A 56,142-nucleotide genomic window follows, 5' to 3' on the forward strand; every position below is an offset into this window, starting at 1 on the left:
GTACATGAACCGGATTACATCATTACTCAGTGATTTCCCCGCACTCGGCATTTGCCTCGGGCATCAGCTGATTGCCCTGGCTTTCGGAGGAAATACGTATAAGCTGCCGTTCGGCCACAGGGGTGCCAACCATCCCGTCATTGACCGGAAAACGAAACGGGTGTTTATGACAAGCCAGAACCACAGCTATGTCGTTGATGAAGCATCAATTGACGAAAACGAGCTGTCCATCAGATTTCATCATGTCAATGACACATCAGTGGAAGGGCTCATTCATAAGCGCCTTCCCGTATTAAGCGTCCAGTTCCACCCTGAAGCTCACCCCGGACCGGCTGAGAGCGAGTGGATATTTGATGAATTTCTAGAGAAAGTGATACCAGCAAGGAGAGAAATCGCTCATGCCTAAAGATACAACCATTTCCAGCATATTAGTCATCGGCTCCGGCCCCATCATCATCGGCCAGGCGGCAGAATTTGATTATTCAGGAACGCAGGGCTGCATGGCTCTGAAAGAAGAAGGATACCGCGTTATTCTAGTCAACAACAACCCGGCAACGATTATGACGGATGAGGCGTTTGCCGATGAAATATATTTTGAACCGCTCACAACCGACAGCATCGAGGCCATTATTGAAAAAGAAAAACCGGACGGTCTGCTTGCCAATTTGGGCGGCCAGACGGCATTGAATTTAGCCGTTAAGCTTGAAGAAGCAGGCGTGCTGAAGAAGCATCACGTCAAGCTTTTGGGAACATCGGTGGAAACCATTCAAAAAGGCGAAGACCGGGAGCAGTTCCGCGCCCTGATGAAAGAGCTTGATCAGCCCGTTCCGGAAAGCGAAATCGTCGACAACGAAGAAGACGCCCTCCGTTTCGCTGAGTCTATCGGATTTCCGGTCATTCTGAGACCGGCGTACACGTTAGGCGGAAAGGGAGGCGGAATCGCGAAAACGAAAGAAGCGTTTCAGACGCTTATTAAACAGGCGCTGTTAGCAAGCCCGATCAGCCAATGCCTCGTCGAAAAAAGCATCGCCGGATTTAAAGAAATCGAATATGAGGTCATGCGCGACAGCAATCATACATGCATCACCGTCTGCAATATGGAAAACATCGATCCCGTCGGCGTGCATACAGGGGACTCCATCGTCGTCGCACCGTCCCAGACGTTAACGGATGAAGAATATCAGATGCTGCGTTCAGCAAGCCTGGCGATTATTTCGGCGCTGGATGTGGTCGGAGGCTGCAACATTCAATTTGCGCTGGATCCGTTCAGCAAACAGTACTATGTCATTGAAGTGAACCCGCGTGTCAGCCGCTCTTCAGCTCTCGCGTCAAAAGCGACCGGCTATCCGATTGCCAAAATGGCGGCGAAACTTGCCGTCGGCTATACGCTCGACGAACTGAAAAATCCGCTGACGGGCTCTACTTATGCAAGCTTTGAACCGGCGCTTGATTATGTCATCGTCAAATTCCCGCGCTGGCCGTTTGATAAATTTAAACATGCCGACCGCACGCTCGGAACGAAGATGAAAGCGACGGGAGAGGTCATGGCGATTGAAAGAAATATGGAAGCGGCCATTCAAAAAGCGGCGGCCTCCCTTGAGCTGAAAACGATCGGCACCCGCCTGCCTGAACTCGGCGGCTGTACGATCAATCAGCTGTGGGAATTAGCGGTAACGCCGGATGACCGGAGATTTTTCGTCGTCATGGAGCTGTTAAGCCGCGGTGAAACGATAGAAGACATCCATGCCAAAACGAAAATTGACCCGTTTTTTCTCCATGTATTCCGAAATATCATCACATTGGAAAACAAGCTGATGGAAGAAGGGGATCATCTGTCTTTCCCGCTTTTAAAGCAGGCGAAGGTAAAGGGCTTCACGGATGTCATGATCGCATCTCTCACGGGAAAAACGGAAGAAGACATCCGTGCTCTCAGAAAGAAATCAGGCATCGTCCCGTCGTTTAAAATCGTAGATACATGTGCCGCTGAATTTGATGCCAAGACGAATTATTTCTACTCCACCTACCTCGGGGAAAGCGACGGAGATATCAGCCGAAAAGAGAAAAAACGCGCCCTCATCATCGGCTCAGGCCCGATCCGCATCGGTCAGGGAGTGGAATTTGATTACAGCGCCGTCCACGGCGTTCTGACCCTGCAAAAGCTGGGGTATGAAACGATTATGATCAATAACAATCCGGAAACAGTAAGCACGGATTATGAAATCGCCGACCGGCTTTATTTTGAACCGCTGACGACAGAACATATTTTGAACGTGGCGGAACATGAAAACATTGATTTTGCCATCGTCCAATTTGGGGGACAGACCGCGATCAATGCCGCTGAACCGCTGGAAAAAGCGGGCATTCCGCTGCTCGGAACATCCTTTGAAACCCTTGATGCGCTGGAGGATCGGGATCTATTTTATCAGCTGCTTGATGACCTTGACCTGAAACATGCCAAAGGCGAAACCGCTTATTCAAAAGAAGAAGCAACGGAAAAAGCAAGCCGAATCGGCTACCCCGTGCTGATCCGTCCGTCTTATGTCATCGGGGGAATGGGCATGATCATCGTTGATTCAGAAGCGCAAATGTCAGAGCTGCTGGCAAATGAAGCGAGCATGCCGTATCCGATTTTGATCGATCAGTACATTACAGGAAAAGAATTGGAGATCGATCTGATTTCCGACGGACATGAAGTATTTGTGCCGACTTACACAGAGCACATTGAACGCGCCGGCGTCCATTCGGGTGACAGTTTTGCGATTCTTCCGGGTCCGTCTGTCACACCTGATATGCAGCGGAATATAAAAGAGGCCGCCGAAAAAATCGCGGTAAAACTGGCTTTTAAAGGCATCATGAACATTCAGTTTGTCATTGATGACAAAGGGGATATTCTCGTTCTTGAAGTGAATCCGCGGGCAAGCCGCACGGTTCCTGTCGTGTCTAAGGTGATGGGGGTGCCGATGATCCCGCTTGCCGCCAGATTGCTGGCCGGCGCTTCCCTTAAAGACATCAAGCCTGAGGTTCAAAATCAGCACGGAACGGCAGTGAAATTCCCGGTTTTTTCTTCGCACGCCATTCAGGATGTGGACGTAAAGCCCGGGCCGGAAATGAAGTCGACCGGAGAAGGCATGTGTGTCGCGTTTGACGCAGAAAGCGCCCTGAAAAAAATCTACGCGCACGTCTGGGAGAAAAAAGGCAGCATCTATCTGGAAGGCTGTGATGCGGAATTGGAACGTCAGGCTCAAGAGGCGGGATTTACGGTATGCAAAGATGCGTTCCCGGCATGGGCAGAGCGAAAGGATAAAGCGGTCCATATCAATTTCAATCACTCTGAAGAAGCGCGTAAACAACGGATCGAAGCCATGACGCACGGTGTGACGGTCTTTACTGAACCGGAAACCGTAAAGGCATTTTTAGCAAGCGGCTCGGGCAAACCTCAGCCTGTATCGCTCAAAGATCTTTATCAAAAGGAAGTGGCATCATGCACACAATAAAAGCGGAACACACATTAACCCATTTGTACGGCAAAGATTTTCTTTCCTTAAAAGATGTCAGCCCGTCAGACATCAATGCGCTTCTGACAGAAGCTTCATTATTAAAACAACATCCGATACAGCCGATTTTCCAAGGGAAAACATTGGCGATGATTTTTGAAAAATCTTCAACCCGCACACGTGTGTCTTTTGAAGCGGGAATGGCCCAGCTCGGGGGAACGGGACTATTTCTTTCAAGCAGCGACCTGCAGCTTGGGCGGGGGGAGACGGTCGCGGATACGGCGAAGGTGCTGTCCGGCTTCGTTGATGCCATTATGATCCGCACCTTTGAGCATGAAAAAGTCGAAGAGCTTGCCGAGCATGCAGACATTCCCGTCATAAACGGGCTGACCGACCGGTATCACCCGTGTCAGGCACTCGCGGATCTGTTAACGATACAAGAAATAAAAGGAAAACTGAAAGGAGTAAAAGCCGCCTATATCGGTGACGGAAATAATGTAGCGCATTCACTAATGATCGGCTGCGCAAAAATGGGCTGCGACATTGCGATTGCTTCGCCGAAAGGCTATGAAGTAGAGGAAGAGGCGGTAAATGCCGCGAAAGAAGCGGCGGCTGTTTCCGGAGCGAAAATCACCCTTACCGAAAATCCGCAGGAAGCGGTGCGGGATGCAGACGTGATTTACTCCGACGTCTTCACGAGCATGGGGCAGGAGGAAGAGACGCAGCAGCGGCTGAATGTGTTTGCCCCGTATCAAGTCAACGCCTCACTCGTCAGTCTCGCCAAACCCGACTATACATTTTTGCATTGCCTGCCCGCGCATCGGGAAGAAGAGGTCACGTCCGAGATTATCGACGGCCCGAACTCTGCGGTATTTCAGCAGGCGGAAAACCGGCTTCACGCGCAAAAAGCGCTCCTGAAAGCTCTTCTTTACAAACAGGATGAACAAAAAAACCGCTGAATCTCATTCAGCGGTTTTTAATATTTCTCCGCATACAAGCGCATACTACATAAAAAAGAAAAAGGAGGAAATGACGTGGGACAGCAGCATCAATTCCGCCCGGGACAAAAAGCGCCGAATAACGGTGTGTACGTTGAAATCGGCGAAACGGGAAGCATGGTCAAAAATCCGCAAAAAATCAAGCTTACGGTGGGGGAAATGTTCCCTGAAACTTCAAACCACAACAGATTGTGGACGTATCAACGAAAACCGTGAACACAAAAAAACCTGCTGAATAGCAGGTTTTTTTATTTAATGCTGGCTTGCATCCTGTTTGACAGGCATGATCTCCGCAAGAACAAAGACAAGCACCGCAATAACTACGGCAATAACGGATGATTGCTTGAAATTGTACGCCGCGCTGTTCATGGAGGCGACCAAATAGCAGGCCATATGTGTTAAAAGGAACGTCCAAATAAAACCGATAATAAACCGCACGTTTCCACCTCGTCCTTCATTTTATTCTACGTTGTATCATACCATACATAAAGCGCGGGCGGAAGGTCATTTTCTCATCAAAAAGCGCGCCTGAAACTGACATTGCCCGCCTGTCCGGCCGTCTGATGGAAAATTCGGTTCCTGTGCTCGGGATAATAGCCAAAACATAGCAGCAAATAGGAGTTTATCCGATCCGTTTTCATTCTTCTTACATATGATAGCCAATAGAGAGATTAGGAGTAAAAGGAGGCGGGCAGGCATGGGGATTACGGAAAGATTTTTCCAATTCGGATCTGAGCTGAACGTCATCCATCTGCCGTATCGGCCGAATGGCTTCTGTATCTTTATTCTGGGGGACAGAACCCACTTTGTCAGCCGGGACTCAAGCTTTTGGCTCGAACATGAAGGGAGAAACCAGCTGTTAAATACGATGCTTGACAGAGGATACACCATTTTTAACAGCAATTTATACGGACGGCATTGGGGTTCGGAAAAAGCCGTCCTTTACGCCAGACAGCTGATGCATTATGTGCTGAAACAAGAAACCCTCAATCCGAAAATACACTTGCTCGCAGAAGGCATGGGCGCCCTTATCGCCGATCAATTGCTGCAGTCTTCAGCGGAGCATATCCGTTCAGCCGCAATGTTAGATCCTTGTCTTGACCTTCAAGCCCATTTTGAATCAGAGAAAGAAAATAAGTTTTTTTATAAGCAGTTTCTGAGGGAAACGGCACAGAGCTTCGGTGTTTCTGAAAAAGAGGCAAGCTCACTGAGCTATCAGACCATTACCGGCTGCCGCACCCGCGTGCCGGTACATATATGGCAAAGAACGACCGGAGCGCCGTACCCGTACACCCTGCATGCGAATGCGTATAAAGAAGCCCGGGAAAAGACCGGAAGCAAGACTGATATCACGTATCACCTGCTTGAGAACCCTGCGCGTATGTACAGAGCCATCTGCCGGTTTTTCCGCAGTCATGAAAAAGACCTGTAATGAATAGAATACAACAGCCATCTCTTTTCAGAGGGCTGTTTGGCTTGTGTGCGAATGAAAAACCGGAAAGGCGGCAGATGTGATGAAGACAGCGCTGATCATTGGAGCAGATGAATTTCTCGGCCTTTCATTGTGCGAACGGTTGATGGATGAGGGTGTGCATGTTGATGTCATTTTGGCAGAACCGGAGGACAAAACGAGGCAGCTGTATTTAGAAGAACGTTTAATGTGGCTCGCGAGAAACGGGCTTTTTCAAATAATAGATGAAATCGGTGAAAAGGAATACGATCGTATCTGCGTTCAATACGGGAGCGGGTGTCTGCCTGAAGAAAGGGCTGAGCCTTTATATTGGATTGTTTACAGTGAGGATCACGGAGACTGGGAAAAAAACGGTCAGCGGGATACGGCAAAAGCGATTATCCTTCCTCCCCTTTACGGTCCGTGGACAGAAGCAAAAGAAGATGGCGAAAGCAGGATCTTTTTAGAAGACGCAGTCTGCGGGCTGATGAATCAGCTTGAGGCATACGGCACAGAAGACGAAAATCAGATTATTACCCTGGAAATAAAAGAAAAAACGCAAAAAACGGAAGCGGAAGAAAAAATTAAAGAATGGAAAAGACAATTTTCATCAATATTCGACATTTTTTAAGAAATACCTTCCATGTTATGTGCATTACCGCTACAATAAACGTATATCAATTATACATGTTATGAGTTTGAAAAGGGGTTGAACATGGCTTGATCACCAGGCTTGTCATGATCTTTTCTGTCCTCCTTTTATTGAGCGGATGCGCACAAACTCCGTTTAAAGGAAAAATTGAGAAGGTCGGAATGCTTTTTCCCGATACCATCAGTGACTTGGTATGGGGCACAAAAGGTTACAAAGGTTTATTAGCGATACAATCTGAATTTAACGTTGACGTTTATTATAAAGAAAATATCAGATCCGATGAAGATATTTTAAAAGCGATAGATGATTTTCATAAAAAAGGAGTCAATCTTTTATACGGGCACGGAAATGAATACGAGGAAATCTTCAATATGATCAGCAAGGATTATCCCGACATGGAATTCGTCGTCGCAAACGGAACGGCGAAAAGCGATAATGTCACAAGCGTTCATCTTATGGGAGAAGCAATGGGTTTTTTCGGGGGAATGACAGCCGCCCATATGTCAAAAACCAATGAGGTCGGCGTCATCGCCTCCTTTTTGTGGCAGCCTGAAGTAGACGGCTTTATCAAAGGGGCGAAATATGAAAAGCCTGATATCACCGTCAACACTGAATTTACGGACCACTGGGATAACGGCAATGAAGCGCTGCATCTTTACGAGAAGTTAAAAGCGGAAGGCACGGATGTTGTATATCCGGCCGGAGACGGGTATAATGTTCCTGTCATTCAGCAAATCAAAAAAGACGGGCTTTACGCCATCGGCTATGTCGCCGAGCAATCGAATCTCGGCAAAAACACGGTGCTGACAAGCACGGTGCAAAACGTAGATAAAGCCTATACATTAATTGCCGAGCAATATAATAAAGGTACGCTCAAGAGCGGAGATCACAACTTTGATTTCAGGGAAGGAGTCGTTGAAATGGGGACGTTCAGCCCTCTGGTGGACAAAGCATTTCAAGACAAAATCTCAGACCTTGTAAAAACGTATAACCGAACAAATGAACTGCCGTCAAATGAATAGAGGTGGATACACATGCAGCATGAAAAGTCTCTTGAATTTATGCAGATCGCGATGAAATACCTGCCGGAAGCAAAGGCGGAGCTTGAGAAATCCGGCATAGATCTGTCTATGGAAATGATTCAGCCGTTTATGGACCTGTTTACATCGGTCATGGCGGAAGCGTATGAGCTTGGCAGATCTGATGCCGGGGAGCTGAATAAATAAAGAGAGCCACTTTTCATGAAGTGGCTTTTCACATGATTTTTTTCTTTATAGCGGACACCATCGGCGCGAAGTCTTTAAATACGGGCTTTAATTGATCCAGAGAGTTCATGATGGACCCCAGCTGATTCATCACGTGGTTGTAATCGATCTCTTCTTCGTTTTCAGCCTGAGGCTGCTCCGGGTTTTCTTCCGGTTCTTTATCCCGGTCTCTGGAATCGCCGAACATCATTTTGGAGAAAATATCCATAGTGAAGCCTCCTTTCGTCTTCCTTTTATTCTATGAGGAGCAGCGTCCGATAGTTTAGACGAATATATTGCCAACAGAAAAAAAATAGGGTAGAATTAGTACCTGATACTAATAATTGATCATAACTAATTAGTTTTAAATTCATTATAAAAAAGGAGTCTTTCCAATGAAAGCTGGAATTCTTGGCGTCGGCCGTTACATCCCGGAAAAAGTGCTGACAAATCATGATCTTGAACAAATGGTAGATACATCGGACGAGTGGATTCGTACGAGAACAGGTATAGAAGAAAGAAGAATCGCCGCGGAAGATATGTATTCATCCGGCATGGCCGCTGAGGCTGCGCAAAAAGCGCTTGATCAGGCCGGCATTTCCGCTGAGGAGCTTGATATGATCCTCGTGGCGACGGTTACTCCTGACCAGTCCTTCCCTACCGTTTCCTGTATGATACAAGAGAAGCTCGGGGCCAAAAAAGCGTGCGCGATGGATATCAGCGCCGCATGTGCGGGTTTTATGTACGGTATCGTAACCGCCAAACAATTCATTGAATCGCAAACATACAAACATGTCCTCGTGGTCGGCGTGGAAAAGCTCTCAAGCATTACCGACTGGGACGACCGCAATACGGCTGTGCTGTTCGGAGACGGAGCCGGAGCGGCGGTCATCGGACCGGTCAGCGACGACAGAGGCATACTGTCATTTGAGCTCGGAGCAGACGGTACAGGCGGTCAGCACTTGTACTTAGATGAAAAAGGGCATACAATCATGCATGGAAGAGAAGTATTCAAATTCGCCGTCCGGCAAATGGGTGAATCGAGTGTAAATGTCATTGAAAAAGCCGGCCTCTCCAAAGAGGACGTAGACTTTTTGATTCCGCATCAAGCAAACATCCGCATCATGGAAGCGGCACGGGAACGTTTGGAGCTTCCGGTTGAAAAGATGTCTAAAACAGTCCATAAATATGGAAACACATCCGCAGCATCCATTCCGATTTCATTAGTAGAGGAACTGGAAGCAGGCAAAATTAAAGACGGCGACGTCATCGTCATGGTCGGTTTCGGCGGAGGATTGACATGGGGCGCCATAGCAATACGCTGGGGACGATAAAAAAAAGTGAGGTGCACACAAGATGAGTAAAAAAAGAGTAGTCGTTACAGGGCTTGGAGCCCTGTCTCCGCTTGGCAACGACGCCGAAACAAGCTGGAAAAATGCAATCGGCGGCGTATCCGGAATCGGACCGATCACACGTGTGGAATCGGACGAGTATCCGGCGAAAGTAGCTGCTGAACTGAAAGATTTCAATATTGAAAATCACATGGATAAAAAAGAAGCGCGAAAAATGGACCGCTTCACGCAATACGCTGTCGTAGCCGCGAAAATGGCCGTTCAAGATGCCGGTCTTAACATCACAGACGAGATCGCGCCGAGAGTCGGCGTTTGGGTCGGGTCCGGAATCGGCGGTCTTGAAACGCTTGAATCCCAATTCGAAATCTTCCTGACAAAAGGGCCGAGAAGGGTCAGCCCGTTCTTTGTTCCGATGATGATTCCTGATATGGCGACAGGCCAAATCTCAATCGCTCTCGGAGCAAAAGGAGTCAACTCCTGTACGGTGACGGCATGTGCGACGGGAACGAACTCTATCGGTGACGCGTTTAAAGTCATTCAGCGCGGCGATGCCGATGCGATGATTACGGGCGGAACAGAAGCGCCGCTGACAAGAATGTCATTTGCAGGCTTCAGTGCAAACAAAGCCCTTTCTACAAATCCTGATCCGAAAACGGCAAGCCGCCCGTTTGATAAAAACCGTGACGGCTTTGTCATGGGAGAAGGCGCGGGGATCATCGTGCTTGAAGAGCTTGAGCATGCCCTTGCCCGCGGTGCGAAAATCTACGGGGAAATTGTCGGCTACGGCTCAACGGGTGACGCCTACCACATTACCGCACCTGCCCAAGACGGGGAAGGCGGTGCGAGAGCGATGCAGGAAGCAATCAAAGATGCGGGCATCAAGCCTGAAGAAATTGATTACATCAACGCTCACGGCACAAGCACGTACTACAATGATAAATACGAGACAAAAGCCATTAAGACCGTTTTCGGTGATCATGCGTACAAGCTTGCCGTCAGTTCGACAAAATCAATGACGGGTCATTTGTTAGGCGCTGCCGGAGGAATTGAAGCAATCTTCTCCGTCATGGCCATTAAAGACGGCATTATCCCGCCGACGATTAACATCGAAACACCTGATGAAGAGTGTGATTTAGATTATGTACCGGACAAAGCGCGCGAGCAGGATGTCAACGTCGTTCTCAGCAACTCGCTCGGCTTCGGCGGACATAATGCCACTTTGATCTTTAAAAAATATCAATAATACAGTTTTGACCGGCTGCCTGAAAAAGGTGGCCGGTTTTTTTGTGCGTGCATATGATAACAACAAGAGGAGGCGAACCGGTATGAGCGTCAAGCAGACATATCAATGGATGGAAAAGGCGGCATCCGTAAATAATCTGGCCCCGCATCTTTTGCCGCTTTTTTCAGGGGCCGATAAGAAAGAGTGGAAGCCGATACTCGGCATGCTGCAAAACCACGGCATGTTCCGCCATTTGAAGGACGGCGTCAGGACCAGTAAACGGCTGAAAGAAAAAGGATGCTACAGTCATATTCAAAAGGAGGAAGCCTATTTAAAAGAGAAGTGGAACGGGCCGGACGTGCCGATCGTAGTTTTGCCCGTCGATGAACGAAACCGGAAAATCCGTCAGGAATTCGGATCAAAATCCGGTCTGGCCTTTCGGGACAAAATGTTCCTCTTTCTATCGTCGGATAGTTCCAATTCAGCTGTATCCGCCCTTATGACACATGAATATAATCACGTCTGCCGGTTAGAACATGTGACAAAGGACGAAAAAGATGAGACATTTCTCGATACAATCATGATGGAGGGGCTGGCAGAATATGCTGTATATGAGCGGTTCGGCTCAAGTCTTACGGCGGAATGGACGTCCTACTATACGCCTGAGCAGCTTGATTTTCTGTTTGAAAAAAGAGTCAAGCCGAACCTCCGCTTAACGAGAGACAGCAGAATGTTTTCCCAGCTGTTATACGGAAAAGGATACTTCCCCTCAATGCTCGGCTATGCTGTCGGATTCAATATAGTAAAAAAATATTTAACCGACCATCAAAAAACAGTAAAAGAAGCATTGGCCATCCCTTCAAAAACCTTTCTGGAGGCAACGCATTAATAGATTAAAAGAATGGAAATTATTTAAGGATATTACATTTATCCTAAAAAATTCTTGCTTTTGTAATAATGATGTAATAATATACAACTATAAAATTTTTCGACTATTCTATATTTTGTGATAGCGAAACGTATGTTTCCCTCTGCTTCAGCGGAATGAGAAAGGGGCGTATCATGAGCACACTATTAGAAGTGAATAATTTAAAGACCTATTTTTTCAGAAAGAAACAGCCGATCCCCGCAGTCGACGGGGTTGATTTTCACATTAACAAAGGCGAAACCGTCGCTCTTGTAGGAGAATCCGGCTCGGGCAAAAGCATCACCTCGCTTTCTATTATGGGACTTGTCCAAAGCTCGGGCGGAAAAATTATGGACGGATCGATTAAGCTTGAAGGCAGGGACCTGGCCTCCTTCACCGAAAACGAATATTGCAAAATCCGCGGAAATGACGTCTCTATGATCTTTCAGGAGCCCATGACTTCCCTGAATCCGGTGCTGACCATCGGCGAACAAATTACCGAAGTGCTTGAATACCATAAAAAAATGAATAAAAGAGAAGCGTCCAAAAAAGCCGTTGAGCTTCTGGAACTCGTCGGATTCTCCAGAGCGGAACAAGTAATGAAAGAATATCCGCACCGTCTTTCCGGAGGGATGAGACAGAGGGTGATGATCGCCATTGCGCTCAGCTGCAATCCGAAGCTTCTGATCGCTGATGAGCCGACGACGGCGCTTGATGTGACGATACAAGCCCAAGTATTGGAGCTGATGAAAGACCTCTGCAAAAAATTCGATACTTCCATTCTGCTGATCACTCACGATTTAGGTGTGGTTTCCGAAGCCGCCGACAGGGTGATCGTGATGTACTGCGGACAAGTCGTAGAGAGCGCGAGTGTGGAGGACTTATTTTTAAACCCTCTTCATCCGTATACCGAAGGGCTGTTAAACTCCATACCGGTGATAGATGGAGAGATTGATACATTAAAAGCGATCAAAGGCAGTGTCCCGACACCGGATAATCTTCCGGAAGGCTGCCGATTCGCCCCGAGGTGTTCAAAAGCGATGGACAAATGTAAAACAGGGCAGCCGGAGCTGATAACGCATGAAAGCGGCCGTTCTGTAAGATGTTTTTTATATGAGGAAGAGGGTGCCCAATCAAAATGACAGCTGCAGGCCAAGAAACGATTTTAGAGCTGAAAGACGTAAAAAAATATTTCCCGATCCGCTCCGGTTTTTTTCAAAGGAAAGTCGGTGATATAAAGGCTGTTGACGGTGTTTCTTTTTCACTGAAGCGCGGGGAGACGCTCGGCATCGTCGGTGAATCAGGATGCGGCAAATCAACGGCGGGAAGGACGATGATCCGTTTATACAAGCCGACAGACGGCCGGATTCTATTTAAGGGTCAGGATATCTCCGGCTTATCTGAAGAAAAGCTGAGAAAAAGCGTCCGCAAAAACATCCAGATGGTCTTCCAAGATCCCTTCGCATCCCTTAACCCGAGGAAAACGCTGCGTTCCATTATTAAAGAACCGTTCCAGACTCACCATATGTACAGCATGAGCGAGCGGAACGAGCGGGTGGAGGAGCTGCTGGCGAAAGTCGGCCTTCATCCGAGCTTTGCAAACCGCTATCCGCACGAATTTTCCGGAGGGCAGCGCCAGCGGATCGGGATTGCGCGGGCTCTGACGTTGAATCCCGAGCTGATTATTGCGGATGAACCCGTTTCCGCACTCGATGTCTCCATTCAGGCCCAGGTCATCAATCTGATGGAAGAACTGCAGGATGAATTCAACCTGACCTATTTGTTTATTTCTCATGATTTGAGTGTTGTCCGCCATATCAGCGACAGAGTCGGCGTCATGTATCTGGGAAAAATGATGGAGCTGACCGATAAACACGAGCTGTACGGCAATCCGCTTCACCCTTATACGCAAGCGCTTTTGTCTTCAGTGCCCGTCACGAGAAAAAAAGACGCCGTCAAGCGGGAACGAATCATCCTGAAAGGAGAACTGCCAAGCCCGGCAAACCCGCCGAAAGGCTGCGTGTTCCACACGCGGTGCCCGATGGCCAAACCGATCTGCAAGGAACAAATCCCGGCATTTGAAGAAGCCGCTCCCGGCCATTACGTCGCCTGCCATTTATATGCCTGAAATGACAAGCATCGAGAGGGGGTATGCCGGATTACATAACCAGTTTGCTGCATATATATCACAAAGGGGGAATTGATATGAAATTACGTAAAAGCGCACTGATGATGCTAAGTGTTTTTATGGCGTTTGCCATCTTCCTGTCAGCCTGCTCCGGCTCAAAATCCACAAGCACCGAATCCAAACCGGCAGGAAAACCGCAAAAAGGCGGAGATTTGGTTGTCGGGTCAACCGGGGAACCCACACTTTTTAATCCACTTTATTCTACCGATGTTGCAAGTTCTGATATTGAAGGAATGCTTTACAGCACATTATTGGAAACTGATGAGAAATTAAACGTCAAGCCGTCGCTGGCTGAAAAAGTAACAGAAGCTGACGGGGGATTAACGTATGATGTAAAACTGAAAAAAGGCGTGAAATTCCATGATGGAAAAGAGCTGACGGCCGATGATGTTGTTTTCACCTACAGCATCCCTCTTAACAAGGATTACAACGGTGAGCGTGGCTCGGGTTTTGAGTCCCTTAAATCCGTAACGAAAAAAGGAAAATATGAAATTCAGTTTAAAATGAAGAAAAAAGATGCCTATTTCTATAATGTCGTTCTCGACAGTTACGGCATTTTGCCAAAACATATATTGGGTAAGGTGCCGGTTGCAGATCTGGGAGAGAATGAATTTAACCGTAAAAATCCAATCGGTTCCGGTCCGTTTAAGTTTGTTGAGTGGAAAAAGGGCGAGTATGTCAAACTGGAAGCAAATGATGATTACTTTGGCGGCAGACCTTACCTTGATACAGTGACAGTAAAAACAATACCTGATTCTAACGCGGCCGTGGCTCAGTTAAAAGCGGGGGATATTGATTTCTTCGTTGTGCCGGGCACAGATTTTGATACGGTTAAAACGTTTGGAAATGTGAAGGTCAAATCTGACCTTGGTTTAAACTACAGCTATATCGGCTGGAATGAGAAAAAAGAGATCTTTAAAGACAAAAAAGTGCGTCAGGCATTGACTTACGCTCTTGACAGGCAGGCAATGGTGGATCAAGTGCTGAACGGAGACGGTAAGGTAGCGGATGTTCCTGAGAGTCCGCTGTCATGGAATTATCCGAAGTCTAAAGTGCCGACATTTGATTATAATCCGAAAAAAGCAAAGCAGCTGCTAAAAGAAGCCGGATGGGAAGACCATGACGGTGACGGCTACCTTGATAAAGACGGAAAAAAATTCTCATTTGAAATTAAAACGAATCAAGGCAATAAAATTCGTGAAGATTTAGCTGTTGTCGTTCAGCAGCAATTAAAAGAAGTGGGAATCGAGGCTAAACCGCGAATTGTTGAATTCAGTGCGTTAATCGAACAGACAAGTGCCCCTAATTGGGATTATGACGCTCTTCTTCTCGGATGGAGTCTTGCAACGTTCCCGGATCAGTTCTCTATCTTCCATTCAAGCCAATCGAAAAACGGGCTGAATAATATCTGGTATAAAAACCCGAAAGTCGATAAGCTGCTTGAAGAAGCGAAGACAATTACAGACAGAAAAGAATACCAAAAGAAGTATGAAGAGATATACAAATTGATTGCTGAAGATCAGCCGTACAGCTTCTTATTCTATTACAATTACCACAGAGCGATGCCGAATAATTTACAAGGCTATGTATTCCACCCTAAAAATGACTTGTACAATATTGAAAAATGGTGGCTGGATCAAAAATAGCAAAAGCCCTGGAGAGGGAAGGAGGTTCCTTTCCTCTCTTATCCTATTTAAAAAGGGGACAAGAACATGGTTACATATATTTTACGGCGAACATTAATGTCCTTGCCGATTCTCTTAGGCATTACAATTTTGTCGTTTGCCATCATGAAAGCAGCGCCGGGAGACCCGATGTCACTTATGATGGACCCTACAATCAGTCAAGCGGACAGGGCAAAATTCATTGAAAAATACGGGTTGAATGATCCGGAACCTGTTCAATATGTGAAATGGCTGGGGAATATGCTGCAAGGGGATTTCGGGACTTCTATCGTCAAGAAAGGCACTCCAGTTTCTGAACTTATCTTATCCCGCTTACCGAATACGATTGTGCTTATGCTTTTCTCAACCCTTGTCGCTCTTCTTATTTCTATTCCATTTGGTGTTCTGTCAGCGAAGCGTCCTTATTCAAAATTGGATTACGGGATAACTGTTACTTCATTTTTAGGGCTCGCCATTCCGAATTTTTGGTTCGGTTTGATTTTAATCATGGTTTTATCTGTAAATCTGGGGTGGTTTCCCACTGGCGGAGTAAGCACTTTGAATGCTGACTTTAACATATTTGACCGATTGCATCACTTGATTCTGCCTGCTTTTGTGCTCGCCACGGCAGACATGGCAGGGATAACGAGATACACAAGATCCAGTATGCTTGATGTGTTAAAACAGGATTATATACGAACGGCGCGTGCGAAAGGATTCCGAGATAATAAAGTGATTTTTAAACACGGTTTGAGAAACGGACTTCTTCCTGTCATCACTATTTTTGGTCTGATGATACCGTCATTTATCGGGGGAGCGGTAGTGGTAGAACAGATTTTTACTTGGCCGGGTCTCGGCAAATTGTTTATTGATTCAGCCTTTTCGCGGGATTATCCGGTTATCATGGCCATGACGGTCATTTCAGCTGTTTTGGTTGTGGTGGGGAATTTAATTGCGGACATCTTATATGCGCTGGTTGATCCCCGCATTGAATATTAACAAAGAGAGGTGAGAGGTCAAATGTTACAGCCAAATACCGGCACACCCCCCAGCGAAGTAAAATTAAAGGAAAATATTCAATCCAAACCGGAAACAATGACGAAGATTTTTTTCGAAAAGTTCTTTCAAAATAAACTAGCTGTAATCGGAGCCGTTATATTAACCATCATCATCTTGTCAGCCTTATTCGCTTCGGTAATCGCTCCTTACTCTCCGGAGAGTCAATCTCTTATCAATCGTTTGAAGCCGCCGAGCTTAAAACATCTAATGGGAACTGATAAATTCGGAAGAGACATCTTTACGAGGGTTCTGTACGGGGCGCGCGTCTCCTTGCTTGTCGGATTCGCTTCTGTGATCGGCGCGATTACAATCGGGACAGTTGTCGGAGCCGTTGCCGGATATTTTAAAGGAATTGTCGATGCCGTTCTCATGAGAACCGTTGATATCGTATTATCCATACCTGATATATTTTTGCTTATTACACTTGTTACGATTTTTCAGCCCGGAATGGATAAATTAATTTTAATTTTCTCCCTTACAGGCTGGACAACAACGGCACGCCTTGTCCGAGGGGAGTTTTTATCGCTTCGTTCCAGAGAGTTTGTATTAGCTGCAAAGACGATCGGTACAAAAAATCATCACATCATCTTTTCTCATATATTGCCGAATGCGCTCGGACCGATTATTGTTTCAGCCACATTAAAGGTGGGAACGGTTATTTTGGCGGAATCTACATTAAGTTATCTCGGTTTCGGGATTCAGCCGCCGATCGCAAGCTGGGGCAATATGCTTCAGGATGCACAGAACTTTACGCTTATGATTCAGGCTTGGTGGTACCCGTTATTCCCAGGTTTGTTGATCCTTCTTACCGTATTGTGCTTTAACTTTGTCGGAGACGGGCTGCGTGATGCGCTTGATCCGAAAAATGTGAAATGATCTCCCGGACGGAACGGGAGATTTTTTTGTTGCGATGCAGTCAGAAATCCAGTTCCGTATTGCGGAAATCTCATATTAAAATGGAATAATTTATCTACCCCTTGCCTATACTGTGGACAACAGTTTTTGTAAAGTGAGGGGTCGAATATGTTATTTCTTCATGATGTATGGGTCAATTGGTTTGAAGGGGAAGAAAACGGCTACAATGTATGCCATTTTCACGAATGGCGGAAGGAAGACACGGTTGAACTTTTGGATCAGACGCCGTTGCTCAGAGTGCCGTCGGTATTATTTCATTACATAGAAAACGACTTATCAGAGCTTCCGAAAGAGCTGCTTGACCAAGTCCACCAAAAGTCATACGTGCGAAAAAATCATGAGCGGACAAAGCTGGAGTATTGTTTTGTCGTGACAGACGGGATCGGCATCATTGCCGTGGATACGATCGGGTATACCATTCCGGTCAGAAAGAGCCGCCTGATTCCGAGACAGGAGCAGCTTGTTTATGAAATGGTAAAGGATGTAGAACCGGAATCGTTTCAATTTGAGCCGGCGCAATTGGAGTCTTCAAAGGAATATCACATTTTGTCATTGGCGCCGGAGCACGTCAGAGGGCTGACGAGAAAAGAGCGGCAGATCAAGCAGCTGATGTTTATGGCGCTCGACCAGCTGAAAGGGCTGAAAAACCGTGCGGAAATTGTGTATTGGTACACGGAATGGAATCCGCATATGTATGAGCAGATCAAACGGATGAGCTTTGAAGAGATCTGGGACATGCTTTACAATGAAACAATTGAAGGCTGGTCAGATAAACATCTTGCGTTCTGTGAAAATTTGATTAAAGGGCAGCCGTTTTTCGAAAAGCTTTGGGAAATGGAGCAGGAATCAAAAGTGAACTAAAAAAGAGGCGGGGATTCTCCCGCCTCTTTTCTTTATCTTCTTTTCCGTCCGAGACCCATGGCGTTTTCCATTTTCTTCACCATTTTGCCGGCCGTTTTGTTTGCGCGCGCCGCTCCTTCGTCGAGAATGCGGTCAAGTTCGTCGCTCTCAATTAATTCACGGTAGCGCTCTTGGATCGGTGTCAATGCGCCGATAACGACTTCGGCTAAATCGCTTTTGAATTCACCGTACCCTTTGCCTTCATATTTAGCTTCTAATTCTTCAATTGATGTGTTTCCTAAAATAGAATAGATCGTCAAAAGATTAGAAACGCCCGGTTTGTTTTCTTTATCATACTTTACAATGCCTTCAGAATCAGTCACGGCGCTCTTGATTTTCTTCTCGAGCTGCTTCGGCTCATCAAGCAGCGTGATGAATGCCTTTTGGTTCGGATCTGATTTGCTCATTTTTTTGAGCGGATCAGCCAGTGACATGATGCGCGCGCCTGATTCAGGAATTTTCACCTCAGGAATCGTGAAGATGTCATTGTATTTTTTATTGAAGCGTTCCGCCAGGTTGCGGGTCAGTTCAAGATGCTGTTTTTGATCTTCTCCGACCGGAACAAGATCCGTTCCGTACAGTAAAATATCGCCGGCCATCAGCGGCGGATAGGTTAACAGTCCTGACACGACGGCTTCTTTGCCCTTTGACTTATCTTTAAATTGCGTCATCCGCTCAAGCTCGCCGATATATGCGACGCATTGGAGCATCCACCCCGCCTGGGCATGAGCGGGAACCTCCGACTGGATAAAGAGGGTCGCTTTCTCGGGATCAAGTCCGACGGCCAGGTAAAGAGCCGCGAGGTTGCGGATGTTCTTCCGCAGCTCAAGCCGATCCTGCGGAACCGTAATCGCATGCTGATCGACAATACAGAAGTAGCCGTTGTAGTCATGCTGCAAATCAACAAATTGCTTCATTGCGCCGATGTAGTTGCCGAGGGTAACGGAACCGCTCGGCTGAATGCCAGAAAAAATCGTTTTCTTCATAGTTCTTACCTCATTTCTTAAAACATAATAAAAAAAGCCCATTCTTCCCGTAGAAAAAAGGGACGAATGAACCGTGGTGCCACCCTGATTATTCCATTACAATGGAATCGCTCGAGACGTTGGTAACGGAGGCTGCTCCGGCTGGGCCTACTAACGTTCGGTCAGCTGCTCAGAAGTCCATTCCACATCGCCCGTTACCTGCTCCCAGCACCGCAGACTCTCTTCAAACGGATGAAAATGTGTACTACTCTTCATCATCGCAATCACAACAAATGTATTTGATTGATCTATTATAAATCAATTATAGCCAAATGTCATCAGAGGAATACAAGCTTATTTCCAGTTTGCTTAAGGGCTGGAAATCCTCAAAAAGAACTGAAAATGCTTAAATGATAACGCATATCAACATTTCGTATAACGAATATTATATGTAAAAAGCAATATGAACTGGAAATTGCAATAAAAAAATTTAGTTAGGTCATGCTTTAAACTATAGAAGTGTATCACCTTTTTGACAGAAAAACTGACCAAATTTAAATATTTTAAATTGAGAAAATAGTATTGCAATAAATTATTCATTTCATTATAATGAACTTGTTCACTCTATTGTTACAGCTTCTTTACATAAAATAATCAGAAAAGACGGAACACAATTAAAGTTTAGAAAAATATTAAGTTATTTTGTCTGATATTTCTGAGTATTTAGTAGTAAAGGCTGAAAAATTTGATTAGGGGGTTAGTGCATGAAAAAGCGTTGGTCTATTGTAGGTTTGATGCTTATCTTCTCGCTTGTATTAAGTGCGTGCGGCGGATTCAGCGGCGGATCAGGCGGCGGTAAAAAAGACACCAAAGGACAGACTTCACTTAATATCAATATTAAAACCGAGCCGTTCTCACTGCATCCTGGTTTAGCGAATGATTCCGTTTCAGGAGGCGTAATCCGCCAGACTTTTGAAGGATTGACACGCGTAAACTCCAAAGGTGAGCCTGAAGAAGGAATGGCATCTAAAATTGAAACAAGCAAAGACGGAAAGACCTATACATTTACGATTCGTGACGGTGCGAAATGGTCTAACGGCGACCCTGTGACGGCGCAGGATTTTGAATATGCGTGGAAATGGGCGCTTGACCCGAACAACGAATCACAATACGCTTATCAGCTCTACTACATCAAAGGCGCTGAAGCTGCCAATACAGGAAAAGGAAAGATTGATGATGTAGGCGTAAAAGCCGTAAATGACAAAACATTAAAGGTTGAACTGAATAACCCGACACCTTATTTCACGCAATTAACTTCATTCTATACGTATATGCCGATCAACAAGAAAATCGCGGAAAAACATAAAAACTGGAACACAAACGCGGGCGAAAATTATGTGTCAAACGGCCCGTTCAAAATGACGGCCTGGAAACACAGCGGTTCCATCACGCTCGAAAAGAACGATCAATATTGGGATAAAGACGCTGTGAAATTGAAGAAAATCAACATGGTGATGATTAACAATAACAACACCGAACTGAAAAAATTCCAGGCCGGTGAGCTTGACTGGGCAGGAATGCCGCTCGGCCAGCTTCCGACTGAATCTCTGCCGACATTGAAAAAAGACGGATCTCTTCACGTTGAACCGATCGCAGGCGTGTATTGGTACAAATTCAACACAGAAGAGAAACCGCTGAACAATGTCAACATCCGTAAAGCCCTTGCTTATGCGATCGACCGCTCGTCCATCGTGAAAAATGTAACGCAGGGCGAACAGATCCCGGCCATGGCTGCGGTGCCGCCGTCAATGAAGGGATTCAAGGATAACACAAAAGGTTATTTCAAAGACAATGACGTCAAATCAGCTAAAGAATTCTTAAATAAAGGACTGAAGGAATTAGGCGTCAAGAATGCCTCTGACCTTCCGGCGATCAAACTGTCCTACAATACGGATGACGCGCATGCGAAAATCGCGCAGGCCGTACAGGAAATGTGGAAAAAGAACTTGGGCGTCAAAGTTGAGCTTGATAACTCCGAATGGAATGTTTACATCGACAAGCTGCACAGCCAGAACTACCAAATCGGGCGTATGGGCTGGCTCGGCGATTTCAACGATCCGATCAACTTCCTAGAATTGTTCCGTGATAAAGAAGGCGGAAACAATGATACCGGATGGGAAGATCCTGAGTTTAAAAAGCTGCTGAACCAATCTCAGCTTGAAACGGATCCGGATAAACGTATCGAAGAGCTGAAAAAAGCAGAAAAGATCTTTATTGACGCAATGCCGGTCGCGCCAGTTTATTTCTATACGGATCCTTGGGTGCAGGATAAAAACCTCAAAAATGTGATCTTGACAGGAACAGGCGAAGTTTACTTCAGAAATGCTTCTTTTGAATAAAAGACGGTTCTGAAAACAAAAGACCCAAGGTATATGGGGAGGATGTCCCCATATACCTTTCTTACTGATTAAGTATAAAATTGTAAAAAACATGGAGGTGTTCACCTTGCTGAAATATATCGGTAAACGATTCATTTACATGATCATCACGCTGTTTGTGATTGTGACCGCCACATTCTTCTTAATGCAGGCAGCGCCGGGCGGACCATTTTCCGGCGAAAGAAAGCTGCCGCCTGAAATTGAGGCAAACTTAAACGAACACTATGGCCTGGACAAGCCTCTTTTCGTTCAATATGTCAGCTACTTAAAATCTGTAGCGATGTGGGACTTCGGACCTTCTTTTAAATATAAAGGCCAAAGTGTTAATGATTTAATCAATTCAGGCTTCCCCGTCTCATTCACTCTCGGTGCAGAAGCTATTCTCCTCGCTTTAGCGTTCGGTGTGCTTTTCGGGGTGCTTGCTGCCCTGTACCATAATAAATGGCAGGATTATACCATTGCGATTTTAACGATCTTTGGGATCTCAGTTCCGAGCTTTATATTGGCGACGATTTTGCAATATATTTTCTCAATTAAATTAGAACTGTTCCCGGTCGCAGGGTGGGAATCCTGGGCATACACCTTTCTGCCCTCTATTGCGCTCGCTTCCATGCCGATGGCGTTCATTGCCAGACTCTCCCGTTCAAGCATGATTGAAGTGTTAAACAGCGATTACATACGGACTGCAACAGCTAAAGGACTTTCCCGTCCGTCAGTCACCGTGCGCCATGCGCTTCGAAACGCGCTTTTGCCGGTCGTGACATATATGGGGCCGATGGCGGCATCCATTTTAACGGGAAGTTTCATCATTGAATCCATTTTCGGAATTCCCGGTTTAGGCGCGCATTTTGTAAACAGCATTACAAACCGTGATTATACGGTCATTATGGGAGTTACCGTGTTCTTCAGCGTGCTTCTGCTTTTATGCGTATTAATTGTAGACGTGCTGTACGGATTAATCGATCCGAGAATCAAGCTTTCCAAAGCAAAGAAAGGAGCCTAGACCATGCAGAACATTCCTAAAAATATGTTTGAACCAGCTTCAGCTAATGCCGGCGATGCCGAAAAAATAAATAAAAAAAGCCTTTCCCTCTGGAAAGACGCCATGCTCCGCTTCCGCAGCAATAAGCTTGCGATGGTCGGGTTCGTACTGATCGTTCTTATTATTCTGATGGCGATTTTTGCGCCTGTCTTTTCAAGGTATGATTATGCCACTACCAATCTATTAAATGCGGATAAAGCGCCGTCGAAAGATCATTGGTTCGGCACGGATGACCTTGGAAGGGATATATTCGTCCGGACATGGGTGGGCGCGCGGATTTCTATCTTTATCGGTGTTGCAGCTGCCGTGCTTGATTTATTAATCGGCGTAATCTGGGGCAGCATTTCCGGATTCCGCGGCGGACGCACAGATGAAGTGATGATGCGCATCGCCGACATTCTGTGGGCTGTTCCTTCATTATTAATGGTTATTTTGCTGATGGTTGTCCTGCCGAAAGGATTGCTGACCATTATCGTCGCCATGACGATCACGGGCTGGATCAATATGGCGAGGATCGTCCGCGGACAGGTGCTGCAATTAAAGAATCAGGAGTATGTGCTTGCTTCACAGACACTCGGCGCCAAAACCGGCCGGCTGTTGTTTAAGCATATCGTCCCGAACGCGATGGGCTCTATCCTCGTAACGATGACACTGACGGTTCCGACGGCGATTTTTACAGAAGCGTTTTTAAGTTATTTGGGCCTCGGCGTACCTGCGCCGCTTGCGAGCTGGGGAACGATGGCCTCAGACGGATTGCCTGCATTAACCTATTACCCTTGGCGTCTGTTCTTCCCTGCCGGCTTTATCTGCCTGGCGATGTTCGGCTTTAACGTTGTCGGCGATGGGTTAAGAGACGCGCTGGATCCTAAGTTACGCAAATAAGGAGTGATATGAGTGACACGTTTGCTAGAAGTAAAAGACTTAGCCATTTCATTTAAAACATACGGCGGAGAGGTACAGGCAATCCGCGGCGTGAATTTCCATTTGAATAAAGGAGAGACGCTTGCGATCGTGGGGGAGTCAGGTTCCGGAAAAAGTGTGACCTCCCAAGCGATTATGAAGCTGATCCCGATGCCGCCGGGCTACTTTAAAAGAGGACAGATTCTTTTTGACGGACGCGATATCGTGCCGATGTCCGAAAAAGAAATGCAGGCCATCAGAGGAAAGGACATCGGAATGATTTTCCAAGATCCGATGACCTCTCTGAACCCGACGATGAGAGTCGGCAAACAAATTACGGAAGTGCTTTTCAAACATGAAAAAATCTCAAGTGAAGCCGCGAAAAAGCGCGCCATAGAGCTGCTTGATCTCGTCGGGATTCCGATGCCCGAAAAACGGATCGGCCAATTCCCCCATGAATTTTCAGGCGGGATGAGACAGCGTGTCGTCATCGCGATGGCGCTTGCGGCAAATCCGAAACTGTTAATTGCCGATGAACCGACAACAGCTCTTGATGTGACGATTCAGGCACAGATCCTTGAGCTGATGAAAGATCTGCAAAAGAAAATTGATACATCTATCATTTTTATCACGCATGATCTCGGCGTTGTCGCCAATGTCGCCGACCGGGTCGCTGTCATGTACGCGGGTCAGGTCGTCGAATCGGGCACGGTGGATGAAATCTTTTATGATCCGCGCCATCCGTATACGTGGGGACTGCTTGCCTCAATGCCTAGCCTGGACAGCACCGATCAGGAAAAACTGACGGCCATCCCGGGCACGCCGCCTGATCTGACGAACCCTCCGAAAGGGGATGCATTTGCGCTCCGCAGCTCATATGCGATGAAAATTGACTTTGAACAGGAACCGCCGATGTATAAAGTGTCTGATACGCATTTCGTGAAATCGTGGCTTCTGCATCCTGATGCGCCTAAGGTCGAGCCGCCTGAAGCGGTGAAGGCTAAAATCCGTCAGCTTCCGAATACGTATCAGCATCCTGTTTTAATGAAGGAAGGTGAAAAAAATGACTGAGAAACTTCTCGAAATTAAACACTTAAAACAGCATTTTTTCACGCAGAAAGGAACGGTAAAAGCCGTAGATGATTTGTCATTTGATATTTATAAAGGCGAAACGCTCGGCCTTGTCGGAGAATCGGGCTGCGGTAAATCAACGACGGGCCGCAGCATTATCCGGCTGTATGAGGCAACCGGCGGGGAAGTTCTCTTTAACGGGGAAAATGTCCACGGGAAAAAATCCCGCAAGAAGCTGCTGGAGTTTAACCGGAAAATGCAGATGATTTTCCAGGATCCGTACGCATCTTTAAATCCGAGAATGACAGTCGCCGACATTATTGCCGAGGGAATAGATATTCACCGCCTGGCAAAAACGAAAAAAGAGCGGATGCAGCGGGTTCACGAACTGCTGGAAACGGTCGGTTTAAATAAAGAGCACGCCAACCGCTACCCGCATGAATTTTCGGGCGGACAGCGCCAGCGTATCGGAATCGCCAGAGCGCTGGCGGTTGATCCGGAGTTTATCATCGCGGACGAACCGATTTCGGCGCTTGATGTCTCCATTCAGGCGCAAGTCGTCAATTTAATGAAAGAATTGCAGAAAGAAAAAGGGCTCACTTACCTGTTTATCGCCCATGATTTATCAATGGTCAAATACATCAGCGACCGCATCGGCGTCATGTATTTCGGAAAATTGGTGGAGCTTGCGCCGGCGGATGAGCTTTACGAAAACCCGCTTCACCCATACACGAAATCATTGCTGTCCGCTATCCCGCTCCCTGATCCGGACTATGAAAGAAATCGTACGCGAAAGAAATACGATCCGTCCATTCATCAGCTGCAAGACGGAGAAAAGATGGAATTCAGAGAAGTGAAACCGGGACACTTTGTTATGTGCACTGAAGATGAATTTAAAACCTACCTATAAACGTATCATCCTCCAAGACTCAGTCTTGGAGGATTTTTTTTCGCACATTCAAGTTTATTAAGCCTGCTCCCGTTTTTCTATAATGGAAAAAAAGGGGGAGATCAGTATGAAAACCATTTTGTGCGCCATTTGTGCGGGACTGTTTATCAGTGCAGGTGCTTATCCGGCCCACGCCGCTGCGAAAGAGGAGCAGCCGCTTGTAAAAATAGCGCTGGCCGAAAAAGAACTGCCGAAATCAAATGCACGGTTCGCTTATCCATCAGGGCTGCATTTTTCACATCCTGATAAGGTGCGGGGCATTTACGTCACAGGGCATTCAGCGGGAGGAAGCAAATTCGGGGAGCTGACAGACTTTGTGGACAAAACGGAGCTCAATACAATGGTGATTGATGTCAAGGATGACAACGGAAACCTCACCTTTAAGCCGGACGGCCATTCTGAGTATGCCAAAATCGCCAAGCCGTACATCAAAGACCCAAAAAAGATGATGAAAAAGCTGGAGGAAAAAAAGATCTATCCGATAGCGCGTATTGTCGTATTTAAAGACAGCGAACTCGCGAACCAAAAGCCGGAGTGGTCCTTTAAAGAAAAAAACGGAAGTGTCTGGAAAAACGGCCGCGGCGAATCGTTCGTCAATCCGTTTATGAAAGAAGTATGGGATTACAATGTAAAGATTGCAAAACAAGCCGTAAAGATGGGTTTTCAAGAAATTCAATTTGATTATGTCCGTTTTCCTGAAGGATTTGAAAAACGTGATGACGAACTGACATACGGACACGGCGATTACGGAAAAACAGCAGACAGCAATGTGCAAAAACGCGTTCACGCCGTCACCGATTTTGTCGGTTATGCGAAGAAAAAACTCAAGCCGTACGGCGCGGATGTGTCGGTTGATATTTTCGGCTATTCAGCCACGCTGCCGGAAGCGCCTGGGATCGGCCAGAATTTCAGCAAAATTTCAGAACAGGTCGATGTCATTTCATCCATGATTTACCCGAGCCATTGGACAAGCTATTTCGGCATTGATAAACCGGATCTTGAGCCTTACAAAGTCGTCAAAGAATATGCGAAGGTGGAAAATAAAAAACTGTCTAAGCTGAAACACCCGCCTGTATCGCGTCCGTGGCTTCAGGACTTCACGGCATCATATCTCGGCAGCGGAAATTATCAAAAGTACGGGAAACGCCAGGTGGAAGACCAGGTTAAAGCGCTGCATGATGAAGGAATTGACGAATTTTTATTGTGGGACGCGGCAAACCGCTATACCCAAAACGTCGATTACACACCATTTTAAAAAAATTGAAACCATGTTAAAGGATCACACGTCTTAATAGATGTAAGATTGTTTAAACAATCGGAAATGGGGTATATCTAAAAGTGTGAAGACAACGAACCCATAAGGAGCAAATGAATGAACTGGTACGAAAAGCTGAGTGAATATTTTCCGATTGAAGAAATGAAATCAAAAGCGCATATGGAGGCTCTGTTAAAGGAGCAAAGCGATGTTTATCATAAAGAAGAGGGGCAGTACCACGTGCTGATGTATGCGGAATTTGACTCTTTCATCTTTATTGATTACCTGTTTGTGTCAAAGAAATCCAGAGGACAAGGCCTCGGAAGTAAGCTGATCGGCAGGCTGAAAAAGAAAAACAAGCCGATTCTGCTTGAGGTGGAGCCTGTTGACGAGGATGACACGGATACACAGAAACGCTTGCGTTTTTATCAAAGAGAGCATTTCAAGCACGCGCAGTCAATCGGGTATCGGCGCCGGTCATTGGCTACGAATGAAGTGAACAAAATGGAGATTCTGTACTGGTCACCTAAGACGGAATCAGAAGAAGAAATGTTTGAAGCAATGAAACAGACATATGAAAACATTCACACTTATAAAGATGAAAAATGGTACGGAGAATCATACGAAAAAACGGATGAAGTTCTCAAAGTCATTGATGAGAAAAAACGAAAAAACATTTTCGATCAGCTGAGCTAATTGAGAATGGGGAAACATCCGCCAGCCGTAAATTTGCCGGATTGACACATTTTTTTCTCAGGAGACTGTTCACACTTACTTTTTTATAGTATAATACCTATAAAGATTCCTTTTTTAAAGTCATTTCAATTTGAGAATACAAACATGTTCATCCTACTAATTAGAGGAGTGAAGATTAATGGTTACATTATACACATCACCTAGCTGTACGTCATGCAGAAAAGCAAGAGCTTGGCTTGAAGAGCACGAGATTCCGTTTGTAGAGAGAAACATTTTCTCCGAGCCGTTATCAATTGATGAGATCAAGCAGATTCTGCGTATGACTGAAGACGGTACGGATGAAATTATCTCTACCCGTTCTAAAGTATTCCAGAAACTGAACGTAAATGTTGAATCTATGCCGCTTCAAGACTTATATACTTTGATCAATGAGCATCCGGGACTGCTCCGCCGTCCGATCATCATTGATGAAAAACGTCTGCAAGTCGGCTATAACGAAGATGAAATCAGACGATTCCTGCCAAGAAAAGTGCGTTCTTTCCAATTAAGAGAAGCACAGCGTCTTGCCAACTGATATAAGCTTACGATAAGCATGGAAAAAGCCCAAAACCATCGTGGTTTGGGCTTTTTTTATTTTTCAGTCTGCTGGTAAATCATACTGGCGAGGATAACAAATACGACGGTCAAAATCGGCAGCATCATTTGTATAATGCCGTGTTCTGCCATGAAAAATGACAGCTTGCTGTCTCCGGCAATCATTTCACCGCCGGTAAATGCGAGAAGACCGCTTCCGGCGTACATCAATAAAGGCATTTTGTCCATGGCGGCATGAACGAGCTTGCTGCCCCAAATGATAATCGGCACCGAGATGAAGAGACCGATCACTACAAGTGTCAGCTCACCGTGAGAAGCGCCGGCTACTGCGATGACATTGTCAAGCGACATAAAGATATCAGCCATAACGATTGTGCGGATGGCTTTCCAAAGAGAAGAACTGCTTTTCACATGCTGCGCATCTTTCTTCTCAATCAGAAGCTGATAGCCGAGATACAATAAAAATACCCCGCCTGCGCATTGCAAAAAAGGAACATTCAATAAATAGACCGCAGCGCTCGTCAGAACGATTCTCAAGACGACTGCGATAAACGTTCCGAAGATGATCGCTTGCTGTCTTTGTTTATGGGCCAGATTCCGGCTGGCCATCGCGATGACGACGGCATTGTCACCGCCGAGAATAAGGTCAATTCCGATAATGAGCAGAAGGGACAGCAGGTAATCGTGCGGCATGGTAACACCTCGCTTATAGATCGATTGCTTGTACAGCTAATATATGAAGAAGTGCGCTATTTATGATGGGAACCGGGAGAAAGCCTGTTTTTCGGTGTGAAAATGCTTTTTTATTTCTTTTATAACTGTTTTATCATAAAATAGAAATATAAAGAATTTGCGCTGTCTTCTATAAGGTTAAGATGTGGACGGAATGGGTAAAGTGTAGTAAAGTACTATTCATCGGGAGCTTAGATGTCCCTTCAACATCTTATAAAGAAGGGAAGGTTGGCAAAATGGAAATAGAAAGAATTAATGAGCATACTGTAAAATTTTATATGTCTTATGGTGATATTGAAGATCGCGGTTTTGACAGAGAAGAAATCTGGTACAATCGCGAGCGCAGTGAAGAACTGTTCTGGGAAGTCATGGATGAAGTGCATGATGAAGAGGAATTCGCTGTCGAGGGTCCTCTTTGGATTCAGGTTCAGGCATTGGACAAAGGACTGGAAATAATCGTAACAAAAGCCCAGCTTTCCAAGGACGGACAAAAACTCGAACTGCCGATCCCGGAAGATAAAAAACAAGAGCCGGCAGATGAAAATCTCGATGCTTTACTTGATGATTTCCAGAAAGAAGAGCAGGCCGAGAGCCGGGAAGATAAGGAGCAAAAGCTTCAGTTCACTTTGCGGTTCGATGATTTTGAGGATCTCATCTCGCTATCAAAATTGAATCTTAACGGAATCAAAACGACCCTGTATTCGTTTGAAGACCGATATTATTTATATGCAGATTTTTATGAGCAAACTGATGAAGAGGTTGAAAATCAGCTAAGCATCCTGTTGGAGTACGCGCACGAATCATCAGTCAGCATTCACCGTCTTGAAGAATACGGCAAATTGGTGATCGCTGATCATGCGTTATATACAATAAAAAAACACTTTGCATCATAACAAACCGATTTCTCTCAGCAGAAATCGGTTTTTTTTGTTCTGAATGACAGGATGAACGGCTGAAAACCGTATAACGGCTCTCATCCGCAAACAGGATTATATCTTCTTCCTGCTGAATACAACAAGATTCAGGAAAGGAGAAGATGCAACATGTTCAGTGCTGTGACTGCCGACGGACGGCTCATTCAGCTGGCCGGAAGCTATTCAAAGGAAAAAGCGGCGGAGCTGAGAAAGAAACGCTGGTTCTGCCCCGTTTGCGAAAGTGAGCTTGATATCAAACTGGGACGGGAGAAACTGCCGCACTTCGCTCATAAAAAAAGCAGGCTGTGTCCGGGGGAATCCGAACCTGAAAGCGAATACCATCTGGAAGGAAAAAGGCAGCTTTTTCTCTGGCTAAAGACACAAGGGTGCAGCGTCAGCCTGGAACCGTATCTGACTTCCGCTGGACAGCGGCCTGACTTGACGGCGGAAAGCGGAGAAGAGAGGCTGGCTTTTGAATTTCAATGTGCGAACCTTTCGGCGGACTCTTTAAAGAGCCGGACGGCAGGCCTGAAAAACGCCGGGTACCGGCCGGTCTGGATCATCGGGGCAAAACGGTTAAAACGGATGGCCGCGCAATTTTTCCGGCTTTCTGCTTTTCACTGGCAGTTCTTTGCAGTCCATTCATTTTCCTCTTTAATGTTTTACTGTCCCGACGCCCGCTCCTTTTACAGGCTGCATTCCATCACTCCGTTTTACACCGGCTATTCTTATGCCGGCTTAACCACAATCCCTCTTCATAAAGCAAACCTGAAAGACATATGTCATCCGGAAGGGCGGCACAGCGTCAGACTTCCCTCGTGGGGACGTGCCGTAGCCGGCTTCCGAAACAAAAGCGGGCGGTTTTTATCTGAAGATGCCGGTCTTATCCGGCGTCTTTTTTACGAAAGACATCAGGTCGCATTTCCATTTCTCCCCTCTGAAGTGTTTATTCCCGTTTCAGCGGGCTTTGTGTTTGCAAGTCCCGTTTTTGTGTGGCAGAGCCATTTATACTTGCGGCTTGCGGAACTTTCTAAAAAAGGCGCGCCGATCCGATTATCCGGCATGGTTCATGATTTGCGGCAAAAAATCAGGCGTAAGGAGATCCGGATGCGGTATGGTTCACAAGATAGCCTTATCAGAATGGCGGTAAAACAATATGCTGATTTCTTATGCTTGCAGGATTTTTTAAGGGAAATTGAGAATGAAGTATATATGCCCTCATCTCAACGGAAGCTCCCTCAAACGGCAGAAGAGCTGCGCCGGCGGGATCTGCTCTTTTTTGGGGAATGAGAATGCTTCATTTCGTTCACCCTAACGTCAAGGTGGTGGCGAATGTGAGGGGCGTACAAGCAGTTTGTTTTCGTTTTTTCACTGTATTATTGGTATGCTCGGTCTTATATGCCGCATATGATTTGACAAAAGGCAGTGAAAAGCCGGAAGATAATCACAACACAAGTTTTTGGAGAAACAATCGTTTTTTCAATTGGCTTGAAGTAAAGAAAACGAGGGGGATCACCATGACTGAGGAAAATAAAGCAGCACAGCTGCCTGACAGAAGTGAAGTAAAGGCAGAGCATACATGGAGACTAGAGGATATTTTTCCTAGTGATGAGGCCTGGAATAAAGAATTTCAAGCAGTTAAAGAATTAATCCCGAATTTATCTTCTTTTAAAGGCACGCTTGCTCATTCGGCTGATAATTTATACGCGGCGCTTACGGCACAGGATGAAGTGACGAACCGCCTTGGGAAACTTTATGCATACGCGCATATGCGCTCAGACCAGGATACGGGAAATTCTTTCTACCAAGGGCTGAACGACAAAGCCGCAAGCCTGTATTCCCAGGCTGCCAGCGCGACTGCTTACATTGAACCGGAAATTCTGGCGATTCAGGAGGACAAGCTGCACCAGTTTATTCTGGAAAAAGAGGAGCTTAAACTTTACTCCCATGCAATTGAAGAAATTACAAAACAGCGTCCGCACGTGCTGAGCGAACAAGAAGAGGCCCTGCTTGCGGAAGCCTCAGAAGCGCTGTCGTCGCCTTCCAATACATTCAGTGTTTTAAATAACGCCGATATTACGTTTCCGTCGATTAAAGATGAAAACGGCAAGGAAACTCAAATCACACACGGCAACTTTATTAATTTCCTGGAAAGCAGCAATCGTGAAGTCCGCAAAAACGCATTTGAAGCCGTATATAAAACATACGGACAGTATAAAAACACGATGGCGACTACACTCAGCGGCACTGTGAAAAAAGATAATTTTTACGCCCGTGTGAAAAAGTATAAATCAGCACGGGAAGCGGCTTTATCCAATAACAGCATCCCTGAAGAAGTTTACGATAACCTTATTAAAACGATCAATAAACATCTTCCGTTATTACACCGTTACATTGACCTGCGGAAAAAGGTTCTCGGCCTTGATGAAGTCCATATTTATGACCTTTACACACCGCTTGTAAAAGATTCGGGAATGAAGGTCACATATGAGGAAGCGAAAGAGTATATGCTCAAAGGACTTGCTCCGCTGGGCGAGGAATACGCGTCTATTTTAAAAGAAGGACTTGAAAACCGCTGGGTCGATATATACGAAAATAAAGGAAAACGCAGCGGTGCTTATTCGTCCGGTACATACGGCACGAATCCGTACATCTTGATGAACTGGCATGACAATGTCAATAATCTGTTTACGCTCGTTCACGAGTTCGGCCATTCCGTGCACAGCTACTATACGAGAAAATATCAGCCGTATCCGTACGGTAACTACAGCATTTTTGTCGCTGAAGTCGCTTCAACGACCAATGAAGCGCTGCTCGGTGAATATATGCTGAACAGCTTAAAGGATGAAAAACAGCGTCTGTACCTGCTCAACCATATGCTTGAAGGATTCAGAGGCACAGTGTTCAGACAGACGATGTTCGCTGAATTTGAGCATCTGATTCATACGAAAGCGCAGGAAGGCGAGCCGCTAACGCCTGAACTGCTGAACGAACTTTATTATGATCTGAATAAAAAGTATTTCGGTGACAACATGGTGATTGATAAAGAAATCAGTCTGGAATGGTCAAGAATTCCGCATTTTTATTACAATTATTATGTGTATCAATATGCGACAGGCTACAGTGCGGCCCAAGCGCTGAGCAGCCAGATCTTAAAAGAAGGCAAGCCTGCGGTGGAGCGCTACACCGAATTCTTAAAAGCGGGAAGCTCGGAATATCCGATCGACATACTGAAAAAAGCGGGAGTCGATATGACATCGCCTGAACCGATCGAGGCGGCCTGCAAAATGTTTGAAGAGAAACTGAACGAAATGGAAGAGCTTCTTTCGAAAGTGAACCCTTCGTAGTTCAAAAAAGCCTGTGCATAAGATGCGCAGGCTTTTTCTAAAACCCTTTAAACGTTTTTCTGTGATTCAGCCGATACAGGGCAAACAATATGGACAGAAACAGCAGGGGAGATGTAATGTAAATCGGCAGCATGTGCATCATGGCCAGCAGGTTTAAAAAGAAGAAAAACACAATCATTCCGATGATCAATACGGTGCGGAGCATTGATTTCCCTCCTTGTTTTTCATTGATATATTCTATGAAAACAAGCAGTCAGTTATGTTTTGTGACAAAAATATGAACATTAATCTTATGGCTTGTCAAAACTCGACAAGATTTGATATGATAAGGATGTGAAATTGATCACAAACAAACATTACCCCTTTGTTTGACCGTGAAAAATTTCTCCCATCCCCTTTGTTGTCGTTAAGACATATGAAACCGCGCTTATCCCGGCGCGGTTTCTTTATTTGCACAAAAAAAGCCGGCTCCGTAAGGAATCAGCTTTTTTTAATGATCACAACAGGTGACATCCTCCTGGGTGCCGGCCAGAGATTTCCAAAACAGACCGTGCTTTGCTTCCACTCTGGCGACCTTTTTGGCGAATGCCAGTTTTTTCATTTCTTTTTCAACTTCTTCTAGACTCAAATCATAAACGAGTGCGATTTCTTTCGATGCGACAAACCGAAAATATTCAATGAAACATTCCAAAGGCGGCGTTTCAGAAGGCTTCGGTTCATCCCCGAGCATTTCGAATAAGATCTCTTCGTATACGTCATAAGAATAGTTGCCGGGAACCTTCAGCCCTTCATCATCATGCAGGCTGTTAAAGAACGTCAATGTCGGGTTGACGGTGACGTCCATTTCCGCCGCGATTTTCATATCGCACTGAAGCGCTTTTACCGCGCTTTGCGAATGGAGGTCGCGCTTGAATTCTTCAACATCCAATTTCGTCTTTTCGGCAATCTCTAAAAGAACGTCTTCATCCGTAATATTCTGCTTGGAAACAAACAGGCTTTCCTGCATGCTGCGGAGAAACAGAATGCCCGCTTTTCTTCCCTGCAGTTCGGCCGCTTTTAAAGCGAGTGCGGCAAGGTAGGGCGATGAAAGAGGCTGATCCTGCTCAAGCCAAAGGCTTCCGTCACAGGGCATCCCGGAACGGTTCGCAATTTTTTCCCAAGCTTCGGCAAGGAGGTGTTTTTTCCGCTTTTGCTTATTCAGCGATGTAATGCTCGCGGAAACAATGATCCGCAGCGTAAAAAAACGTCCGTATTTGATTTTTAATTTTTTTATGGCGGGCTCCAGCGACCAGCATTCAGGACATAAAGGGTCGACAAACATGTAAATTTCGAGCGGTTTTTTTGGATGTCCGTGGCAATGGGCGAAGTATTGCTCATGCTGATAATTCGTCAATATGATCGATCCTCCGCTTCTGACTGGTTTACCATATGCCTGGCCGTCAGTTCCAGACGCCCGTACAGAAATTCACGAATATCGCCCTCCAGCCCGACCTGATCCATCGCTTTGCTCATACAGCTTAGCCACGCATCAGCCCTCTCGTCCGTAATCGGAAAGGGGAGATGCCTTGCCCTGAGCATGGGATGTCCGTGCTCTTCAGTATAAAGAGGAGGTCCGCCCAAATACTGGGTTAAAAATTGCTTTTGTTTTCTGGCCGTTTCAGTCAAATCACTTGGAAATATCGGCTTCAGCAAGGGATGAGACGAGACACGCTCATAAAAAGTATCAACAAGTTGCGATAGAAGTTCCTCTCCAATCGCTTCATATGGTGCGTTAAACGATTGTCCCATGTTGACTACTCCTTTATATGGCTAATAGGAATCATAATTCCCATTGCGAATTTATCTTTCAGTTTTACTATCTTCAGTTACTGTATATTTTAGCAATAACATTTTATTTCTACAAACAAAGTGCCTTTCTGTCAGGCGCTTGTATTTCATATCATATCACATCGCCTTCATTCATGTGTAAGATTTCACTCCGCAAAAAAACCAGAGGGCGAAGGAAGCCTCTCTGGTTTACGCGTAATACTGTTTGGTTATGTTTTTGACATATTGCTGTGTTTCCTTAAACGGCGGAATGCCTCCGTACCGATCTACGTTGCCGGGGCCTGCGTTGTAGGCGGCTAACGCCAGAGATACATTTCCGTCGTATTTCGTGAGCATCTGCTTTAGGTACTTTGTGCCGCCCTCAGCGTTCTGGACGGGATCAAGCGGGTTTGACACCCCGAGTGATTCTGCCGTGGAAGGCATGAGCTGCATCAGTCCCATTGCCCCCGCACCGCTGACCGCTTTCGGATTAAAGCCTGATTCCTGTTTAATAACCGCGCGGATCAGCTTTTCGTCCACTCCGTATTTTTCGGCCGCTTTCTGAATGGCGCTGTCTATTGAAAAGTTTCCGGTGCTGATATCAGAAGCCGCATCCGGAGACTTTATGCCCGGGGAAGCGGTCTGTGAAGCAGCCGCGGAGCCGGATGAAACGGGAATTCTCGGTGAATATGAAGCGTGAGCGGTCCGCACACCGTTTAAAATTCCCGATTCCGGCTGCTGCCGGACGGCTGTGTCCGTATACTGGCTGAGCAGCGCGCTGAAATTTGCAAGCGGGCTTTCTGAAGATTGTCCGCCTGAAGCCGTGCTTGTATGAGAGATTGATTGCAGCGCCATTGATTGCAGCTGGAGAAGGGCCGCCCAATTCGTGATATTCACTGTGTCATTCCACCTTTTTTTGTTTCTGTTCATAAAAACGCTGTATTTTATTTTTCGTGATCCGCTCTGGGATGCCGAATTGCTTGAGCAATTGTTCAAACGCCCGTTTTCCTTCATCCCAGTCAGCAGCTTCGAATTCCAATTCAAAGTCTTCTTTCTCTAAATATCGGCTGTGATCTAAAATGATTAAGCCTTTTTCTGATTCTTTTTCCGCGCGTGCGGTCGACAGCGTCCCGAAATAGCAAATGTGTTCTGAGTTGATTCCGAGACCTTCCAGCTGACGTTTGACGGGGCCATCCGGAATCTTGAAGACGTCAAGATCAAATGCCGCAAGCTCTTGGTGGGTTTCCAGCAGACCGACCGCGGCAGGCTCTTTTAACGTCAGAACGAACGCGCCGTCTTTTTCTCGGATGCGGAGTGCTGATTTTTTTTGTTTCAGGGAAAAATCTTTCGTGTCGAAATAATGATTGACCTGCTGTTTAAAATCATGTTCTTTCATGCAGAGTGCTTCACTCAGCTTCAGAAATTCTGATTTTGTCAGCAGGTTTTTGAATTCAATTTCTATTTCTTGGGTCATGACAGTCTTCCTTTCAGGACGAAAAATTGTATAATTCCCATTATCTCTTTAGAGGTTACGTTTATCAATATCGACCTTGATATGATAAAATAAATGCTGTACTTTGTTAAAAAAGGAGAACATTATGCAAAAGAGAATTGAAATCCAAAATGCATCATTAACAGAAGACGCGCTCCGCTTGAAGTGCGGAGAGGACTTAAGCGGAGCGGAACGCAAAGCCTCAGGTCAAATGCTTGTTGATTCCGATCACTTTGCTTTTGTATACATACTTGAATCAGCTGACTCTTTTGAATATGTCATTATAAAAGAACATATCTGGCCGGATCTGAAAGAAGCCTTAGACCAAAGAAAACCGGCGGTCCTTGAGGCCGGCGGAAAAACGGTTGAACTTTCAGGGCTGCATGAAGAACTCGATTATCTTCTTGAAAATATTAAAGATAATGCAAACTACGGAGATATGGAAGAAAAAGTGAAAAGCGTATTTCTTTAGAACAGGTTCGGAATTGGGGGATGTACGATGGATGACAAACAATGGGAGCAATTTCTAGCGCCATACCGCCAGGCTGTTGAAGAATTAAAGGTGAAGCTGAAAGGCGTCAGAACCCTTTATGAGTATGAAGATGACCACTCACCGATTGAGTTTGTGACAGGCCGCGTGAAGCCGGTGGCGAGCATACTTGAAAAAGCGAGACGAAAAAGCATACCGCTTCATCAGATTGAAACGATGCAGGATATCGCGGGGCTGCGTATTATGTGCCAATTTGTCGATGATATCCAGATCGTCAAAAATATGCTGTTTGCCAGAAAAGATTTTACCGTTGTCGATAAGCGGGATTACATAGCAGAGCATAAGGAAAGCGGATATCGGTCTTACCACCTTGTCGTTTTATATCCTTTACAAACAACGTCCGGAGAAAAGCACGTTCTTGTGGAAATACAGATTCGGACGCTTGCCATGAACTTTTGGGCAACCATTGAGCATTCACTGAATTACAAATACAGCGGGAACATTCCCGAAAAAGTAAAGCTGAGGCTGCAGCGGGCCTCAGAAGCCGCATCCCGGCTCGATGAAGAAATGTCAGAAATCCGCGGAGAAATCCAGGAAGCCCAAGCCGCGTTCTCGCGAAAGAAAAAAGCGGGAGACCACCAGTAGGAAAGGAGGGGAATGGCATGAAATTTGCCGTTTCTTCAAAAGGAGACGAGGTTTCAGATACACTGAAAAGCAAAATACAGGCGTATTTACTCGATTTTGATATGACCTTGGATGAAAAAGAGCCGGAAATCGTGATTTCCGTCGGCGGTGACGGAACGCTTCTTTACGCATTTCACAGGTACAGCGACCGTCTCGATAAAACGGCGTTTGTCGGAGTTCACACGGGGCATTTGGGTTTTTATGCCGATTGGGTTCCGCAGGAGATAGAAAAGCTCGTTCTGGCCATTGCCAAAACGCCGTATCATACCGTGGAGTATCCCCTTCTTGAGGTGATTGTCACTTATCATGATGAAGAGCGTGAGGAGCGGTATCTGGCTTTGAACGAATGTACGATCAAAAGCATAGAAGGCAGTCTCGTCGCTGACGTGGAAATTAAAGGCCAGCTGTTTGAAACGTTCAGGGGGGACGGTTTATGTCTGTCCACGCCTTCCGGAAGCACGGCTTATAATAAGGCGTTAGGCGGCGCGATCATCCACCCTTCCATCAGAGCGATTCAGCTTGCAGAAATGGCATCCATCAACAACAGAGTGTTCAGGACTGTCGGCTCGCCGCTTTTGCTTCCCGATCATCATAACTGTGTCATCAAACCGAGAAACGACGTCGACTTTCAAGTCACAATTGATCATTTAACCTTGCTGCATAAGGATGTCAAGTCCATTCTATGCCGTGTGGCAAATGAAAAAGTCAGATTTGCAAGATTCCGTCCTTTTCCGTTTTGGAAAAGGGTGCAGGATTCCTTTATCGGAAAAGGCGAATAGAAAGAGGAAACGGATTGGACAACTTTTTTATCCAAAAGAACATGACTGCCCGGGAAGCCGGCATGACGGTAAAAGAATATACGGCTCTGCTCGGCATTTCAAAGCGGCTTCTCGCTGACATTAAATTCGGCGGGGGAGACCTGCTTGTGAACGGAGAGCATGTAACCGTCCGCGCCGTGTTAGCGGAAGGAGACGTGCTTAAGATTGAATTTCCGAAGGAGCATGTGAGTGAAACGCTTGTGCCTGAGCCGGTTCCGCTTGATATTCTTTATGAAGATGACCATGTGCTTGTGGTCAATAAACAGCCGTATGTCTCCTCAATTCCATCAAGAGAACACCCGTCGGAGAGCATCGCTAACGGAGTGATCAGCCACTACCGAAAAAGCGGCGTACAATCAACGGTTCATCTTGTCACCCGCCTTGACAGGGATACATCGGGGGCGATGCTGATCGCCAAACATCGGCTTTCCCATTCTCTTTTGTCGGCAGCACAGAAAAAGGGGCTTGTCAGCAGGCGGTATCTCGCTGTCGTACACGGGATCATGCCTCAGAAGGAAGGAACGGTGGACGCGCCCATCGGAAGAAAACACGACAGTATTATTGAGCGGATGGTAACGCCGGAGGGACAACGAGCGGTGACGCATTTTCAAACGGAAAAAGCGGGACATGCGTTTACGCTTGCAGCCCTGCGGCTGGAAACGGGGCGGACGCATCAAATCCGGGTGCACATGAGCTACCTCGGCCACCCGTTAGTCGGTGATACACTGTACGGCGGAAAAAATGAGGGAATTGCGCGGCAGGCTCTTCACAGTGAGCGGCTTTCATTCGTACACCCCATGACCGGAAAAACGCTCGTTTTTCACGCTCCGGTGCCTGACGATATGAAAACATTAATTGAACAAATGTAAAGCCCGAACCGTTTGCCGGTTTCGGGCTTTTTTTCATGCCTGCCTTCCGTGATCCTCGCGAAATCGTGAGGCATCATAGGGCATTGAGCTTTCCACAGAGACGGTTTCATGCTCCGGAAAGCGAAAGCCTGTCAGTTGATTGCCGAAGACGCATCCTGTATCAATGTTGATTGTACGGTTGACGATCCGGGGACGTTTTACCGGGGTATGGCCGTAAACAATCCATGCCTTGCCTTCATAAGCGGCGGCCCAGTCTCTTCTGACGGGTCTGCCGTCGGGATACGTTTCACCCGTGATATCGCCGTACAGAACAAATTCTTTTACCTTACGCGAGTATTTACCGATATCGTCAGCTTTTATGCCGGCGTGGGCGACAACGAGATCGCCATTATGTAAAATGTCATAAAGCGGCGCTGACTCATATAATCGGATAAATTGTCTGGAGACTTCCGTTCTGTCGGCGGGAGACAGCTCTTTCAGTTCGGCTGCCGTCGTTTCCAGTCCGTGCATCACCTTTACGGGGTTTCCTTTTAAGTAACGGTACAGTTTGTTGCAATGATTTCCCGGGACATAACGGACGGCTCCTTTTTCATATGCTTTTGCCACAAAACGCATCACTTCTACGGATTTTGGGCCTCTGTCCGTTAAATCCCCCGCAAAGACAAGCGTCCTGCCTTCAGAGTGAACGGGCGTTCCGTCTTTCACTTCATATCCGAGCTTTTGTATTAACGCGATCATTTCGTCATAACATCCGTGTATATCGCTGATGATGTCATAAGCCATTCGTGTCTGCCTCCTTATTAACGGTTTTTTATTTATTATGCGGCTAATTCCTATACCTAATTACGCTGTTTTTGCACAAATTAAAAAAAGAATTAAAGAAATAAAGCCTTATCACTTTTTTTTCGCGTTCAGCCTTGTTAGAATATGCGTTATGTTTTTAAAAAAAAGTAAGGTTTCGCCCGCTTTAAGCGGGCTTTTATAACCCTTGTTTTAAGGAGGTATTTACGAATGGAACACACATCAGTCGCATCTTTAGTCGTCGTTCTGATCGTCGCTTTTTTGACGCCGCTCCTTTTACATCGGTTTAAGCTCAGCATCCCCGTCGTCGTCGCGGAGATCATCATGGGGCTTATTATCGGAAAAAGCGGCCTGAATCTTGTCGTTCAGGGAGACACGTGGCTGGAGACGCTGTCTGTTCTCGGCTTTATCTTTTTAATGTTTTTAAGCGGCTTGGAAATTGATTTTTCTTCATTTGAGAAAGGGAAGAAAAAACAATTCCTTCCGAATGGCAAGGAAGCGCCCAACACGTTTTCTGCCGCACTGATTATCTTTTTCGGCATCTTTATTTTATCATTGCTGCTGTCCTATGCCTTTGTATTAGCCGGTTTTATTCAAAACGCATTTTTAATGACGCTTATTATTTCGACGATATCACTCGGTGTGGTGGTCCCGACTTTAAAGGAAGAACGGATCATGAACTCCAATATCGGCCAGATCATCCTGCTTGTCGCCGTTATCGCGGACTTGGCTACGATGATTCTGCTCGCTTTCTTCTCTTCTCTTTACGGAGAAGACAGCGGAAATATGTGGCTTCTGTTGATTCTCTTTGCCGCGGGGGTCGTGCTGTATTTCTTCGGCAGGATCTTTAAACACCGTTCATTTGTGCAGTCGATGTCTAAAGGCACCGTGCAGATCGGCACGAGAGCCATTTTCACACTGATTATCGTGCTTGTCGCTTTATCGGAATCTCTCGGGGCGGAAAATATTCTCGGCGCGTTTTTGGCAGGCGTTCTGGTATCGCTTCTGTCTCCGAATAAAGAAATGGTGGAACAGCTGGATTCATTCGGCTACGGGTTTTTAATTCCGATCTTTTTCGTCATGGTCGGGGTGAAATTGGACATTTGGACGCTTTTCCAAGATCCGAAAACATTAACGATGATTCCGCTGCTTCTGCTTGCGCTGTTTATCAGCAAAATGTTTCCGGTGTTTTATTTAAAGAAATGGTATGACAAAAGAACCGTGTTTGCTTCGGGCTTTTTGCTGACGTCCACGCTGTCTCTTGTTATCGCGGCGGCTACGATCGGAGAAAGGCTCCACATTATCAGCGCCAATATGTCCGGCGCGCTGACTTTAGTTGCGGTTATTGCCAGCATCATCACGCCGATCGGCTTTAAGAAATTATACAAACGGCAAAGTGCGCCGCAGGAAAAAAAGCGCATTACATTTATCGGCGCCAACCAAATGACACTTCCGGTTACGCTGGAATTGCCCGATGAGGAATATGAAGTACGGGTCGTCCATGTGTATCAGGAAAATGCCGGGGAAACGCTTGCGGAATCCGTTTTTTCGGTTGACACGATTTCTGATTACGAGCCCGGCACGCTTGAGTCGCACGGTATTTTCAAAACGGATATTCTTGTCGTGGCGACGGGAAATGAAGATGTGAACGCCGAAATCGCCTTAATAGCGAAAGAGAAAGGGACTGAGCGTATCATCGCAAGCGTCGGCTCGGTTGAGCATGAAACAAAACTGAAAGAAGAGGGCATCAGTATTTTTTCTATCCTTCTGTCTACAAAGACGCTCTTGCGCGCATTAATTGAGGCGCCGGGCGTGATGAGCCTCCTGACGAATGAGGAGTCTTCGTTATATCAGATCAATCTGGAAAACCCGGCGTATAACGGCATCATTCTGCGGGAATTTCCGCTGATGGGCGATGTGATTTTCGTCCGGATTTTCAGAGGTGTGGACAGCATCGTTCCGCACGGAGACACGCGGCTGAAAACAGGAGACCGTCTCATCGTCACGGGCTCGCGCAACTACGTGTCGGAACTGAGAAAAATCCTTGAAGCTTGACCAAATTGCAATTCGTGATAATATAGAAGGCATAACAAATAAATCATTAATCGTATGACCACTAGGGGTGTCCTTCATAAGGGCTGAGATAAAAGTGAGACTTTTAGACCCTCATAACTTGAACAGGTTCAGACCTGCGTAGGGAAGTGGAGCGGTATTTTTTTGGGGTTCCTTTTATCCATTTAAATTCCAAACCACTTTTCCGATGCGGGAAAGTGGTTTTTTTATTTTATCAGGGGGGAAGACATGATGACATTTTCTGAAGAATGCAGACAGGCGGCTGCCGAATGGTGGCACGGAAGTTTTGTTCATCCGTTTGTAACGGGAATCGGTGACGGAAGCCTGCCGATAGACCGTTTCAGCTATTACGTGCTGCAAGATTCCTACTATTTGACGCATTTTGCAAAAGTTCAGGCGTTCGGCGCCGCATATGCCGAAGACTTGTTTACGACGGGCAGGATGGCGGGCCACGCTCAAGGGACATATGAAGCGGAAATGGCGCTGCACCGCGAGTTTACGGAGCTTTTAGGGATTACGGAAGAAGAGCGTGCGGCATTTAAACCGGCACCGACCGCCTATTCTTATACGTCTCATATGTACAGATCGGTGATGAGCGGGAATTTTGGAGAAATATTAGCTGCGCTTCTGCCCTGTTATTGGCTTTATTATGAAGTCGGCGAACACTTAAAAGAGTGCAAACCGGAGCATCCGATTTATGAAAAATGGATCGGTACATACGGCGGAGACTGGTTCAGACAGCAGGTCGAAGAACAGATCAGCCGTTTTGATGAGATTGCTGAAAACAGCACAGAGGACATCCGCGCGAAAATGAAAGAGAATTTTGTGATTTCAAGCTATTATGAATATCAATTTTGGGGAATGGCTTATCAAAAAGAAGGCTGGTCCGAGAAGGATGGAAAAGAGGTGGAATCTTTTGGAGCTGCACGCGGTAACTGATAATCGCAAACCCGTTGCCGAGCTGGCCGAGGATATTCTTTCGATTCAGCGCGAAGTAAGCTTTATCCATATCCGTGAGCGGGATAAAACAGCGGGAGAAATCATGCAGCTTTTGTCCCTTTTGAAAAAGGGCGGTGCGGATAAGGACAAATTGATCATCAATGACAGGGCGGATATCGCGCTTTTTGCCAACATACACCGTGTTCAGCTTCCGTCCCGCAGCTTTTCCGTAAAGCAGGTGCGAAGCAGATTTCCCCATCTTCATATCGGACGTTCGGTTCATTCGCTGAAAGAAGCCATCCAAGCTGAAAAGGAAGATGCGGATTATGTGGTGTTCGGCCATGTATTTGAAACCGAATGTAAACAGGGACTTGAAGCAAGAGGCATCAGCATGCTTTCAGAGATCAAACGCACGCTTTCCATCCCCGTCATCGCAATCGGCGGAATGACACTGCAGACGATCGGACACACAAAGCAGGCGAAACCGGACGGAATTGCCGTCATGTCAGGTATTTTCTCAGCTGAAAATCCCGAGGAGGCGGCAAAACGGTATGCACGCGCGGTAAGGGAGGCCGATTATGAAGAAGCACTATGATACGGCGGTTATCGGCGGCGGAATTATCGGGTGCGCCATTTCTTATGAGCTGGCGAAGACGCAGCAAAACGTTGTCTTGTTTGAAGCCGGAGAAGTCGGCCGAAAAACGACAAGCGCTGCCGCGGGAATGCTGGGCGCTCATGCGGAATGCGAAAACCGGGATGCGTTTTTTGATTTTGCCATGCACAGTCAAAGGCTGTATGAAGCGGCGGGGCAAGAGCTTGAGGAAGCTTGCGGCATTGACATCAGGCGCCATAGCGGCGGAATGCTTAAACTGGCGTATACCGAAGAAGATATCGCCCGTCTACGGAAGATGGATGATCTGCCTTCCGTCACTTGGCTTTCAGCGGAAGGTGCCCTTGAAAAAGAGCCTTACGCTTCTAAAGACATTCTCGGCGCAAGTTTTATAAAAGACGATATCCATGTCGAACCGTACTATGTTTGCAAAGCGTATGCAAAAGGAGCGCGATGCTATGGCGCTGATATATATGAGCATACACAAGTCACCTCCGTAAAACGGGTGAACGGAGAATATTGCATCACAACGTCCGGCGGGGATGTTTACGCTGACAAAGTCGCAGTTGCAAGCGGGGTATGGAGCGGCCGGTTTTTCAGCCAGCTCGGCTTGGGACAGCCTTTTTTTCCTGTGAAAGGAGAATGCCTTTCCGTGTGGAATGACGATACCCCGCTGACCAAAACCCTTTACCATGATCATTGTTATGTCGTCCCGAGAAAAAGCGGCCGGCTTGTCATCGGCGCCACGATGAAACAGGGTGACTGGAGCGATACGCCTGACATCGGAGGAATTGAGGCTGTCATTGCAAAAGCGAAAACCATGCTTCCCGCCATCGAACATATGAAAATAGACCGGTTTTGGGCGGGCCTCAGGCCGGGAACAAGAGACGGAAAGCCGTTTATCGGGCGGCATCCTGAAGACAGCGGCATCATTTTCGCCGCCGGCCATTTTCGGAACGGCATCCTGTTGGCGCCGGCAACGGCTGAAATGGTGCGGGATATAATCTTGGGGCAACAAGTCAAACAGGAATGGGAAGAAGCGTTTCGAATTGATCGCAAGGAGGCTGTTCATATATGATCCTTCAGCTGAACGGAAAACAAATTGATTGGAATCGAAATGAGGGGACGGTTCAGGATTTGCTTGAATCGTACCAGCTTGATCAAAGAATCGTAGTTGTGGAGAGAAATAAAGAAATCATTGAAAAAAAGAATTATGAAAATACAAGTTTGTGTGACCGCGATGTCATAGAAATTGTCCATTTTGTAGGAGGCGGATGAGGATGTTAACAATAGGCGGAAAACAGTTTCAGTCAAGATTGCTGTTAGGAACGGGAAAATATCCGAGTTTTGAGATTCAGAAAGAGGCGGTGGCTGTCTCCGAATCAGATATTTTAACTTTTGCGGTGCGGCGGATGAACATCTTTGAAGAGTCTCAGCCTAACTTTCTCGAACAGCTTGATTTGTCTAAATACACGCTTCTGCCGAATACGGCCGGCGCCGCAACGGCTGAAGAGGCGGTCCGAATCGCAAGGCTTGCCAAAGCTTCAGGGCTTTGTGACATGATAAAAGTAGAAGTCATCGGATGCAGCCGGTCACTTTTGCCTGATCCGGTTGAAACGCTGAAAGCATCAGAACAGCTGCTCGAAGAGGGATTTATCGTGCTTCCGTATACGTCAGATGATGTCGTGCTCGCAAGACGTCTTGAGGAGCTCGGAGTGCATGCCATTATGCCGGGCGCTTCGCCGATCGGTTCCGGTCAGGGAATTTTAAATCCGCTGAATCTTTCCTTTATCATTGAACAGGCGAAGGTGCCGGTCATTGTCGATGCCGGTGTCGGATCTTCAAAAGACGCCGCCTACGCGATGGAGCTCGGGGCTGACGGCGTGCTGTTAAATACCGCTGTGTCAGGCGCTGATGATCCGGTCAAAATGGCCAGGGCGATGAAGCTTGCCGTAGAAGCGGGCCGCCTTTCTTATGAAGCCGGGAGAATTCCGGTGAAAGATTACGGAACTGCAAGCAGTCCGCGAGACGGTCTTCCGGTATGACGGACAGATATTCCAGACAGGAGCTGTTTCAGCCGATCGGTCCCTCCGGCCAAGAGAAGCTCCGGTCGTCTCATGCCGTGATTATCGGCGCGGGTGCGCTTGGGACGGCAAGTGCGGAGATGCTTGTCAGAGCAGGGGTCGGGAAGGTAACGATCGCTGACAGAGATTATGTGGAGTGGAGTAATCTCCAGCGCCAGCAGCTTTATACCGAAGAAGATGTCAGACAGGAAATGCCGAAAGCCGCGGCGGCTGAAAAACGGCTTCGATCTATAAATAGTGATGTAGAGGTCGAGGGATTTGTCATGGATGTCACTGCGGAAAACGCACCCGGATTGATTCGTGGCGCCTCCCTCATCGTGGATGCCGCTGACAACTTTGAAACGAGGCTGATTGTGAATGATGCGGCTGTACAGAAAGGGATTCCCTTTCTGTACGGCGCCTGTGTCGGCAGCTACGGGCTCTCTTTTACCGTCATTCCCGGTGTCACGCCGTGCCTTCACTGTCTGCTTGAGACATTGCCTTTAGGCGGTATGACATGCGATACGGCGGGAATCATCAGCCCGGCTGTATTGCAGACGGCCGTTTTTCAGGCAGCAGATGCGCTGAAGCTGTTAACGGGCGGATCTATCGAGCATGTTCTCCGTTCCTTTGATTTATGGAAAAATGAACGGTCAGAAATAAACGTCGCCCGTCTTAAGTCGGCTGATTGCCCAAGCTGCGGCACAAACGATTATCCGTTTTTATCCTATGAAAATCAGACAAAAGCGGCGGTTCTGTGCGGGCGGAACACGGTGCAGATCAGAGCGGGGATCTCTGAACAGTTTGATCTGCAAAAACTTGCGGGACAGCTCAGACGGACAGGGCTTGATGTTTCAGCCAACCCGTATTTAATTTCGTTTTGCAAAGACAATTTCAAGATGGTACTGTTTCGTGACGGCAGAGCATTAATACACGGCACAAGTGATATCAGCAGAGCGAAATCCTTTTATCATAAATGGATCGGATAATGCGAAAGGAGAGAAAAACATCATGAGCATATGCAAAGCATTGACGATTGCCGGATCAGATTCAGGAGGCGGCGCCGGTATACAGGCGGATCTCAAAACCTTTCAGGAGCTCGGCGTTTTCGGGATGTCAGCCATTACAGCGGTAACCGCCCAGAACACTTTGGGCGTTCACGGCATTTATCCGCTCACCCGGGAAGCGCTGGGCAGCCAGATTGACGCGGTGGCGGAAGATTTGCGGCCTGACGCTGTAAAAACGGGAATGCTGTGGAGCGCAGAAATGATTGCGGAAATTGCGGAAAAAACGGATCAGTACGGGCTTGATCATGTCATCACCGACCCCGTCATGATTGCCAAAGGAGGCGCTTCCCTGCTGCGTGAGGAATCTCAGGCCGCGTTAAAAGAGCTGTTAATTCCGCGCAGCTATGCGGTGACGCCGAATGTTCCGGAAGCTGAGGTATTGACGGGAATGGAAATCCGCACGTTTGAGGACCGGAAAAAAGCGGCCGAACGCCTTTGCAAGCTTGGTGCAAAGCATGTCATCATAAAAGGCGGACACCAGCCTGAACAAGGGAGGATCGTTGATTTATTATTTGACGGTTCGTCTTTTACCCAAATCAGCCACGCCTATATTGACACCAAACACACCCACGGAACAGGCTGCACGTTCGCAGCCGCGCTGACGGCGGAAACGGCAAAGGGGAAAAACATTCAGACCGCCTTTGAGACAGCCGTCAATTTTGTGCGGGAAGCCGTGGAACATACGCTCGGCATTGGAGAGGGACACGGCCCGACCAATCATTTTGCCTTTAAAAGGAACAGTCTGCAGACGAGATAAAAAAGAGACCGCTTCAACATCCGCGGTCTTTTTCCCATGCTTTCAATCTGGACAAGGTTATGATATGATAAAAATTAAGATCAGGTACTAAAACTATGTCTTTAAGACGATTACAGGAGGCTTTATACATATGAATTTCTCACTTGAAGGCCGCAACATCGTTGTGATGGGCGTTGCCAATAAACGCAGTATCGCATGGGGAATCGCCCGTTCGCTGCATGAAGCCGGAGCGCGCCTCATTTTCACTTACGCGGGAGAGCGCTTGGAAAAATCAGTTCATGACCTTGCGGCTACATTAGAAAGAAATGATTCCATCATCCTTCCGTGTGATGTGACAAATGACGCTGAGATCGAAACTTGCTTTGCGAGCATTAAAGAGCAGGTCGGCGTGATTCACGGCATCGCGCACTGCATCGCGTTCGCAAACAAAGAAGAGCTTGTCGGCGAATATTTAAATACGAACCGCGAAGGATTCCTTCTTGCGCATAACATCAGTTCTTACTCTCTGACAGCGGTCGCAAAAGCGGCGCGTCCGATTATGACTGAAGGCGGAAGCATCGTTACACTCACTTACCTCGGCGGAGAGCGCGTCGTTTCAAACTATAACGTAATGGGTGTGGCAAAAGCGTCTCTTGATGCGAGCGTCAGATATTTAGCCGCTGACTTAGGAAAAGAAAACATCCGCGTCAACAGCATTTCAGCAGGACCGATCCGTACGCTGTCTGCAAAAGGAATCAGTGATTTCAACTCCATCCTGAAAGAAATTGAAGAGCGCGCGCCGCTGCGCCGTACGACAACACCTGAAGAAGTGGGCGACACGGCTGCATTCTTGTTCAGTGACCTGTCAAGAGGCATCACGGGCGAAAATCTTCACGTTGATTCAGGATTCCATATTACCGCACGTTAAATAACAAGCAGTCCCTTTCAGGGATTGCTTTTTTCTTTCTTCTGATTTTAATCATTCCGTCATATAAATAAAACATGACAGAATCGGAGGGATGAAGATGTCAAAACAAAACAGAAACGCGGAAAAAAAACCGCTCATGTATATTGTTCAGGCGGATTATTCAGACACGCAATCATCAATGCAGGACATATTAATCAAAAAAAGGAAAGCGCCTCAGCCGCCGGAAGAAGAGCCGATGCATGGAAAGCGGGAGGAAGAATGTCAAACTCAGCCTGAAGGAGCAGTGGCTGTCGAACCAGAAAAGCAAGTACCTGAACAGCACAGCCGCGCAGAAGAAGCCGTTCAAGAAGTTCCGGCGCAAGCAGAGCAGGACACTGCCAAGCCTGACGCCGCTAAAAAAGAGCCTGATGCCGCTGAAAAAGAGCCTGAAGCGGTTCACAATGCCGCCCCAGAGGAAAAGGTTCCGCCAAAGCGCGTGAAAAAGCCGATGAGCAGAATGTCCATTCTTGAAAAAATTGATTTCTTAACGAAGCTGCCGCATAATATGCCGCGGACCCTTTGTCTGATAGAAGCCAACGGGAAAACCTACAGAGGCGTAATCGTCGGCAGAAAAAATAATGCGATCTTCCTGCGGACGACAAGCAACGGAGCGCCGGCAGAACTCGCAATAGACGATATTACCTCGCTGCATCCGCTTGGATTTTAACCATACAAAAAGCTGCCTGAATTCTTAATCCGGCAGCTTATTTTTATGCTTTTTGATTTAAGAATGTGTGCGGTTGATCAGTCTCGGGTTCAGGCAATTAATGGCGCAGAAGCTATGGAGATCGACTTCAACGCAATAGTTCGTTTTTTCTAAACGGAATACATCGCAGAGAGAGTCTTTATCTGTAAAATCAAGAATGTGCTTATGCTCGTCAAAAGCAATAAGCAGGCTTAATGTGGCACAGCCGTCACAGACCCTTTCAACTCTGAAAAAAACGGTGTTAAAACACGGACCGTTATCCAGCTCGCCGACATTTCCGAATGCGGTAAACGGTGATGATTTAGAAGTGAAAAGCACAAACGGCACTGTATCGCCTAATGAAAAACCCGGCGATAAAAGGTTGGAATAGCATCCGGCCGGGCAATCTTCCTCGACCGCATTTTGCAGGTCTTCAATATTTTCTACCGCTTCACGCACACAGTATGTTGTATGCTTGCTCATAATATCCCTCCTGACTTCACGTTTTATATACCGGATTAAACGATATCGGAGAGTCAGCCGCCCGGAAATCCGGGCGGGCTGATGATTGCATCTGTAATAGAAGGTTGGAAGGGGATTCTTCTTTAGGAAAGATGCGAATCAATGACTATCCGTGATGCTTTTTCTCTTTGTGCGGCTCAGGCCGGTCAACAAGCTCCGGTGAAAGGCATTGAATGGCGCTGAAGCAGCTCAGATCAACTTCAATGCAAAAATCTGTTTTTTCTAAACCGAAGAAATCCGGGTCACAAGGATGGCAGACGCTGAGGGTGTCGCCGTGCACATCTACGGGGCGCAATACTGAAAGCGTTGCGCAGCAATCACAAACTCTTTCTGCCCGGAAGAAAATAGACTCGAAGCACTGGCTGTCATCCGCAAAGCCTCCGACGTTCCCGAATGTGGAGAACAAACCGCCTTTTTTATCAAACAAGAGAAACGGGATGGTATCTTTACCGGTAACCGTCGGGCTTAACAGATTGGTATAGCATCCAGTCGGGCATTGTTCTTCAACAGCCTCTTGTTCTGCTAAAATCTTCTCGACTGCATCGCATACACAACTTTCATCTCGGCCATGGTGTTTTCCGCAGCTCATGGATTTCAGCTCCTTCTTTTAGGGTATTTGACTTTTGTCTTTAACAACATATGTACGCGAGCCTCACTTGGTGTGGGTGAACGTCTATATATTCATCATATGCGGAGAAAATAAGAAAAAGCAGAGCATTTTTAGCTCTGCTTTTTCTTTTTAGAGGACAAGGGTGATGACTAAGACAGCAATCAGTAAATTTGTCGCTGTTGAGATCAACACTGCGATATCGGCATCTACTGTTGTCACGTTTACGCCGCGGGAGTTTTCGATGAGCAGTTTTTGACGGTTGATTTGTTTGTTAGCTGTTAGCTGCAGTAAGTCTTGTGCGACCAATTCAGCGATGACTCCGTCAGCGATTGAAGTGAGAGTGGCCGTTACGACTGCTGCATTAATCGCTGTCATGACTGAAGCGACTGCTTGAACGTCTGTTGACGTTACGTTAATATCACAAGAGTCTCTGATAATAATCGCTTCTTCAGAAACTTGTTTGTTGATATTCGCTTGAGCAAGGTCTTGGTCAAGGAAGGCATTATCTTCGCCAAATCCATGTCCGTTACAGCAAACATTACATCTTCTGCCTTCTTTTTCTTCTTTTTCTTCTCGCGGATGTTCGCATTCAGGATCAAGTGCAACCCAAGAGTATGGTCTGCTTTCCATATCTATTCCTCCTTTTCTTTTACTATTATTAAATGAGCCGGCCCCTTACTTTGACTCAGGCATCTATCCTGATAAAAATCACTATTTTTTAGTTATTGACCGGGATTTTGGCGTCTTTGCCGGAGCTGTTCGATTAATTGTTCTCTGCGGGTTTGCGGATTGGTCTGCTGATCTTGCGCTTTTTCCTGCTCTTTTTTCTGTTTCTGGCTTTCAAGAAAAGCTTCTGTTTTTGCCTGCATGTCTTTGACTAATGCGATCAGCATTTCTTTTTCTTCATCAGGAATTTCCCGCATTTTATCTTTTGTCACGCCGTGTTTTTTGAAGACATTGCTGACAAGCACCTTTAAAAGCGGATCCACTTCTGGTAGATTTTCGAGTTCTTTTTTTAATTTTTCGTTATCTGCCATTTGTTCTCACCTCTATTTAAATATTTGAAAAGAAAGGTTAAAGGATGTCTAGTTCAGCAAAAAGTATATTTAATAATTGAAACAAAATTTGTACAAAGGCCATAATATCGTCTGCAGTCAGTGTGATTTTAATATTGCGGCTGTTCAGGACTTGAATGACGGTCCTCTTTTTTATTTGGCAATCATCCAGGATCAGCAGTTCGGTTGCTATTTGGTCGGCTGTGTCTTCATCTGCGATCGCGAGCTGTGTCGCGAGGATAATCGCCGTAGTAACTGAGGCTTGTATAGAAAGAGCGGCCGTTATATGTGTTGTATCTATTGTGACATTTTCGCAATCAATCACTTCGATCGTCTGCTCGAATTCGTTGGATAATTGTTCGTATATTTGCGGTTGCAGTGTTTCGACTTTTTCTTCAAACGACATAACCTTCACTCCTTTCTCATTCATACTTTATATAATGCAAATGAAACGCCGAGCGGAATAAGAAAAACAACTAAACCGCACCTATTTTTTTACCGGACAAGGTGCGATTCATGAAGATCAGGGTTTTCGCATATGTATAAAGAGGTCAAGTTTTGAAAAGGAGTGAACAGGTGGTTATCAATTGGCTTTCATTTATTCTGTTATCGTTTGCCGTTTTCCGGCTGGCCAGGCTTTTCGTATTTGACACCATTATGGCGCCGCTTCGGAGCCTTTTTCACGAGGAAAAAACAGAAACCGCACCCGACGGCACGACAGAAACCTACATTGTCATAAAAGGAAAAGGCATCAGGGCATTTATCGGTGAACTTCTCAGCTGCTACTGGTGTACGGGCGTGTGGTGTGCCGCCTTTTTAATTGCGGTCCAGATTGTGGTACCCGAGGCTGCGCAATGGCTGATTTTGCTGTTAGCCATAGCCGGCGCGGCCGGGATCATTGAAGCTGCGGTTTCTCGTCTTCTGCAGGAATAAGGCGGTTCCACCAGCAACTTACCGTCACCTTCGGCATAAACTGGCATATATGACATAAGGAAAGGAAGGATCACCATGAGTCAATCAAGCAAACCTTCCCAACATTCTCCATACAAATCAACTGTGCATCAGCCTTACGAAAAAAAAATCAAGAAAAAAGGCTGCGGCTGCGGCCAAAAGAAAAAACCGAAATAGCCTTTTTCTAAAAAACCGGAACTTCCGGTTTTTTTGTTTTTTGCCGAACGCCGGCCTCTGTTCGGCATAGATCATAGGAGGAGGGGATGTTATGAATATATTTGAATCATTCATAAACGGTAAATACCGCCGGCACAATCAAAACCAGCGGGAGCATGACAAATATATCTTATCTATTGAAAAACAGCTGTCTGAGTTTGATGAAGCGGGATCGCGCTTTGAGGAATGGATAGATGTGTTTGCCGCCGAAACAGAAGCAAAACTGAAGAAAAATGAGCATTCTCACTAAAATGAATGAAATCCGCACCGGCCCTATGCATTTATCCAAGCCAAACAAGTCGGCTCACATAGAGTATAGAGAGTAAAGGAGGTGCTTAGATATGGGATTCGGATATGGCGGATTCGGCGGCGGCTACGGCGGTTATGGCGGCTGCGGCGGATACGGAGGCGGCTATGTCGGAGGCGGATACGGCTCAACATTTGTTCTTGTTGTCGTATTGTTCATCCTTCTGATCATTGTCGGTGCATCCTTTTTTGGCTAAACCTTAGCAAGACCTTGGATAAGCGCGGGACCGTTCAGTCCCGTGCTTCCCTGATGTATGAAGGAGTATAGAGACGGGGCACTCGGAATTTTTTCCTTGTCTTACGGGCACATGTTCCGCTCTTTATTCATACAATATCGTATTACTCCACAAAAGGAGGCACACCATGGATAATCAATTTTTCAAAAATATTGAGAAGAAAACAGGCGTCAGCATGAAGGATGTCATGAACCTTGCAGGATCATTGCAAAATGCCAATTTCAAAGATGAAAACACGGTGAGAGGCGTCATTCAGAAGGTGTCCCAGCTGGCTAACAAGCGTGTTCCGAAAGAATTGGAAGACAAAATCGTTCAATCTATTACAAGCGGTAAAGAGAAACTTGATTTTGGCACCATTTCTAAAATGCTGAACAATAAATAGGCGTCAGCCGGCCTTGCTAAAAAGGCCTTTTTATGTGAGAAGAACCCGGCAGTGATCTGCCGGGTTCTTTATATCCTGAGTGCGCTCCGTCTGTCCGTCCGAAGAAGGGGCTCGAGAAATCTTGAGCTGCGCGCTGTTTTTCCCCGCCTGTACGCGGGACAAGATACATATAAATGCTGCATGGCCCTTGTCATTGCGACATACAGAAGCCGTCTTTCTTCTTCGAGCGGAGCGGGATCGCCCTGTCTCGCCGTCTCAAGCGCGAAGTCATGGGGGATCGAGCCGTCAGCCGCGCCTAAAATATAGACCGTATTGAATTCAAGACCTTTAGAGCGGTGAATGGTCAGCAGTTCGACGCCGTTTTCATCGGTTTTCAGATTCTCAGCGGCGCGCATATGATCGACATGCGCAAGAAAATCGGGAATGGTTTTGAATTTTTTGGCGGCCACTTTGACATCCCTGAGATCATCAGAGCCTTTTTCCAGTTTGTTTCCCTCATTGCCCCGTTTTTTTAAATACTCGGAAAAACCCATTTTGCTTTCTGCAAAGGTGATGGCTTCAACCGGCTTCATTGTCCGGATGCTTGCGAAAAACGGAACGATCTGCTTGATCTTCCCTATTTGAAAAGGCTTCAGGTCAGGCAGTTTCGTCAGTGCCTTAATCATCGTGCAATCTTCCGTAATTGACAGCGCCTTTAACGTTTGCAGGGCGGATTGCTTTAAAAATAAGGCGGGCAGCAGGTCTTTCACCGCATCCGGATCATCTTCATTCTGACTCGCATATAAGTAGGCGAGGATCTGGCGTACGATTCTGCGGCTGTAGAACGTCTGCACGCCCCTGTCGGCATGGTAAGGAATCGATGATTGATGCAGTCTTTCATAAATGGCCCGTCCGGCGCTGTTTGTCCGGTAAAGTACGGCAAAATCGTCAGGACTCGCCCCGTTTTGAATCTTCTCTTTCATATCCGAAACGATCATGGTCGCTTCTTCTTCTTCATCGTAAGGATAAAACATCACGGGATTGTGAACGCCGTCTTTGACGGCAGAAAGTGTTTTTTCATACCGTTTTTTATTTTTCTTTACGACGGCATGAGCGCTTGAGACGATCGGATGCGGCGATCGGTAATTTGCCGTTAAGTAAATGGTCTTTGCTGCCGGATAATCCTTTTGAAAATCAAGAATGAAAGACGGGCTGCTGCCGCGGAACGCATAAATGGATTGGTCGTCATCACCCACGCAGCACAGGTTATTCTCTGGGCTTGCGATCATTTGCATAATGTTGTACTGGACAGGATTGATATCTTGAAACTCATCAATCAAAATATGAGAAAATCTGTTTTGGTACTGCGCGAGAATATCAGGCCGGCTTTGAAACAGTTCATAACAGCCTTGGGCCATGTCATCAAAATCAAATTGCCGTTTTTCCCGCTTCTGCCGTTCGTAATGTTCGTAGAGCCTGTACACTTTTTTCTCCCAGTCGTCCGCAAGCGGAATGGTCTCATGGGGGAGATACGTGTTTTTCCAGCAGCCGATAAGCTGAAGCGCCTGGTCGACGGGAAACTCTTTTTCATCCAAATTTTCTTCATAGAGCGCTTTTTTCACATATTGCTCTTTTTGCCACTCCATTTTTAAAAGCTGGCTGCCGTTCCATTTTGAAGAATCATAATGATAGAGTATTTTATAGAAAAAACTGTGGAATGTTCCGGTCACGAGACGGGAGACTTTTCCGGCTGCCAGACCGTACTCATTTGCCATCCGCTCTTTCATTTCGGCGACGGCTTTTGTCGTAAAGGTCACAAGCAGCATATTTTCAGGTGAAATGCCGAGGTGTTCAATCATATGGGCGGCGCGTGCTGTCAGCACCCTTGTTTTTCCGCTTCCCGCTCCGGCAAGCACTAATAAAGGCCCGTCCGTTTCAGTAACTGCCTTCATCTGTTCACGGTTCAGGCCGATGCCGGGGAACAAAGATGTATCAGCCGCCTCGGATGTTGGTGAAAACGGTTCGGCCGCAGGCACTTTTTTCGGGCTTTTCCATTCTGAGACGATCGGTTTCGGATTCTCTGAAATCGCTTTTCCTTTCGGCAGGCGGAACATGCCGGCTTCCTTATACTCTTCTTTTTCTTTCTCCGCTTGTGGTTCCTCGGCCGCGCATGCTTTTTCACAGGCGGTGAAGTCTCCCTTTTGCCGGTGATAAAATGCCGGCTGCTCTAAAATCGAAAGCCGCATCAAGACGGGCTGCTCACAATGTGCGCAAAAAATATTTCCTTTCTGAGCTTCTTCAAAAAGGAATTGGTAATGTTCTCTAGAATATGTATGTAAATGTATCGTTCGGTTATTCAGTCGGGCGCATTTCAAAAAGGGGTCCTCCCATTAAAAGGTGTTCATCCATTTGATAGACAAAGAATATCATAACAAAAGAACAGCGTTTCAAAAAGTAAGATTAAGGGAAATGAAAAGCGAAGGGGAGGGGTACATATGATTTATGCAGGACGGATTCAAAACCAGCAGTATTCTCAATACGCAAACCGGGCAGCGGGTTATAAGTCTGATTATGCCGGCATTACGAAAGCGGCCGCCCTTGCCAATGACAGGGTGTACAGAGAGGTGGAGCGCCGCCAGGAAAACACCGCAGCCGCAGAAAAGAAAGTACATGAGGAAAAACGTAAGCGCTCTCTTTCCCGTCTGCCGCAAATCATGGGAAAAGGCCGGTTGATAAATCAATACGTGTGAAAAAGCCCGGTTATATCCGGGTTTTTTTGAGGCGTATATATGAAAGAGGCGGAAAGGAATGGTTCAATTTGAGAAGGATTTCTTTAT

At 46.5% G+C, this 56,142-nt stretch carries 64 protein-coding genes, 1 riboswitch and 1 other annotated feature (2 of these 66 cut by a window edge); of the genes, 48 read left to right on the top strand and 16 right to left on the bottom strand.

Annotated features, from left to right (window positions below; genetic code table 11):
- The 4 genes from JNUCC21_RS05630 to JNUCC21_RS05645 form a co-directional block, all read left to right on the top strand.
- Positions 1-406, top strand: partial view of a carbamoyl phosphate synthase small subunit gene (locus tag JNUCC21_RS05630; protein WP_012117273.1) — the 3' portion only. It extends 653 nt beyond the left edge of the window; only the last 406 of its 1,059 coding nucleotides appear in the window; its start codon lies beyond the left edge, outside the window; the stop codon is at positions 404-406.
- Positions 399-3,494, top strand: coding sequence for a carbamoyl phosphate synthase large subunit (locus tag JNUCC21_RS05635; protein WP_072588977.1), 3,096 nt, complete (start codon positions 399-401; stop codon positions 3,492-3,494). Before JNUCC21_RS05630 ends, JNUCC21_RS05635 begins: the two co-directional genes overlap by 8 nt.
- Positions 3,482-4,453 carry an ornithine carbamoyltransferase gene (argF, locus tag JNUCC21_RS05640; RefSeq protein WP_012117275.1) on the top strand — a complete coding sequence of 324 codons (972 nt, stop codon included), beginning with the start codon at positions 3,482-3,484 and terminating at the stop codon, positions 4,451-4,453. Before JNUCC21_RS05635 ends, argF begins: the two co-directional genes overlap by 13 nt.
- A 75-nt stretch (positions 4,454-4,528) precedes the next feature.
- Positions 4,529-4,708: a YjzC family protein gene (locus JNUCC21_RS05645; protein WP_003155070.1), complete on the top strand. Its 180-nt coding sequence runs from the start codon at positions 4,529-4,531 to the stop codon at positions 4,706-4,708.
- Between the two features lie 36 nt (positions 4,709-4,744).
- Here the strand turns inward: JNUCC21_RS05645 and JNUCC21_RS05650 are convergent, their stop codons facing one another.
- The gene (locus JNUCC21_RS05650) at positions 4,745-4,930 is read right to left on the bottom strand and encodes a YjzD family protein (protein WP_007409129.1); all 186 of its coding nucleotides are present in this window, start codon (positions 4,928-4,930) and stop codon (positions 4,745-4,747) included.
- Between the two features lie 259 nt (positions 4,931-5,189).
- On the opposite strand from JNUCC21_RS05650, the gene JNUCC21_RS05655 reads away from it, so the two are divergent.
- The 4 genes from JNUCC21_RS05655 to JNUCC21_RS05670 all read left to right on the top strand — a co-directional run bounded on the left by JNUCC21_RS05655 (position 5,190) and on the right by JNUCC21_RS05670 (position 7,820).
- The gene (locus JNUCC21_RS05655; protein ID WP_059367238.1) at positions 5,190-5,924 is read left to right on the top strand and encodes a hypothetical protein; all 735 of its coding nucleotides are present in this window, start codon (positions 5,190-5,192) and stop codon (positions 5,922-5,924) included.
- 82 nt (positions 5,925-6,006) lie between these two features.
- Positions 6,007-6,573 carry a hypothetical protein gene (locus tag JNUCC21_RS05660; RefSeq protein ID WP_007409126.1) on the top strand — a complete coding sequence of 189 codons (567 nt, stop codon included), beginning with the start codon at positions 6,007-6,009 and terminating at the stop codon, positions 6,571-6,573.
- Positions 6,574-6,662: 89 nt separating this feature from the next.
- Positions 6,663-7,616, top strand: coding sequence for a BMP family ABC transporter substrate-binding protein (locus JNUCC21_RS05665; protein WP_007409125.1), 954 nt, complete (start codon positions 6,663-6,665; stop codon positions 7,614-7,616).
- Between the two features lie 12 nt (positions 7,617-7,628).
- Positions 7,629-7,820, top strand: a complete 192-nt coding sequence (locus JNUCC21_RS05670; protein WP_003155061.1) for a ComZ family protein — start codon at positions 7,629-7,631, stop codon at positions 7,818-7,820.
- 28 nt (positions 7,821-7,848) lie between these two features.
- On the opposite strand, the gene JNUCC21_RS05675 is transcribed toward JNUCC21_RS05670, so the two are convergent.
- Positions 7,849-8,067, bottom strand: a complete 219-nt coding sequence (locus tag JNUCC21_RS05675) for a hypothetical protein (protein WP_007409123.1) — start codon at positions 8,065-8,067, stop codon at positions 7,849-7,851.
- 166 nt (positions 8,068-8,233) lie between these two features.
- On the opposite strand from JNUCC21_RS05675, the gene JNUCC21_RS05680 reads away from it, so the two are divergent.
- From JNUCC21_RS05680 to JNUCC21_RS05720, 9 genes are all read left to right on the top strand, one after another.
- Complete coding sequence (locus JNUCC21_RS05680) at positions 8,234-9,172, top strand: beta-ketoacyl-ACP synthase III (RefSeq protein ID WP_007409122.1); 939 nt, start codon at positions 8,234-8,236, stop codon at positions 9,170-9,172.
- A gap of 22 nt (positions 9,173-9,194) precedes the next feature.
- On the top strand, positions 9,195-10,433 hold the full coding sequence (fabF, locus tag JNUCC21_RS05685) for a beta-ketoacyl-ACP synthase II (protein WP_007610580.1): 1,239 nt from the start codon (positions 9,195-9,197) through the stop codon (positions 10,431-10,433).
- Between the two features lie 82 nt (positions 10,434-10,515).
- Positions 10,516-11,301: a DUF2268 domain-containing protein gene (locus JNUCC21_RS05690; protein WP_150941116.1), complete on the top strand. Its 786-nt coding sequence runs from the start codon at positions 10,516-10,518 to the stop codon at positions 11,299-11,301.
- A gap of 173 nt (positions 11,302-11,474) precedes the next feature.
- The gene (locus tag JNUCC21_RS05695) at positions 11,475-12,461 is read left to right on the top strand and encodes an ABC transporter ATP-binding protein (protein WP_012117279.1); all 987 of its coding nucleotides are present in this window, start codon (positions 11,475-11,477) and stop codon (positions 12,459-12,461) included.
- Complete coding sequence (locus JNUCC21_RS05700; protein WP_003155053.1) at positions 12,458-13,447, top strand: ABC transporter ATP-binding protein; 990 nt, start codon at positions 12,458-12,460, stop codon at positions 13,445-13,447. Before JNUCC21_RS05695 ends, JNUCC21_RS05700 begins: the two co-directional genes overlap by 4 nt.
- Before the next feature lie 77 nt (positions 13,448-13,524).
- Positions 13,525-15,153, top strand: a complete 1,629-nt coding sequence (locus tag JNUCC21_RS05705) for a peptide-binding protein (protein ID WP_007409118.1) — start codon at positions 13,525-13,527, stop codon at positions 15,151-15,153.
- A 66-nt stretch (positions 15,154-15,219) separates the two neighbouring features.
- Entirely contained in the window at positions 15,220-16,170 is a 951-nt protein-coding gene (locus JNUCC21_RS05710; protein ID WP_003155051.1) for an ABC transporter permease, read from the top strand.
- A 21-nt stretch (positions 16,171-16,191) separates the two neighbouring features.
- Complete coding sequence (gene opp4C, locus JNUCC21_RS05715) at positions 16,192-17,106, top strand: oligopeptide ABC transporter permease (protein WP_007409117.1); 915 nt, start codon at positions 16,192-16,194, stop codon at positions 17,104-17,106.
- Positions 17,107-17,253: 147 nt separating this feature from the next.
- Positions 17,254-18,006 carry a YjbA family protein gene (locus tag JNUCC21_RS05720; protein WP_007409116.1) on the top strand — a complete coding sequence of 251 codons (753 nt, stop codon included), beginning with the start codon at positions 17,254-17,256 and terminating at the stop codon, positions 18,004-18,006.
- Positions 18,007-18,038: 32 nt separating this feature from the next.
- Here the strand turns inward: JNUCC21_RS05720 and trpS are convergent, their stop codons facing one another.
- Positions 18,039-19,031 (bottom strand): tryptophan--tRNA ligase, encoded by a 993-nt coding sequence (trpS, locus tag JNUCC21_RS05725; protein ID WP_014304785.1) that lies wholly within the window; start codon positions 19,029-19,031, stop codon positions 18,039-18,041.
- 55 nt (positions 19,032-19,086) lie between these two features.
- Positions 19,087-19,298, bottom strand: a binding site (T-box leader).
- Between the two features lie 476 nt (positions 19,299-19,774).
- Between trpS and JNUCC21_RS05730 the strand changes: the two genes are divergently transcribed.
- The 8 genes from JNUCC21_RS05730 to spx all read left to right on the top strand — a co-directional run bounded on the left by JNUCC21_RS05730 (position 19,775) and on the right by spx (position 27,935).
- Positions 19,775-21,409: a peptide ABC transporter substrate-binding protein gene (locus JNUCC21_RS05730; RefSeq protein WP_025284554.1), complete on the top strand. Its 1,635-nt coding sequence runs from the start codon at positions 19,775-19,777 to the stop codon at positions 21,407-21,409.
- Positions 21,410-21,515: 106 nt separating this feature from the next.
- On the top strand, positions 21,516-22,451 hold the full coding sequence (locus JNUCC21_RS05735) for an ABC transporter permease (protein WP_015239567.1): 936 nt from the start codon (positions 21,516-21,518) through the stop codon (positions 22,449-22,451).
- A 3-nt stretch (positions 22,452-22,454) separates the two neighbouring features.
- Positions 22,455-23,372 (top strand): oligopeptide ABC transporter permease OppC, encoded by a 918-nt coding sequence (gene oppC, locus JNUCC21_RS05740; RefSeq protein ID WP_007409113.1) that lies wholly within the window; start codon positions 22,455-22,457, stop codon positions 23,370-23,372.
- A gap of 12 nt (positions 23,373-23,384) precedes the next feature.
- The gene (locus tag JNUCC21_RS05745; RefSeq protein WP_003155039.1) at positions 23,385-24,461 is read left to right on the top strand and encodes an ABC transporter ATP-binding protein; all 1,077 of its coding nucleotides are present in this window, start codon (positions 23,385-23,387) and stop codon (positions 24,459-24,461) included.
- Entirely contained in the window at positions 24,454-25,371 is a 918-nt protein-coding gene (gene oppF, locus JNUCC21_RS05750) for an oligopeptide ABC transporter ATP-binding protein OppF (RefSeq protein WP_012117283.1), read from the top strand. Before JNUCC21_RS05745 ends, oppF begins: the two co-directional genes overlap by 8 nt.
- Before the next feature lie 106 nt (positions 25,372-25,477).
- Complete coding sequence (locus JNUCC21_RS05755; protein WP_369878673.1) at positions 25,478-26,665, top strand: putative glycoside hydrolase; 1,188 nt, start codon at positions 25,478-25,480, stop codon at positions 26,663-26,665.
- Positions 26,666-26,782: 117 nt separating this feature from the next.
- Positions 26,783-27,361, top strand: a complete 579-nt coding sequence (locus JNUCC21_RS05760; RefSeq protein WP_007409110.1) for a GNAT family N-acetyltransferase — start codon at positions 26,783-26,785, stop codon at positions 27,359-27,361.
- A 178-nt stretch (positions 27,362-27,539) separates the two neighbouring features.
- Entirely contained in the window at positions 27,540-27,935 is a 396-nt protein-coding gene (gene spx, locus JNUCC21_RS05765; protein ID WP_003155034.1) for a transcriptional regulator Spx, read from the top strand.
- 56 nt (positions 27,936-27,991) lie between these two features.
- Here spx and JNUCC21_RS05770 read toward each other — a convergent pair whose 3' ends face one another.
- Positions 27,992-28,648: a TerC family protein gene (locus tag JNUCC21_RS05770; protein ID WP_015417213.1), complete on the bottom strand. Its 657-nt coding sequence runs from the start codon at positions 28,646-28,648 to the stop codon at positions 27,992-27,994.
- A 275-nt stretch (positions 28,649-28,923) separates the two neighbouring features.
- On the opposite strand from JNUCC21_RS05770, the gene mecA reads away from it, so the two are divergent.
- From mecA to pepF, 3 genes are all read left to right on the top strand, one after another.
- A complete protein-coding gene (gene mecA, locus JNUCC21_RS05775; protein WP_003155032.1) occupies positions 28,924-29,580 on the top strand; it encodes an adaptor protein MecA in 657 nt (218 codons plus the stop codon).
- A 150-nt stretch (positions 29,581-29,730) separates the two neighbouring features.
- On the top strand, positions 29,731-30,891 hold the full coding sequence (locus JNUCC21_RS05780) for a competence protein CoiA family protein (protein ID WP_072588980.1): 1,161 nt from the start codon (positions 29,731-29,733) through the stop codon (positions 30,889-30,891).
- A 227-nt stretch (positions 30,892-31,118) separates the two neighbouring features.
- Positions 31,119-32,948 (top strand): oligoendopeptidase F, encoded by a 1,830-nt coding sequence (gene pepF / locus JNUCC21_RS05785; protein WP_094031915.1) that lies wholly within the window; start codon positions 31,119-31,121, stop codon positions 32,946-32,948.
- A gap of 37 nt (positions 32,949-32,985) precedes the next feature.
- Here the strand turns inward: pepF and JNUCC21_RS05790 are convergent, their stop codons facing one another.
- The 5 genes from JNUCC21_RS05790 to JNUCC21_RS05810 form a co-directional block, all read right to left on the bottom strand.
- Positions 32,986-33,153 (bottom strand): hypothetical protein, encoded by a 168-nt coding sequence (locus tag JNUCC21_RS05790; RefSeq protein ID WP_003155026.1) that lies wholly within the window; start codon positions 33,151-33,153, stop codon positions 32,986-32,988.
- Positions 33,154-33,438: 285 nt separating this feature from the next.
- Positions 33,439-34,341 (bottom strand): protease adaptor protein SpxH, encoded by a 903-nt coding sequence (spxH, locus tag JNUCC21_RS05795; RefSeq protein ID WP_003155024.1) that lies wholly within the window; start codon positions 34,339-34,341, stop codon positions 33,439-33,441.
- Positions 34,338-34,736 carry a thiol management oxidoreductase gene (locus JNUCC21_RS05800; RefSeq protein WP_003155023.1) on the bottom strand — a complete coding sequence of 133 codons (399 nt, stop codon included), beginning with the start codon at positions 34,734-34,736 and terminating at the stop codon, positions 34,338-34,340. The genes spxH and JNUCC21_RS05800 overlap by 4 nt, the downstream gene beginning before the upstream one ends.
- A 228-nt stretch (positions 34,737-34,964) precedes the next feature.
- Positions 34,965-35,651, bottom strand: coding sequence for a lytic transglycosylase domain-containing protein (locus JNUCC21_RS05805; RefSeq protein WP_007409105.1), 687 nt, complete (start codon positions 35,649-35,651; stop codon positions 34,965-34,967).
- 4 nt (positions 35,652-35,655) lie between these two features.
- Positions 35,656-36,228, bottom strand: coding sequence for a CYTH domain-containing protein (locus JNUCC21_RS05810; protein ID WP_007409104.1), 573 nt, complete (start codon positions 36,226-36,228; stop codon positions 35,656-35,658).
- Positions 36,229-36,352: 124 nt separating this feature from the next.
- On the opposite strand from JNUCC21_RS05810, the gene JNUCC21_RS05815 reads away from it, so the two are divergent.
- The 4 genes from JNUCC21_RS05815 to JNUCC21_RS05830 are packed head-to-tail and all read left to right on the top strand — an operon-like array spanning position 36,353 to position 39,107.
- Complete coding sequence (locus JNUCC21_RS05815; RefSeq protein WP_003155020.1) at positions 36,353-36,718, top strand: hypothetical protein; 366 nt, start codon at positions 36,353-36,355, stop codon at positions 36,716-36,718.
- 27 nt (positions 36,719-36,745) lie between these two features.
- The gene (gene yjbM / locus JNUCC21_RS05820) at positions 36,746-37,381 is read left to right on the top strand and encodes a GTP diphosphokinase (RefSeq protein ID WP_007610625.1); all 636 of its coding nucleotides are present in this window, start codon (positions 36,746-36,748) and stop codon (positions 37,379-37,381) included.
- Positions 37,382-37,398: 17 nt separating this feature from the next.
- Complete coding sequence (locus JNUCC21_RS05825) at positions 37,399-38,199, top strand: NAD kinase (RefSeq protein WP_003155018.1); 801 nt, start codon at positions 37,399-37,401, stop codon at positions 38,197-38,199.
- A 14-nt stretch (positions 38,200-38,213) separates the two neighbouring features.
- A complete protein-coding gene (locus JNUCC21_RS05830) occupies positions 38,214-39,107 on the top strand; it encodes an RluA family pseudouridine synthase (RefSeq protein ID WP_369878674.1) in 894 nt (297 codons plus the stop codon).
- A 33-nt stretch (positions 39,108-39,140) separates the two neighbouring features.
- On the opposite strand, the gene prpE is transcribed toward JNUCC21_RS05830, so the two are convergent.
- Positions 39,141-39,890 (bottom strand): bis(5'-nucleosyl)-tetraphosphatase PrpE, encoded by a 750-nt coding sequence (gene prpE / locus JNUCC21_RS05835; protein WP_061046900.1) that lies wholly within the window; start codon positions 39,888-39,890, stop codon positions 39,141-39,143.
- A gap of 228 nt (positions 39,891-40,118) precedes the next feature.
- On the opposite strand from prpE, the gene JNUCC21_RS05840 reads away from it, so the two are divergent.
- The 10 genes from JNUCC21_RS05840 (at position 40,119) to JNUCC21_RS05885 (ending at position 49,030) form a co-directional block, all read left to right on the top strand.
- Complete coding sequence (locus JNUCC21_RS05840) at positions 40,119-41,963, top strand: monovalent cation:proton antiporter family protein (RefSeq protein WP_025284561.1); 1,845 nt, start codon at positions 40,119-40,121, stop codon at positions 41,961-41,963.
- A 53-nt stretch (positions 41,964-42,016) separates the two neighbouring features.
- A riboswitch (TPP riboswitch) is annotated at positions 42,017-42,125 on the top strand.
- Between the two features lie 87 nt (positions 42,126-42,212).
- A complete protein-coding gene (gene tenA / locus JNUCC21_RS05845) occupies positions 42,213-42,920 on the top strand; it encodes a thiaminase II (protein WP_369878813.1) in 708 nt (235 codons plus the stop codon).
- Entirely contained in the window at positions 42,898-43,515 is a 618-nt protein-coding gene (gene tenI, locus JNUCC21_RS05850; protein ID WP_369878675.1) for a thiazole tautomerase TenI, read from the top strand. The genes tenA and tenI overlap by 23 nt, the downstream gene beginning before the upstream one ends.
- A complete protein-coding gene (thiO, locus tag JNUCC21_RS05855; RefSeq protein WP_007610647.1) occupies positions 43,499-44,608 on the top strand; it encodes a glycine oxidase ThiO in 1,110 nt (369 codons plus the stop codon). Before tenI ends, thiO begins: the two co-directional genes overlap by 17 nt.
- On the top strand, positions 44,605-44,808 hold the full coding sequence (thiS, locus tag JNUCC21_RS05860; RefSeq protein WP_007409096.1) for a sulfur carrier protein ThiS: 204 nt from the start codon (positions 44,605-44,607) through the stop codon (positions 44,806-44,808). Before thiO ends, thiS begins: the two co-directional genes overlap by 4 nt.
- On the top strand, positions 44,805-45,575 hold the full coding sequence (gene thiG, locus JNUCC21_RS05865) for a thiazole synthase (protein ID WP_007610655.1): 771 nt from the start codon (positions 44,805-44,807) through the stop codon (positions 45,573-45,575). The genes thiS and thiG overlap by 4 nt, the downstream gene beginning before the upstream one ends.
- Complete coding sequence (gene thiF, locus JNUCC21_RS05870) at positions 45,572-46,582, top strand: thiazole biosynthesis adenylyltransferase ThiF (RefSeq protein WP_369878676.1); 1,011 nt, start codon at positions 45,572-45,574, stop codon at positions 46,580-46,582. The genes thiG and thiF overlap by 4 nt, the downstream gene beginning before the upstream one ends.
- A 22-nt stretch (positions 46,583-46,604) precedes the next feature.
- Positions 46,605-47,417, top strand: coding sequence for a bifunctional hydroxymethylpyrimidine kinase/phosphomethylpyrimidine kinase (gene thiD / locus JNUCC21_RS05875; protein ID WP_015417222.1), 813 nt, complete (start codon positions 46,605-46,607; stop codon positions 47,415-47,417).
- 130 nt (positions 47,418-47,547) lie between these two features.
- Positions 47,548-48,324 carry an enoyl-ACP reductase FabI gene (gene fabI / locus JNUCC21_RS05880; protein ID WP_003155001.1) on the top strand — a complete coding sequence of 259 codons (777 nt, stop codon included), beginning with the start codon at positions 47,548-47,550 and terminating at the stop codon, positions 48,322-48,324.
- 97 nt (positions 48,325-48,421) lie between these two features.
- Positions 48,422-49,030: a CotO family spore coat protein gene (locus tag JNUCC21_RS05885; RefSeq protein WP_007409092.1), complete on the top strand. Its 609-nt coding sequence runs from the start codon at positions 48,422-48,424 to the stop codon at positions 49,028-49,030.
- 57 nt (positions 49,031-49,087) lie between these two features.
- Here the strand turns inward: JNUCC21_RS05885 and cotZ are convergent, their stop codons facing one another.
- The 5 genes from cotZ to JNUCC21_RS05910 all read right to left on the bottom strand — a co-directional run bounded on the left by cotZ (position 49,088) and on the right by JNUCC21_RS05910 (position 51,641).
- The gene (gene cotZ, locus JNUCC21_RS05890) at positions 49,088-49,531 is read right to left on the bottom strand and encodes a spore coat protein CotZ (RefSeq protein ID WP_003154997.1); all 444 of its coding nucleotides are present in this window, start codon (positions 49,529-49,531) and stop codon (positions 49,088-49,090) included.
- A 145-nt stretch (positions 49,532-49,676) separates the two neighbouring features.
- The gene (locus JNUCC21_RS05895; protein WP_003154995.1) at positions 49,677-50,159 is read right to left on the bottom strand and encodes a CotY/CotZ family spore coat protein; all 483 of its coding nucleotides are present in this window, start codon (positions 50,157-50,159) and stop codon (positions 49,677-49,679) included.
- 150 nt (positions 50,160-50,309) lie between these two features.
- Positions 50,310-50,810 (bottom strand): spore coat protein, encoded by a 501-nt coding sequence (locus tag JNUCC21_RS05900; RefSeq protein ID WP_015239583.1) that lies wholly within the window; start codon positions 50,808-50,810, stop codon positions 50,310-50,312.
- Between the two features lie 92 nt (positions 50,811-50,902).
- Positions 50,903-51,217, bottom strand: a complete 315-nt coding sequence (locus JNUCC21_RS05905) for a hypothetical protein (RefSeq protein ID WP_015239584.1) — start codon at positions 51,215-51,217, stop codon at positions 50,903-50,905.
- Positions 51,218-51,254: 37 nt separating this feature from the next.
- Entirely contained in the window at positions 51,255-51,641 is a 387-nt protein-coding gene (locus JNUCC21_RS05910; RefSeq protein ID WP_003154992.1) for a spore coat protein, read from the bottom strand.
- Positions 51,642-51,811: 170 nt separating this feature from the next.
- Between JNUCC21_RS05910 and JNUCC21_RS05915 the strand changes: the two genes are divergently transcribed.
- From JNUCC21_RS05915 to JNUCC21_RS05930, 4 genes are all read left to right on the top strand, one after another.
- A complete protein-coding gene (locus JNUCC21_RS05915; RefSeq protein ID WP_015239585.1) occupies positions 51,812-52,168 on the top strand; it encodes a DUF1360 domain-containing protein in 357 nt (118 codons plus the stop codon).
- 286 nt (positions 52,169-52,454) lie between these two features.
- Positions 52,455-52,652, top strand: coding sequence for a hypothetical protein (locus tag JNUCC21_RS05920; protein ID WP_012117306.1), 198 nt, complete (start codon positions 52,455-52,457; stop codon positions 52,650-52,652).
- Between the two features lie 91 nt (positions 52,653-52,743).
- The gene (locus JNUCC21_RS05925) at positions 52,744-52,905 is read left to right on the top strand and encodes a YjcZ family sporulation protein (RefSeq protein WP_007610678.1); all 162 of its coding nucleotides are present in this window, start codon (positions 52,744-52,746) and stop codon (positions 52,903-52,905) included.
- A 166-nt stretch (positions 52,906-53,071) separates the two neighbouring features.
- Positions 53,072-53,326, top strand: a complete 255-nt coding sequence (locus tag JNUCC21_RS05930; protein WP_003154986.1) for a stage VI sporulation protein F — start codon at positions 53,072-53,074, stop codon at positions 53,324-53,326.
- Between the two features lie 68 nt (positions 53,327-53,394).
- Here JNUCC21_RS05930 and JNUCC21_RS05935 read toward each other — a convergent pair whose 3' ends face one another.
- Positions 53,395-55,680: an ATP-dependent helicase gene (locus tag JNUCC21_RS05935; protein ID WP_012117308.1), complete on the bottom strand. Its 2,286-nt coding sequence runs from the start codon at positions 55,678-55,680 to the stop codon at positions 53,395-53,397.
- Positions 55,681-55,800: 120 nt separating this feature from the next.
- Here JNUCC21_RS05935 and JNUCC21_RS05940 point away from each other — a divergent pair, with 120 nt between their 5' ends.
- Together JNUCC21_RS05940 and bla are read left to right on the top strand one after the other, a co-directional pair.
- Entirely contained in the window at positions 55,801-56,055 is a 255-nt protein-coding gene (locus JNUCC21_RS05940; RefSeq protein WP_007409082.1) for a hypothetical protein, read from the top strand.
- 68 nt (positions 56,056-56,123) lie between these two features.
- Positions 56,124-56,142, top strand: partial view of a subclass B1 metallo-beta-lactamase gene (gene bla, locus JNUCC21_RS05945; protein ID WP_072589810.1) — the 5' portion only. Its footprint extends 731 nt past the window's final position; the window shows 19 of its 750 coding nt (coding positions 1-19); it begins with the start codon at positions 56,124-56,126; its stop codon lies beyond the right edge, outside the window.

The sequence above is a fragment of the Bacillus sp. JNUCC-21 genome, assembly GCF_041222765.1.
Lineage (GTDB): Bacteria > Bacillota > Bacilli > Bacillales > Bacillaceae > Bacillus > Bacillus velezensis.

Bases quoted from the DNA above. Each gene is read 5' to 3' on its own strand.
- oppF (WP_012117283.1), top strand. From the start codon at position 24,454: ATGACTGAGAAACTTCTCGAAATTAAACACTTAAAACAGCATTTTTTC.
- JNUCC21_RS05825 (WP_003155018.1), top strand. From the start codon at position 37,399: ATGAAATTTGCCGTTTCTTCAAAAGGAGACGAGGTTTCAGATACACTG.
- JNUCC21_RS05675 (WP_007409123.1), bottom strand. From the start codon at position 8,067: ATGGATATTTTCTCCAAAATGATGTTCGGCGATTCCAGAGACCGGGAT.
- opp4C (WP_007409117.1), top strand. From the start codon at position 16,192: ATGTTACAGCCAAATACCGGCACACCCCCCAGCGAAGTAAAATTAAAG.
- yjbM (WP_007610625.1), top strand. From the start codon at position 36,746: ATGGATGACAAACAATGGGAGCAATTTCTAGCGCCATACCGCCAGGCT.
- thiG (WP_007610655.1), top strand. From the start codon at position 44,805: ATGAGGATGTTAACAATAGGCGGAAAACAGTTTCAGTCAAGATTGCTG.
- JNUCC21_RS05695 (WP_012117279.1), top strand. From the start codon at position 11,475: ATGAGCACACTATTAGAAGTGAATAATTTAAAGACCTATTTTTTCAGA.
- JNUCC21_RS05780 (WP_072588980.1), top strand. From the start codon at position 29,731: ATGTTCAGTGCTGTGACTGCCGACGGACGGCTCATTCAGCTGGCCGGA.
- JNUCC21_RS05705 (WP_007409118.1), top strand. From the start codon at position 13,525: ATGAAATTACGTAAAAGCGCACTGATGATGCTAAGTGTTTTTATGGCG.
- JNUCC21_RS05720 (WP_007409116.1), top strand. From the start codon at position 17,254: ATGTTATTTCTTCATGATGTATGGGTCAATTGGTTTGAAGGGGAAGAA.
- JNUCC21_RS05925 (WP_007610678.1), top strand. From the start codon at position 52,744: ATGGGATTCGGATATGGCGGATTCGGCGGCGGCTACGGCGGTTATGGC.
- JNUCC21_RS05885 (WP_007409092.1), top strand. From the start codon at position 48,422: ATGTCAAAACAAAACAGAAACGCGGAAAAAAAACCGCTCATGTATATT.
- prpE (WP_061046900.1), bottom strand. From the start codon at position 39,890: ATGGCTTATGACATCATCAGCGATATACACGGATGTTATGACGAAATG.
- JNUCC21_RS05635 (WP_072588977.1), top strand. From the start codon at position 399: ATGCCTAAAGATACAACCATTTCCAGCATATTAGTCATCGGCTCCGGC.
- JNUCC21_RS05770 (WP_015417213.1), bottom strand. From the start codon at position 28,648: ATGCCGCACGATTACCTGCTGTCCCTTCTGCTCATTATCGGAATTGAC.
- JNUCC21_RS05755 (WP_369878673.1), top strand. From the start codon at position 25,478: ATGAAAACCATTTTGTGCGCCATTTGTGCGGGACTGTTTATCAGTGCA.
- spx (WP_003155034.1), top strand. From the start codon at position 27,540: ATGGTTACATTATACACATCACCTAGCTGTACGTCATGCAGAAAAGCA.
- JNUCC21_RS05930 (WP_003154986.1), top strand. From the start codon at position 53,072: ATGGATAATCAATTTTTCAAAAATATTGAGAAGAAAACAGGCGTCAGC.
- JNUCC21_RS05680 (WP_007409122.1), top strand. From the start codon at position 8,234: ATGAAAGCTGGAATTCTTGGCGTCGGCCGTTACATCCCGGAAAAAGTG.
- JNUCC21_RS05670 (WP_003155061.1), top strand. From the start codon at position 7,629: ATGCAGCATGAAAAGTCTCTTGAATTTATGCAGATCGCGATGAAATAC.
- pepF (WP_094031915.1), top strand. From the start codon at position 31,119: ATGACTGAGGAAAATAAAGCAGCACAGCTGCCTGACAGAAGTGAAGTA.
- JNUCC21_RS05905 (WP_015239584.1), bottom strand. From the start codon at position 51,217: ATGGCAGATAACGAAAAATTAAAAAAAGAACTCGAAAATCTACCAGAA.
- JNUCC21_RS05655 (WP_059367238.1), top strand. From the start codon at position 5,190: ATGGGGATTACGGAAAGATTTTTCCAATTCGGATCTGAGCTGAACGTC.
- JNUCC21_RS05920 (WP_012117306.1), top strand. From the start codon at position 52,455: ATGAATATATTTGAATCATTCATAAACGGTAAATACCGCCGGCACAAT.
- JNUCC21_RS05900 (WP_015239583.1), bottom strand. From the start codon at position 50,810: ATGGAAAGCAGACCATACTCTTGGGTTGCACTTGATCCTGAATGCGAA.
- JNUCC21_RS05815 (WP_003155020.1), top strand. From the start codon at position 36,353: ATGCAAAAGAGAATTGAAATCCAAAATGCATCATTAACAGAAGACGCG.
- fabI (WP_003155001.1), top strand. From the start codon at position 47,548: ATGAATTTCTCACTTGAAGGCCGCAACATCGTTGTGATGGGCGTTGCC.
- trpS (WP_014304785.1), bottom strand. From the start codon at position 19,031: ATGAAGAAAACGATTTTTTCTGGCATTCAGCCGAGCGGTTCCGTTACC.
- JNUCC21_RS05840 (WP_025284561.1), top strand. From the start codon at position 40,119: ATGGAACACACATCAGTCGCATCTTTAGTCGTCGTTCTGATCGTCGCT.
- fabF (WP_007610580.1), top strand. From the start codon at position 9,195: ATGAGTAAAAAAAGAGTAGTCGTTACAGGGCTTGGAGCCCTGTCTCCG.
- JNUCC21_RS05790 (WP_003155026.1), bottom strand. From the start codon at position 33,153: ATGCTCCGCACCGTATTGATCATCGGAATGATTGTGTTTTTCTTCTTT.
- JNUCC21_RS05940 (WP_007409082.1), top strand. From the start codon at position 55,801: ATGATTTATGCAGGACGGATTCAAAACCAGCAGTATTCTCAATACGCA.
- JNUCC21_RS05730 (WP_025284554.1), top strand. From the start codon at position 19,775: ATGAAAAAGCGTTGGTCTATTGTAGGTTTGATGCTTATCTTCTCGCTT.
- JNUCC21_RS05800 (WP_003155023.1), bottom strand. From the start codon at position 34,736: ATGGGACAATCGTTTAACGCACCATATGAAGCGATTGGAGAGGAACTT.
- cotZ (WP_003154997.1), bottom strand. From the start codon at position 49,531: ATGAGCAAGCATACAACATACTGTGTGCGTGAAGCGGTAGAAAATATT.
- JNUCC21_RS05710 (WP_003155051.1), top strand. From the start codon at position 15,220: ATGGTTACATATATTTTACGGCGAACATTAATGTCCTTGCCGATTCTC.
- thiD (WP_015417222.1), top strand. From the start codon at position 46,605: ATGAGCATATGCAAAGCATTGACGATTGCCGGATCAGATTCAGGAGGC.
- JNUCC21_RS05895 (WP_003154995.1), bottom strand. From the start codon at position 50,159: ATGAGCTGCGGAAAACACCATGGCCGAGATGAAAGTTGTGTATGCGAT.
- mecA (WP_003155032.1), top strand. From the start codon at position 28,924: ATGGAAATAGAAAGAATTAATGAGCATACTGTAAAATTTTATATGTCT.
- thiS (WP_007409096.1), top strand. From the start codon at position 44,605: ATGATCCTTCAGCTGAACGGAAAACAAATTGATTGGAATCGAAATGAG.
- tenA (WP_369878813.1), top strand. From the start codon at position 42,213: ATGACATTTTCTGAAGAATGCAGACAGGCGGCTGCCGAATGGTGGCAC.
- JNUCC21_RS05760 (WP_007409110.1), top strand. From the start codon at position 26,783: ATGAACTGGTACGAAAAGCTGAGTGAATATTTTCCGATTGAAGAAATG.
- argF (WP_012117275.1), top strand. From the start codon at position 3,482: ATGCACACAATAAAAGCGGAACACACATTAACCCATTTGTACGGCAAA.
- JNUCC21_RS05660 (WP_007409126.1), top strand. From the start codon at position 6,007: ATGAAGACAGCGCTGATCATTGGAGCAGATGAATTTCTCGGCCTTTCA.
- JNUCC21_RS05690 (WP_150941116.1), top strand. From the start codon at position 10,516: ATGAGCGTCAAGCAGACATATCAATGGATGGAAAAGGCGGCATCCGTA.
- oppC (WP_007409113.1), top strand. From the start codon at position 22,455: ATGCAGAACATTCCTAAAAATATGTTTGAACCAGCTTCAGCTAATGCC.
- JNUCC21_RS05910 (WP_003154992.1), bottom strand. From the start codon at position 51,641: ATGTCGTTTGAAGAAAAAGTCGAAACACTGCAACCGCAAATATACGAA.
- JNUCC21_RS05700 (WP_003155053.1), top strand. From the start codon at position 12,458: ATGACAGCTGCAGGCCAAGAAACGATTTTAGAGCTGAAAGACGTAAAA.
- thiO (WP_007610647.1), top strand. From the start codon at position 43,499: ATGAAGAAGCACTATGATACGGCGGTTATCGGCGGCGGAATTATCGGG.
- thiF (WP_369878676.1), top strand. From the start codon at position 45,572: ATGACGGACAGATATTCCAGACAGGAGCTGTTTCAGCCGATCGGTCCC.
- JNUCC21_RS05810 (WP_007409104.1), bottom strand. From the start codon at position 36,228: ATGACCCAAGAAATAGAAATTGAATTCAAAAACCTGCTGACAAAATCA.